53 protein-coding genes (2 of these 53 running past the window's edge) are annotated in these 55749 nt (G+C 67.8%); 27 read left to right on the top strand and 26 right to left on the bottom strand.

Annotated elements, in window-relative coordinates:
* On the bottom strand, window positions 1–71 hold the start of the coding sequence (locus ACWF4Z_RS25070) for an MFS transporter (RefSeq protein ID WP_452245572.1). The gene continues 1090 nt to the left of window position 1, outside the view; only the first 71 of its 1161 coding nucleotides appear in the window; the start codon lies at window positions 69–71; its stop codon lies off the left edge, out of view.
* A gap of 63 nt (window positions 72–134) precedes the next feature.
* On the opposite strand from ACWF4Z_RS25070, the gene ACWF4Z_RS25065 reads away from it, so the two are divergent.
* Window positions 135–707 (top strand): CGNR zinc finger domain-containing protein, encoded by a 573-nt coding sequence (locus ACWF4Z_RS25065; protein ID WP_452245571.1) that lies wholly within the window; start codon window positions 135–137, stop codon window positions 705–707.
* A 45-nt stretch (window positions 708–752) separates the two neighbouring features.
* Here ACWF4Z_RS25065 and ACWF4Z_RS25060 read toward each other — a convergent pair whose 3' ends face one another.
* Both ACWF4Z_RS25060 and ACWF4Z_RS25055 read right to left on the bottom strand, forming a co-directional pair.
* Window positions 753–2939, bottom strand: coding sequence for an MMPL family transporter (locus ACWF4Z_RS25060; protein WP_452245570.1), 2187 nt, complete (start codon window positions 2937–2939; stop codon window positions 753–755).
* Window positions 2940–3118: 179 nt separating this feature from the next.
* Window positions 3119–3667 (bottom strand): YgjP-like metallopeptidase domain-containing protein, encoded by a 549-nt coding sequence (locus ACWF4Z_RS25055; protein WP_452245569.1) that lies wholly within the window; start codon window positions 3665–3667, stop codon window positions 3119–3121.
* A gap of 525 nt (window positions 3668–4192) precedes the next feature.
* Here ACWF4Z_RS25055 and ACWF4Z_RS25050 point away from each other — a divergent pair.
* Together ACWF4Z_RS25050 and ACWF4Z_RS25045 are read left to right on the top strand one after the other, a co-directional pair.
* Window positions 4193–4351, top strand: a complete 159-nt coding sequence (locus ACWF4Z_RS25050; RefSeq protein ID WP_012922897.1) for a DUF5679 domain-containing protein — start codon at window positions 4193–4195, stop codon at window positions 4349–4351.
* Window positions 4352–4445: 94 nt separating this feature from the next.
* Window positions 4446–5768, top strand: coding sequence for an ABC1 kinase family protein (locus ACWF4Z_RS25045; RefSeq protein ID WP_452245568.1), 1323 nt, complete (start codon window positions 4446–4448; stop codon window positions 5766–5768).
* Here the strand turns inward: ACWF4Z_RS25045 and ACWF4Z_RS25040 are convergent.
* Window positions 5759–5926: a hypothetical protein gene (locus ACWF4Z_RS25040; RefSeq protein WP_452245567.1), complete on the bottom strand. Its 168-nt coding sequence runs from the start codon at window positions 5924–5926 to the stop codon at window positions 5759–5761. The genes ACWF4Z_RS25045 and ACWF4Z_RS25040 overlap by 10 nt on opposite strands.
* Window positions 5927–5944: 18 nt before the next feature.
* Between ACWF4Z_RS25040 and ACWF4Z_RS25035 the strand changes: the two genes are divergently transcribed.
* Complete coding sequence (locus tag ACWF4Z_RS25035) at window positions 5945–6466, top strand: NUDIX domain-containing protein (RefSeq protein ID WP_452245566.1); 522 nt, start codon at window positions 5945–5947, stop codon at window positions 6464–6466.
* A gap of 86 nt (window positions 6467–6552) precedes the next feature.
* Here ACWF4Z_RS25035 and ACWF4Z_RS25030 read toward each other — a convergent pair whose 3' ends face one another.
* From ACWF4Z_RS25030 to ACWF4Z_RS25015, 4 genes are all read right to left on the bottom strand, one after another.
* A complete protein-coding gene (locus tag ACWF4Z_RS25030) occupies window positions 6553–6738 on the bottom strand; it encodes a hypothetical protein (protein ID WP_452245565.1) in 186 nt (61 codons plus the stop codon).
* Between the two features lie 69 nt (window positions 6739–6807).
* The gene (locus ACWF4Z_RS25025; protein ID WP_131285495.1) at window positions 6808–7095 is read right to left on the bottom strand and encodes a WhiB family transcriptional regulator; all 288 of its coding nucleotides are present in this window, start codon (window positions 7093–7095) and stop codon (window positions 6808–6810) included.
* A gap of 149 nt (window positions 7096–7244) precedes the next feature.
* On the bottom strand, window positions 7245–7445 hold the full coding sequence (locus ACWF4Z_RS25020; protein ID WP_452245564.1) for a hypothetical protein: 201 nt from the start codon (window positions 7443–7445) through the stop codon (window positions 7245–7247).
* Window positions 7446–7845: 400 nt separating this feature from the next.
* Window positions 7846–9966 (bottom strand): UvrD-helicase domain-containing protein, encoded by a 2121-nt coding sequence (locus tag ACWF4Z_RS25015; RefSeq protein WP_452245563.1) that lies wholly within the window; start codon window positions 9964–9966, stop codon window positions 7846–7848.
* A 104-nt stretch (window positions 9967–10070) separates the two neighbouring features.
* Here ACWF4Z_RS25015 and ACWF4Z_RS25010 point away from each other — a divergent pair, with 104 nt between their 5' ends.
* Together ACWF4Z_RS25010 and ACWF4Z_RS25005 are read left to right on the top strand one after the other, a co-directional pair.
* Window positions 10071–10310 (top strand): mycoredoxin, encoded by a 240-nt coding sequence (locus ACWF4Z_RS25010; RefSeq protein WP_452245562.1) that lies wholly within the window; start codon window positions 10071–10073, stop codon window positions 10308–10310.
* 114 nt (window positions 10311–10424) lie between these two features.
* Window positions 10425–12782 (top strand): hypothetical protein, encoded by a 2358-nt coding sequence (locus tag ACWF4Z_RS25005; protein ID WP_452245561.1) that lies wholly within the window; start codon window positions 10425–10427, stop codon window positions 12780–12782.
* Here ACWF4Z_RS25005 and nudC read toward each other — a convergent pair whose 3' ends face one another.
* The gene (gene nudC, locus ACWF4Z_RS25000) at window positions 12783–13706 is read right to left on the bottom strand and encodes an NAD(+) diphosphatase (protein ID WP_452245560.1); all 924 of its coding nucleotides are present in this window, start codon (window positions 13704–13706) and stop codon (window positions 12783–12785) included.
* Between the two features lie 39 nt (window positions 13707–13745).
* Between nudC and deoD the strand changes: the two genes are divergently transcribed.
* Both deoD and ACWF4Z_RS24990 read left to right on the top strand, forming a co-directional pair.
* Window positions 13746–14459 carry a purine-nucleoside phosphorylase gene (deoD, locus tag ACWF4Z_RS24995; protein ID WP_452245559.1) on the top strand — a complete coding sequence of 238 codons (714 nt, stop codon included), beginning with the start codon at window positions 13746–13748 and terminating at the stop codon, window positions 14457–14459.
* A 23-nt stretch (window positions 14460–14482) separates the two neighbouring features.
* The gene (locus ACWF4Z_RS24990) at window positions 14483–15016 is read left to right on the top strand and encodes a hypothetical protein (protein WP_452245558.1); all 534 of its coding nucleotides are present in this window, start codon (window positions 14483–14485) and stop codon (window positions 15014–15016) included.
* A 51-nt stretch (window positions 15017–15067) separates the two neighbouring features.
* Here the strand turns inward: ACWF4Z_RS24990 and ACWF4Z_RS24985 are convergent, their stop codons facing one another.
* The gene (locus ACWF4Z_RS24985; RefSeq protein WP_452245557.1) at window positions 15068–16678 is read right to left on the bottom strand and encodes an FAD-dependent oxidoreductase; all 1611 of its coding nucleotides are present in this window, start codon (window positions 16676–16678) and stop codon (window positions 15068–15070) included.
* Window positions 16679–16760: 82 nt separating this feature from the next.
* Here ACWF4Z_RS24985 and ACWF4Z_RS24980 point away from each other — a divergent pair, with 82 nt between their 5' ends.
* Window positions 16761–17828: a LacI family DNA-binding transcriptional regulator gene (locus ACWF4Z_RS24980; protein ID WP_452245556.1), complete on the top strand. Its 1068-nt coding sequence runs from the start codon at window positions 16761–16763 to the stop codon at window positions 17826–17828.
* On the opposite strand, the gene ACWF4Z_RS24975 is transcribed toward ACWF4Z_RS24980, so the two are convergent.
* Entirely contained in the window at window positions 17825–18475 is a 651-nt protein-coding gene (locus tag ACWF4Z_RS24975) for a TetR/AcrR family transcriptional regulator (RefSeq protein ID WP_452245555.1), read from the bottom strand. The genes ACWF4Z_RS24980 and ACWF4Z_RS24975 overlap by 4 nt on opposite strands.
* 184 nt (window positions 18476–18659) lie before the next feature.
* Here ACWF4Z_RS24975 and ACWF4Z_RS24970 point away from each other — a divergent pair, with 184 nt between their 5' ends.
* The 3 genes from ACWF4Z_RS24970 to ACWF4Z_RS24960 are packed head-to-tail and all read left to right on the top strand — an operon-like array spanning window position 18660 to window position 22201.
* Window positions 18660–19466 carry an SDR family NAD(P)-dependent oxidoreductase gene (locus tag ACWF4Z_RS24970; protein WP_452245554.1) on the top strand — a complete coding sequence of 269 codons (807 nt, stop codon included), beginning with the start codon at window positions 18660–18662 and terminating at the stop codon, window positions 19464–19466.
* A gap of 7 nt (window positions 19467–19473) precedes the next feature.
* Window positions 19474–20598 carry a DUF5938 domain-containing protein gene (locus ACWF4Z_RS24965; protein ID WP_452245553.1) on the top strand — a complete coding sequence of 375 codons (1125 nt, stop codon included), beginning with the start codon at window positions 19474–19476 and terminating at the stop codon, window positions 20596–20598.
* A gap of 10 nt (window positions 20599–20608) precedes the next feature.
* On the top strand, window positions 20609–22201 hold the full coding sequence (locus ACWF4Z_RS24960; RefSeq protein WP_452245552.1) for an acyl-CoA synthetase: 1593 nt from the start codon (window positions 20609–20611) through the stop codon (window positions 22199–22201).
* On the opposite strand, the gene ACWF4Z_RS24955 is transcribed toward ACWF4Z_RS24960, so the two are convergent.
* A complete protein-coding gene (locus ACWF4Z_RS24955; RefSeq protein WP_452245551.1) occupies window positions 22187–22870 on the bottom strand; it encodes a GOLPH3/VPS74 family protein in 684 nt (227 codons plus the stop codon). The genes ACWF4Z_RS24960 and ACWF4Z_RS24955 overlap by 15 nt on opposite strands.
* A 106-nt stretch (window positions 22871–22976) precedes the next feature.
* On the opposite strand from ACWF4Z_RS24955, the gene ACWF4Z_RS24950 reads away from it, so the two are divergent.
* Both ACWF4Z_RS24950 and ACWF4Z_RS24945 read left to right on the top strand, forming a co-directional pair.
* A complete protein-coding gene (locus ACWF4Z_RS24950; RefSeq protein ID WP_452245550.1) occupies window positions 22977–23564 on the top strand; it encodes a GNAT family N-acetyltransferase in 588 nt (195 codons plus the stop codon).
* Window positions 23565–25295: an IucA/IucC family protein gene (locus tag ACWF4Z_RS24945; protein WP_452245549.1), complete on the top strand. Its 1731-nt coding sequence runs from the start codon at window positions 23565–23567 to the stop codon at window positions 25293–25295.
* Here ACWF4Z_RS24945 and ACWF4Z_RS24940 read toward each other — a convergent pair.
* Window positions 25276–25872 carry a TetR/AcrR family transcriptional regulator gene (locus ACWF4Z_RS24940; protein ID WP_452245548.1) on the bottom strand — a complete coding sequence of 199 codons (597 nt, stop codon included), beginning with the start codon at window positions 25870–25872 and terminating at the stop codon, window positions 25276–25278. The genes ACWF4Z_RS24945 and ACWF4Z_RS24940 overlap by 20 nt on opposite strands.
* Before the next feature lie 48 nt (window positions 25873–25920).
* Here ACWF4Z_RS24940 and ACWF4Z_RS24935 point away from each other — a divergent pair, with 48 nt between their 5' ends.
* Both ACWF4Z_RS24935 and ACWF4Z_RS24930 read left to right on the top strand, forming a co-directional pair.
* Entirely contained in the window at window positions 25921–26598 is a 678-nt protein-coding gene (locus ACWF4Z_RS24935) for a DsbA family protein (protein ID WP_452245547.1), read from the top strand.
* Window positions 26595–27107, top strand: coding sequence for a Uma2 family endonuclease (locus ACWF4Z_RS24930; RefSeq protein ID WP_452245546.1), 513 nt, complete (start codon window positions 26595–26597; stop codon window positions 27105–27107). The genes ACWF4Z_RS24935 and ACWF4Z_RS24930 overlap by 4 nt, the downstream gene beginning before the upstream one ends.
* A 39-nt stretch (window positions 27108–27146) precedes the next feature.
* On the opposite strand, the gene ACWF4Z_RS24925 is transcribed toward ACWF4Z_RS24930, so the two are convergent.
* On the bottom strand, window positions 27147–27791 hold the full coding sequence (locus ACWF4Z_RS24925; protein WP_452245545.1) for a response regulator transcription factor: 645 nt from the start codon (window positions 27789–27791) through the stop codon (window positions 27147–27149).
* Window positions 27782–29728 (bottom strand): histidine kinase, encoded by a 1947-nt coding sequence (locus ACWF4Z_RS24920; RefSeq protein WP_452245544.1) that lies wholly within the window; start codon window positions 29726–29728, stop codon window positions 27782–27784. The genes ACWF4Z_RS24925 and ACWF4Z_RS24920 overlap by 10 nt, the downstream gene beginning before the upstream one ends.
* A gap of 107 nt (window positions 29729–29835) precedes the next feature.
* Here ACWF4Z_RS24920 and ACWF4Z_RS24915 point away from each other — a divergent pair, with 107 nt between their 5' ends.
* Window positions 29836–30495, top strand: coding sequence for a hypothetical protein (locus ACWF4Z_RS24915; protein ID WP_452245543.1), 660 nt, complete (start codon window positions 29836–29838; stop codon window positions 30493–30495).
* Window positions 30496–30605: 110 nt separating this feature from the next.
* On the opposite strand, the gene ACWF4Z_RS24910 is transcribed toward ACWF4Z_RS24915, so the two are convergent.
* The 4 genes from ACWF4Z_RS24910 to ACWF4Z_RS24895 form a co-directional block, all read right to left on the bottom strand.
* Entirely contained in the window at window positions 30606–33836 is a 3231-nt protein-coding gene (locus ACWF4Z_RS24910; protein ID WP_452245542.1) for a UvrD-helicase domain-containing protein, read from the bottom strand.
* Window positions 33836–37051 (bottom strand): ATP-dependent helicase, encoded by a 3216-nt coding sequence (locus ACWF4Z_RS24905; RefSeq protein ID WP_452245541.1) that lies wholly within the window; start codon window positions 37049–37051, stop codon window positions 33836–33838. Before ACWF4Z_RS24905 ends, ACWF4Z_RS24910 begins: the two co-directional genes overlap by 1 nt.
* 78 nt (window positions 37052–37129) lie before the next feature.
* Entirely contained in the window at window positions 37130–37426 is a 297-nt protein-coding gene (locus ACWF4Z_RS24900) for an MGMT family protein (RefSeq protein WP_452245540.1), read from the bottom strand.
* A 9-nt stretch (window positions 37427–37435) separates the two neighbouring features.
* Window positions 37436–38275, bottom strand: a complete 840-nt coding sequence (locus tag ACWF4Z_RS24895) for a TIGR03560 family F420-dependent LLM class oxidoreductase (RefSeq protein WP_452245539.1) — start codon at window positions 38273–38275, stop codon at window positions 37436–37438.
* 166 nt (window positions 38276–38441) lie between these two features.
* On the opposite strand from ACWF4Z_RS24895, the gene ACWF4Z_RS24890 reads away from it, so the two are divergent.
* Complete coding sequence (locus ACWF4Z_RS24890) at window positions 38442–39461, top strand: hypothetical protein (RefSeq protein WP_452245538.1); 1020 nt, start codon at window positions 38442–38444, stop codon at window positions 39459–39461.
* Between the two features lie 33 nt (window positions 39462–39494).
* Here ACWF4Z_RS24890 and ACWF4Z_RS24885 read toward each other — a convergent pair whose 3' ends face one another.
* Window positions 39495–39761: a DUF2277 domain-containing protein gene (locus ACWF4Z_RS24885; protein ID WP_452245537.1), complete on the bottom strand. Its 267-nt coding sequence runs from the start codon at window positions 39759–39761 to the stop codon at window positions 39495–39497.
* A 91-nt stretch (window positions 39762–39852) separates the two neighbouring features.
* On the opposite strand from ACWF4Z_RS24885, the gene ACWF4Z_RS24880 reads away from it, so the two are divergent.
* Both ACWF4Z_RS24880 and ACWF4Z_RS24875 read left to right on the top strand, forming a co-directional pair.
* Window positions 39853–40488, top strand: a complete 636-nt coding sequence (locus tag ACWF4Z_RS24880) for a TetR/AcrR family transcriptional regulator (protein WP_452245536.1) — start codon at window positions 39853–39855, stop codon at window positions 40486–40488.
* Window positions 40485–41270: a maleylpyruvate isomerase family mycothiol-dependent enzyme gene (locus tag ACWF4Z_RS24875; protein WP_452245535.1), complete on the top strand. Its 786-nt coding sequence runs from the start codon at window positions 40485–40487 to the stop codon at window positions 41268–41270. The genes ACWF4Z_RS24880 and ACWF4Z_RS24875 overlap by 4 nt, the downstream gene beginning before the upstream one ends.
* A 744-nt stretch (window positions 41271–42014) precedes the next feature.
* Here ACWF4Z_RS24875 and moeZ read toward each other — a convergent pair.
* From moeZ to ACWF4Z_RS24860, 3 genes are all read right to left on the bottom strand, one after another.
* Window positions 42015–43205 (bottom strand): adenylyltransferase/sulfurtransferase MoeZ, encoded by a 1191-nt coding sequence (gene moeZ, locus ACWF4Z_RS24870; protein ID WP_452245534.1) that lies wholly within the window; start codon window positions 43203–43205, stop codon window positions 42015–42017.
* Between the two features lie 185 nt (window positions 43206–43390).
* The gene (locus ACWF4Z_RS24865; RefSeq protein WP_452245533.1) at window positions 43391–46228 is read right to left on the bottom strand and encodes a Calx-beta domain-containing protein; all 2838 of its coding nucleotides are present in this window, start codon (window positions 46226–46228) and stop codon (window positions 43391–43393) included.
* Between the two features lie 76 nt (window positions 46229–46304).
* Window positions 46305–47231 carry an alpha/beta fold hydrolase gene (locus tag ACWF4Z_RS24860; RefSeq protein WP_452245532.1) on the bottom strand — a complete coding sequence of 309 codons (927 nt, stop codon included), beginning with the start codon at window positions 47229–47231 and terminating at the stop codon, window positions 46305–46307.
* Window positions 47232–47272: 41 nt separating this feature from the next.
* Here ACWF4Z_RS24860 and ACWF4Z_RS24855 point away from each other — a divergent pair, with 41 nt between their 5' ends.
* The 5 genes from ACWF4Z_RS24855 to ACWF4Z_RS24835 all read left to right on the top strand — a co-directional run bounded on the left by ACWF4Z_RS24855 (window position 47273) and on the right by ACWF4Z_RS24835 (window position 50297).
* Window positions 47273–47731: an MmpS family transport accessory protein gene (locus tag ACWF4Z_RS24855; RefSeq protein ID WP_452245531.1), complete on the top strand. Its 459-nt coding sequence runs from the start codon at window positions 47273–47275 to the stop codon at window positions 47729–47731.
* Between the two features lie 89 nt (window positions 47732–47820).
* Window positions 47821–48699 (top strand): non-homologous end-joining DNA ligase, encoded by an 879-nt coding sequence (gene ligD, locus ACWF4Z_RS24850; RefSeq protein ID WP_452245530.1) that lies wholly within the window; start codon window positions 47821–47823, stop codon window positions 48697–48699.
* A 168-nt stretch (window positions 48700–48867) separates the two neighbouring features.
* Window positions 48868–49497, top strand: coding sequence for a TetR/AcrR family transcriptional regulator (locus tag ACWF4Z_RS24845; RefSeq protein ID WP_452245529.1), 630 nt, complete (start codon window positions 48868–48870; stop codon window positions 49495–49497).
* 155 nt (window positions 49498–49652) lie between these two features.
* Entirely contained in the window at window positions 49653–49880 is a 228-nt protein-coding gene (locus ACWF4Z_RS24840; RefSeq protein WP_452245528.1) for a DUF3107 domain-containing protein, read from the top strand.
* Between the two features lie 144 nt (window positions 49881–50024).
* Entirely contained in the window at window positions 50025–50297 is a 273-nt protein-coding gene (locus tag ACWF4Z_RS24835) for a GlsB/YeaQ/YmgE family stress response membrane protein (RefSeq protein WP_452245527.1), read from the top strand.
* Window positions 50298–50368: 71 nt separating this feature from the next.
* Here the strand turns inward: ACWF4Z_RS24835 and ACWF4Z_RS24830 are convergent, their stop codons facing one another.
* Complete coding sequence (locus ACWF4Z_RS24830; RefSeq protein ID WP_452245526.1) at window positions 50369–51541, bottom strand: glycosyltransferase; 1173 nt, start codon at window positions 51539–51541, stop codon at window positions 50369–50371.
* A gap of 3 nt (window positions 51542–51544) precedes the next feature.
* Window positions 51545–52225 carry a ferritin-like fold-containing protein gene (locus ACWF4Z_RS24825; RefSeq protein WP_452245525.1) on the bottom strand — a complete coding sequence of 227 codons (681 nt, stop codon included), beginning with the start codon at window positions 52223–52225 and terminating at the stop codon, window positions 51545–51547.
* A 438-nt stretch (window positions 52226–52663) separates the two neighbouring features.
* On the opposite strand from ACWF4Z_RS24825, the gene ACWF4Z_RS24820 reads away from it, so the two are divergent.
* Together ACWF4Z_RS24820 and ACWF4Z_RS24815 are read left to right on the top strand one after the other, a co-directional pair.
* The gene (locus ACWF4Z_RS24820) at window positions 52664–54319 is read left to right on the top strand and encodes a DEAD/DEAH box helicase (RefSeq protein WP_452245524.1); all 1656 of its coding nucleotides are present in this window, start codon (window positions 52664–52666) and stop codon (window positions 54317–54319) included.
* 86 nt (window positions 54320–54405) lie between these two features.
* On the top strand, window positions 54406–55326 hold the full coding sequence (locus ACWF4Z_RS24815; protein ID WP_452245523.1) for a DUF4349 domain-containing protein: 921 nt from the start codon (window positions 54406–54408) through the stop codon (window positions 55324–55326).
* Here the strand turns inward: ACWF4Z_RS24815 and ACWF4Z_RS24810 are convergent.
* On the bottom strand, window positions 55296–55749 hold the 3' portion of the coding sequence (locus ACWF4Z_RS24810) for a ParA family protein (RefSeq protein ID WP_452245522.1). 296 nt of this gene lie beyond the right edge of the window; only the last 454 of its 750 coding nucleotides appear in the window; its start codon lies beyond the right edge, outside the window; it ends in the stop codon at window positions 55296–55298. The two genes, ACWF4Z_RS24815 and ACWF4Z_RS24810, sit on opposite strands and share 31 nt — an antisense overlap.

Raw genomic sequence — 55749 nt, 5'->3', positions numbered from 1 at the left:
ACGGCGCGCGCGACCACCAGGATCCAAACCGTCCGGGACAGGCCGCGCCGCTGGGCGGTGACAGCGCTCATGATCGCCTCCATGACTGTCTAAGTCGCTATGATCGGTCACGCAGGAGCCTACGGAGAGGATCCATGACCGGTCAAGTGTCTTTTGATAGTCATACGCGGAGCGTGCTGGCGGCCTCCGTCGAGTACGTGAACCGGCTGACGCCCGGTTACTCCCTGGGCGTCGCCTTCGACGGGCCGGCCGATGCGACGCAGGCTGTCAGCGACGCTCTCGCCGCGATCGGCTACCCACGCCCGTTCGTCGAACCGTCCGATGCGCACCGGTTGACCGTGCTCGCCGGACGCATGCGGGTCGTGTTCGAGGCTGCCCACTCGGGCGAGCTCGATCGGGCCGCCGACGAGGTGAACGCACTCCTCGTCGACACCAACGCGCGCCCCCAACTCGACCGCCGCGACGACGGTTGGAGCCTGCACTTCCACGGACCCGACGACAGCCTCGTCAACGGCTGGGCGGCAGGCTGTGCCGCCGGCCTCGCCCTCGCCTTGGGCACCGGCCTGGCCGGTCGCCTAGGAGTCTGCGCCGCTCCGCACTGCGACCGCGTTTTCGTCGACGTCTCCCGCAACGGTCAACGCCGCTTCTGCTCCCCCCAATGCCAAAGCCGAGTCAAAGCCGCCGCGCACCGAGCTCGCCAGAACTAGCAGGACGCCCCACCCGGACTCTCCGGGTGGGGCGTCGTACAGACGTCAGCCGACCGGGGTCAGCTCGCGCTCCTCCTCAGGCGCCGGCGGCTGGGTGGCGTGCTTCGGGGGCGTACGGCGGAGCCACTTGGGAGCCCACCAGTTCGCGTCGCCCAGCAGCGTCATCACGCTGGGGAGGACGACCGCGCGGATGACCGTGGCGTCGATCAGGATCGCTACGGCCAGGCCGACCCCCAACTGCTTCATGTCCAGGGTGCTCAGCGTGGCGAAGACCGCGAAGACGCCGATCATGACGGCGGCCGCACTGGTGACGACGCCGGCCGACCCGGTGATGCCTTCGGCCACCGCCTGCTTGGTCGGTACGCCGCGCAGCACCGCCTCGCGGATCCGGCTGACGACGAACACGTGGTAGTCCATCGACAGCCCGAAGAGCACGACGAAGAGGAACAGTGGCAGCCAACTGACCACTGCGCCGTTCGAGCGGAAGTCGAGAAGCCCTTCGGCCCAGGTGTTCTGGAAGACCGCGGTGACGACGCCGTATGCCGCTCCCGCGCTCAGCAGGTTCAGTCCGATCGCAGTCACCGCGACCACCACGGACCGGAACGTCACCATCATCACGATCATCGTCAGCAGCAGCACGAACCCGATCACCAGTGGCAACTTGGCCCGTGTGTGGGCCGCATAGTCGACGTCCGCGGCCACGAACCCACCCACGGCGTACTCGACTCCGGGCACCTTGCCGACCGTCTCCGGCATCAGCTCCTTGCGCAGCTTGGTCAGTGAGTCACGCGCCTCCTGGCTTCCACCGGCGTACGGCGTGGCGACCTCGAGAGTCGTGACAGTGCCGTCTTTGGAGACCCGTGGCTCCTCGAGACCGTCCTGAGCGAAGAGCTTGTCGTTCTGCGTCCGCTGCACCAACTCGGCCAGAGCGGCCTTGACCGCCGGCGCCTGGTTGGCCGGGGCCCGTACGGCGACCTCGTGACTGGTGCCCGTGCTCGGGAACGCCGCGGTCAGCCGGTCGTACGCCTTCATCACCGCCGTATCGCGCGGCAGGTCCTCAGTGCCCGGGAACTTCAGCGTCATCCCGAGCGCCGGCGACGCGATCGCCAGCAGTGCCGTGACGGCGACCAGCAGCGTGGCGATCGGGTGCTTCAGCGCCGGCTTCAGCACGGTCGGCCAGAACCGCGGCTTGTCCCGGTTGGCGGTCAGCCGCCACACGAACGGGATCCGCGGCCGATCCACCCAGCGGCCGAGCTTCGCCAGTACGGCGGGAAGCACGGTCAGCGAACCGACGACAGCCACTGCGACCACGAGGATCGAGCCCACCGCGAACGACGAGAACACCGCATCCCGGGCGAGGAACAACCCGGCCATCGAGATGATCACCGCCGTACCGGAGACGACGACCGCGTGACCGGACGTGGCCGCGGCGATCTCGACCGCGTCGACATGCCCGCGGCCCTTGGCACGCTCCTCGCGTTCGCGGCGGAGGTAGAACAGCGAGTAGTCGACGCCGACCGCCATACCGATCAGCAGGATCACGCTGTTCACCGCATCGACCGCCGGGATGAGCTGGGACGCCGCTGCCGACAGGCCGATCGCGGCCGCCACAGCGGACAACGCCAGTACCAACGGCACGGACGCGGCGATCAGCGCACCGAACGCGATCAGGAGGATCGCGAGCGTCACCGGCAGGCTGAACATCTCCGCACGCTTGAAGTCCTTGCCGAGGGTCTCGTTGAGGGCCTTGTCGATCGACAGTCCGCCGACCTCCTCGATCCGGAGATTCGGGTACTGCTGCTGGAGCTGAGCCGTGGTGTCGAGCAGCGGCTGGACACGATTGTCGTCACCGTCCTTCAGGGTGACCCTGACGATCACCGCGTCCTTGTTCGCCGACGAGATCGGCTGGGCGACGTCCGCGACCCCACCGAGGGCGCGCATCTTCTGGATCGCCACGCCGGCCGCCTGGCCGGCCGCCTTCTGGTCGAGCGCCCCGGACGGAGCCGTGATCAGCACGCTCTCCACGTCCGGATCGGCGAAGTTGCCGGACTTGACGATGGTGTCGGCCCGGGTCACCTCACCGATGTCGCCCTCGTTGTCGGACTGCTTGGTCCCGGTCATCGAGCCGATGGCGAAACAGGCGATCACGACGACCACCCACATCGCGATCGCCCGCCACGGATGGGTCGCGCTCCAGCGCGCCGCACGCACCGTGATCTGTCCCCTGGCCATACGTTCCCTGCCCCTCTGCACCCCTACCGGCGGCGCCCCACCCAGCGCACCTGGCGTGGCACTGGCTACGGGCAAAAGCCTGGCTGGCGGGGGTGGGGCGCGACCATGCAGGAAGCCACCCAGTCCACCCTGGGGCTAGCCCCACCCCTCCCTTTGTCGTACGCCGTACGACGTGAGGGTCAGAAGTCCTCGAGGTCCAGCGACGAGGCGGCGGAGATGCCCTCCAGGTACCCCTCGGCGCGCTCGGCCTTGGGGTAGCGGTGGACCAGCTCCCAGAAGGCCGCGTTGTGGGCCGGCTCGACCAGGTGAGCCAGCTCGTGGATGAGCACATAATCGACGACCCAGGCGGGCATCGACTGCAATCTGGTGCTCAAACGGATGGATCTGTCCGCCGGAGTGCAGGATCCCCACCGTCTGTTTTGGTTCGAAACCCACCTCACAGACGCAGGTTCGGGCACTTCGGCGAGGTGACGACACGCGAGTTCGTGTGCTCTGGCCAACAATTTTTCGTCCGACACGCGAGACCGGCTGCGCTGCTTGTCCAGCCGCGCCAGCATGGTCTCGACCCACCGCGCCTCCTCCGCGGCGGACAGCCGGTCGGGCATCAGCACGACCACCCGCTCGCCGTCGCGGTAGGCGCTGACGGTCCGCTTGCGCCGCTTGCTGCGGCGGATGTCGACGTACGGCGGGATCGGGCCTGGAGTCGAGCGCGGGACAGAGTCGGCCATAGGTCAAAACGTAGCCCAAGAATCTGACAACTTTCTTCCGTCCACATCCTGTGCATGGACGTTTTCGCAGGTCAGACCCCAGATCGCGGACCCGCCGCTTCCGGTTGTTCACATCGTGTTCCCCCATCCGTCCACAGCACCCGGCGGCGCGTCCCACAGGTTGCCCACAGAGTTATCCACAGGGGTGGACAACGGGGTCTTGCCAGCGCCGCGACCGGCTTCTAGGTTCGAGGACAACAGGCTCCCGGACCGCTTCCGGGGCCGCTCGGAGGGGAAGCCGAGCGGGTTCCGGAGGCGGATCACCGGGAGCCTGGTTTGTCTGGCCGAAAGTTTCGGTAAGGGCTTTCCCAGGCGGGGTTGAGCGGCGCGCGGGCCGGGAGGTGCGCTTGAGCCTGCGCCAGGCTGCCGTAGGGTGAATTCCGAACTGGGCCGATCGGCCTACGGCAGGACGGTCTGTCGTTAGCATCCACAACGGCCACGGGGTGGGAACCCCGGGCTGGTATTCAGAGCAAGGAGAGGGCCCTCATGGCAGAGACCTGGAGCGGCGAGTTCTACTGCGTCAAGTGCAAGGCCAAGCGCACCGCCGACGGCGAGGTCAAGGTCAACGACAAGGGCACGCGCATGGCCAAGGCCAAGTGCCCCGAGTGCGGTACGAACCTGAACCGGATCCTCGGCAAGGCCTGACGCACCAAGTCGTAGGGGCGGTGTCCGGTACTCAGAGTGAGTCGGACACCGCCCCTCCGTCAGAGGCACTTGGGTGACCGGACAGAATGGGAACGTGTCGGACCTCCCTCGTAAGGCGTTGAGCCGGACCGCGAAACTCGCCAGCCTCCCGCTGGGCGCCGCCGGGCGCGCCACGGTCGGCCTGGGCAAGCGGATCGGTGGCCAGCCGGCCGAGACCGTGATCGCGGAATTCCAGCGCCGGACCGCCGACCAACTGTTCGCCGTTCTCGGTGAGCTCAAGGGCGGCGCGATGAAATTCGGGCAGATGCTGAGCCTGATGGAGTCGGCGATGCCCGAGGAGCTCGCGGCGCCGTATCGGGCCGCGCTGACCAAACTGCAGGACTCCGCCCCGCCGATGCCGGCCTCGACCGTGCACACGATCCTGTCGCGGGAGCTGGGCAAGCGCTGGCGGGACCGGTTCGAGGAGTTCGACGATCTGCCCGCTGCGGCCGCGTCGATCGGGCAGGTGCACCGCGGGATCCTCAAGGACGGCCGCGAGGTCGCGGTGAAGCTGCAATACCCGGGCGCCGCCGACGCCCTCCGCGCGGACCTGCGCCAGCTCGGCCGGTTCGCCCGGACCTTCGGGACGTTCGTCCCCGGCCTGGACATGAAGCCGCTGGTCGCCGAGCTGCAGGAGCGGATCGAGGAAGAGCTCGACTACGACCGCGAGGCCCAGGCGCAGCAGCAGTACGCCGACGCGTTCAAGGATCACGACGAGTTCGTCGTACCGCGCGTCATCAAGCACTCCCCCGCCGTCATCGTGTCCGAGTGGATCGAGGGCCGGCCGCTGTCGTCGTTCATCACCGACGGCACGAAGGCCGAGCGCGACGAGATCGGGCTGAAGTACGTCCGGTTCATGTTCAGCGGACCCAAGTACGCCGGTCTGCTGCATTCGGACCCTCATCCGGGGAACTTCCGGGTCATGCCGGACGGCCGGCTCGGCGTGGTCGACTTCGGCCTGTGCGCGCGGCTGCCGGACGGTCTGCCGCCCGCCATCGGGCGATTGCTGCGGATCTCGCTGCAGGGTGACGGTGCGGCCGTACTCGCCGGGTTGCGCGCGGAGGGCTTCATCAAGCCGCGGATGAACATCGATCCGGAGCAGTTGATGGACTACCTGGCGCCCTTCGCGGAGCCGGCTCGGGCGGAGACGTTCCAGTTCAGCCGGGCGTGGATGCGGGCTCAGGCGAACCGTACGGGCGACTTCCGCTCACCCAGCGCGTCGATGGCGCTCAAGCTCAACCTGCCCCCGTCGTACCTGCTCATCCATCGGGTCTGGATCGGTGGGATCGCGGTGCTGTCGCAGCTCGAGGCCGAGGCGCCGTTCAGCTCCGTGCTGGACGAGTTCCTCCCCGGCTTCACCGAGGACGTTCACCAGTAGACGGAGTCGAGCTTCCCCTCGATACCGCGGACGTTCTCGCGGGCACACCGGTCGCAGTACACCAACTTCCGCCCGTCCTCGATCGAGGTCATCCAGGTCAACGGCGCATCCTCGGACTCAGCCTGCTGACCACACAACGCACAGGTCGCTCTCACCATGGCACTAGTCTGCACCGAATGCGATGGATCATTCACAGCGAGGCCGAAGTCTGGTCCAACCGCTGGCTGAGCGTACGCCGCCTCGACGTCGAGCAACCCGATGGCGAGCGCGTGGACTACCACGCCGTACGGCTCGCGAACATCGCCGCGACGGTCGTCATGCGGGACGCGAAGGTTCTGCTGATGTGGCGACACCGCTTCCTCACCGATACCTGGGCGTGGGAGTTGCCGATGGGGATCATCGAGGCCGGTGAGACGCCCGCGGCAGCCGCGGCCCGGGAGCTCGAGGAGGAGACCGGGTGGCGTGCCAATGGCTTGACCGAACTGATCCAGTCGGAGCCGGCCGCCGGCATCATGGACTCCCGGCACTACGTGTTCCGGGCGACCAGCGCGTCGTACGTCGGAGAACCGGTAGAGCAGAACGAGTCCGACCGGATCGAATGGATCCCGCTGGGTGACGTGCCCGCGATGATCGGGCGGCAGGAGATCGTCAGCGGGATCACCCTGGTCGGGCTCCAGCAGGTACTGCTCCGTGGATGAGGGGCGGCATCCTCGGTGGATGCCGCCCCTCGGTGCTTCAGGGTGTCCGGTGCCTGGTCAGGGGTGCCGGACGGTGTTCTGGTGGATCAGACCAGCCGGGCGAGGGTGAGGCGTGCCTTTGCACTGGCCCTCTCCGCGCGACGGGTGGCCCGCTCGGCCTGCTTCTGCGCCTTCTCGATCTGGTGAGCGAGGCGGAAGCGCCGGTTCTGCTCTGCGTCGTGCAGCGTCGTTCGATGATGAGCACGCGCGAGGTCTTCGTGAAGTAAATGCATCTCAGTTCTCCTGTGTGAAGTCTGGTTCGTCATGGTCTTGGAGTCTCGATTCGGTTTTCGGCTGGCTCGTCAGGCTGCGGTCACGGTGTCGCTCTTGCGGGGACGCCCACGGGGCCGCTTGCGCGGAACCACCACACCTTGGACGAACAGCTCGCCACCCCACACACCCCACGGCTCGGAACGCTCGAGCGCTCCGGCCAGGCACTCGGCCTTCAACGGGCAGGTTGTGCAGAGAGACTTCGCGTACTCGACGTCCGCCGGCGATTCGGCGAAGAAGAGTTCTGGCGCGTAGGACCGACAGGGCAGGTCCTGCGACGTTGCCACCTCGGTGAAGACATCGAGGAAGCTCACGCTCATTCCGGTCACCTCCCAGTGACTGTTGATCTGATCTCTTGTCGTCGGTGACGGTCAGCGGTTGCTGACCGCCAAATCTCAGGGACAAACAAAAGGGCCGCGGGACCCTTGGTTGGGTTCCGCGGCCTGGAGGTGCCGGCTCTGACTTCGTGTCAGACCGGTGGACTCCATGCTCGAGAACCCGAACCGCCGTACTTCGCGTCGCCTACAGCTCCGCCCTTGAACTGGGCCTTGCTGGAAGCCAGGAGCACAACGGTCGCGACGTGCAGGCGCGGCGAGGCACCCGGGATAAGGGCGCACGGCAGCGCGGCAACGTCGCTGAACGGCATCTTGACCGTGTTGTTGGTAATCATTTCCAGGGCACCTCCTCTCGTTGTGGCGAAGCGGGCGGTTAGCTCGATCGCTATGGTTGTTTGAAGTTTTCGGCCAGGCTTCGGCCGCAGAAAGAACAGTACGCCGACCTTGGCGAAGCCCGCAAACTATTTAACGGCAGTTTCTCAGGTTGGCCGGAAGTTGCCGCCGTTGCGGCCGGATCCGGCTGCGAAAACAGCCGGCCGGCACGCTCCGGGGCGCCGTCCGCACGCTCCGAGATCGTTGCCTGTGTCACCTAAATGCCACGTCTGCCAGGGGCAGAGCTCGGCACGTCCTCCAGGATGCGCCGACCCCGCGACGCCTGGCAACAGATTTGTGCCCGGCCGGTGCGGACCGCTGGAAACGTTGCCCAGAAGGGCAGCCGACCGAACTTGCCGGTAACTAGCGGGTGCAGAGGACGAGCAGCTGCGACCCGTACTTGGTGAGCTTCGTGTGGCCGATGCCAGGAATCCGGCGCAGCGATTGTTCGTCGGTCGGCCGGGTCTCCGCGATCGCCGTCAGCGTCGCGTCGGTCAGGATGACGAACGCCGGCATCCGCTCGGACTCCGCCTGCTCGGTGCGCCACGCGAGCAGAGCGTCGTACAGGCCCTGGTCGATGTTCGACGGGCAGTCCTCGCAGCGGCCGAGCTTGCGGGCGCCGGGATCCAGCAGCCCCCGCCCGCAGACGCGGCACTTGGGGATCGGCCGCCCGCCGCGGGTAGCGCGCTCGGCCCGGTCCGGCGACGGCTCCCAGGCCGTCGGCTGCCGGGACGTCCGGACGCCGATCGGATCGAGGAACCGGGTCGGACCACGCGTGCCACGGCCGCCCGGCGACCGCGACGTCGACCAACTGACGAACAGCTGGTCCTTTGCCCGCGTGACGCCGACATAGAAGAGCCGCCGCTCCTCCTCCAGCTGCGCCGGCGTCTGGGCGTAGCTGATCGGCAACGTCCCCTCGTGCGCGCCGACGATGAACACGCAGTTCCACTCCAGCCCCTTGGCCGCGTGCAGCGTCGCCAGCGTCACGCCCTCGGCCAGCGGCGCGTGCTGAATCGACGCCCGCCGGTCGAGCTCGGCCATCAGCTCGGGCAACCGCGCCTCGGGATTGGCGGCGGCGAAGTCGGACGTCATCGTCACGAGAGCACTGAGCGACTCCCACCGGTCCCGCACCGCACCCGTCCCGGTCGGCGGTTCGAGCGTCCAGCCCGCACCACCCAGTACGCCGGTGACGACGTCGACCAGGCTGTCCGACCCGTCTCCGGCCTTCGCCTGACCCCGCAGCAGCACGGCGGCCTGCCGGATCTCGGCCCGCTCGAAGAACCGCTCGGCGCCCTTGAGCACGGTGGGGATCTTCCGCTCGGCCAGCGCCTGCTCGAAGTTCTCCGATTGCGCGTTGGTCCGGAACAGTACGGCGATGTCCCGCAACGCCACACCCTCGTCCTTGAGCCGGGCGACCGCCCGACCGACCGCGTCCGCCTCCGCGACCTCATCGGAGTACTCGCGGTACACCGGCGCCGGACCGGTTTCACGCTGAGACCGCAAGGTCACTCGCCCAGGCAGACCCGACGGCCCGGCCGCGTCCAGGATCTTGTTCGCCACGTCGACGATCTGCGGCGTGGATCGGTAGTCCCGGACCAGCTTGACCACGGTCGCCGACGGATGCCGGGACGCGAAGCGCACCAGGTTCTCCGGCTCGGCACCGGCCCAGGAGTAGATCGTCTGCGCCGGATCCCCGACCACACACACGTCCTCGCGACCACCGAGCCAGAGGTCCAGCAGGCTCTGCTGCAGCGGCGAGACGTCCTGATACTCGTCCACGACGAACGTCCGGTACTGCCGCCGGATCTCGGCCGCCACCCGCTCGTCCTCCGCGAGCAGTGCGACCGCGCAGAGCAGCACGTCCTCCAGATCGATCCGCCCGCGCTCGAGCTTCACGTCTTCGTACGCGGCGAAGATCCGGCCGATCGTGGCCGGGTCGAAGGCGGCCAGCGCCCGGCCCGACCGCGGAGCGAGCCGCGCGTAGTCGTCCGGCCGGACATTGCTCACCTTGGACCACTCGACCTCGCCCGCCAGGTCGCGCAGCGCGGGTGTGTCAACGCGGACCCGGCACCGCGACGCGGCCTCGGTCAGCAGCGGGAACTTGCGATCCACGATCGGCGGCAGCTCCCCGCCGTACACCTTGGGCCAGAAGAACCTCGCCTGCCGGAGGGCGGCGGAGTGGAACGTGCGCGCCTGCACACCCTCGACGCCGAGCTGCGCGAGCCGTCCACGCATCTCGCCGGCCGCTCGCTGGGTGAACGTCACCGCGAGCACGCGGAGCGGATCGAAGGTCCCGGTGCGCACGCCGTACGCGATCCGGTGGGTGATCGCGCGCGTCTTCCCGGTGCCTGCTCCGGCCATCACCACGACCGGCCCGTGCAGGGTCGTCGCGACCGCGCGCTGCTCCGGATCGAGCGCCCCTAACAGGGCGTCCGCCGATTGCGCGGGAGCAGAATGTGTGAGGTCGCTCACGGGTTGAGACATGCGGGAACAAGCACCACCTACGGCGTGGTTCGGATACGTCGAGGGCAACCCTAGACGGGTCGCCCGACAGAACGTTTCGCCCTCTGCAAAAAGGAGTCGGCCCGATGGCTGCTTTCACCATGTACTCGACCCCGTGGTGCGGCTACTGCCACCGCCTGAAGGGCCAGCTGAAGCGGGCCGGGATCGAGTTCACCGAGGTGGACATCGAGCAGGTCCCGGGCGCGGCCGAGCTGGTCGAGAAGATCAACCACGGCAACCAGACCGTGCCGACCGTCGTCTTCCCCGACGGCACCGCGATGACCAACCCGTCGCTGGCCCAGGTCGCGGAGAAGCTCGCCGCCTGAACCGCTGAACGCCGACCCGTTCCGGAACCGGAGCGGGTCATATCAGCTGAGTTATGGACATTACGGTCATGACCGTTATACCTTGCGATGAACTACGCCGCAGGGGGTCCGCCCATGTTCTCGCGCCGTCCTATCCGCCATGCCCTGATCGCTCTCGCCGCAACGCTCGGCCTGCTCGCCACGGGTGCGCTGCACGCCACCGCGGGACCGGCGCCACGGCCTGATCCGTTCCCGAACGAGAACGGGCCGCTCCAGCCACCGAGCAGTTCGCGCGCTCCGGCCGCCGACGAGGTCATCCACGACCTCGGTTCGCCGCTCAGTTCGCTCACCATCATGGAGGGCGCGTTCGGCCGCACGCCGGACGGCCGCGACGTCGTGTACGGCGTACCTGCGGGCGAAAACGCCCGTTTGAACGTCGTCGACGTGCACACACGCCAGCTGATCCGGACCGTGCCTCTGCCCGGCGCTGCAGGCGCCTGGGCGATCGTGGTCACGCCGAACCAGGACGTCTACCTGGGCACGTACATCAACGCGCACCTCTACCGCTACAGCCCGGTCACCGGTGAAGTGACCGACCTGGGCCAGCCGATCCCGGGCGAGACCTACATCTGGGGTCTGACCGCCGACCCGGACGGCAACGTGTACGCCGGGACGTATCCGAACGCGCACGCCTTCAAGTACGACGCGTCGACCGGACAGGTGACCGACTACGGCTCACTCGACCCGGTCCGGCAGTACGCGCGGTCGACGGTCTACGACCCGGATCACCGCAAATTGTTCGTCGGGGTCTCCTCGCCGAAAGCGCGACTGCTGCGCATCGACGTGGACACCAAGGCGGTCGAGGACATCACCCCGGCGGGTTCGACGGCCGTTGACTTCATCGACCTGGACTACGCGAACGGGAAGGTCTTCGCCAACGCGAGTGCGCACCTGGAGGTGTTCGACGCGGTCTCAGGTCAGCAGATCAAGATGACCGACAGCGCTACCGGTGCGCAGGTGATGGACTGGCCGATTGCCGCGAAGGGTGTGTCCGCGGCCGGCCCTGGTGGCATCTACTTCACCAGCAACACCCTCGCACTCATTCACTACGACCCGGCGACCAACATCATCGGGCCGGTCTCGCCACCGCGCACCGTGACCCGCGGCGGCGCGCAGGGGTACGGCTGGATCACGGAGAACGGCCAACAGATCCTGTACGGGCTGGCCGGCAACTACTCGGGTGGAACGTTCCGGTTCGACCCGCAGACCGGTGCGTTCTCGCAGTGGAGTTCACCGTTCCAGTACGTGCCGTCCCCACTCATGAACCTGCTAGCGGACCCGAGTACGGGCAAGGTCTTCGTCAACGTCTACTTGAACGGGACGACCGGCAACTACGACCCGGTGACCGGTAAGACGGCGACCGTCACTCGACTGGGCCAGGTCGAAGGCTGGGGCTGGGACGGCACCGGCAAGATGTACGTCGGTATCTACCCGTACGGGCGCCTGTCCCTGTGGGACCCGACCAAACCGGACAGTACGACCAATCCGAAGGAACTGTTCAGCCTGGTCGACAGCGACAAGCAGAACCGTCCCGTCTCGGTCGTACCGGCCGGTGACAAGGTCTACGTCGGCACTACACCTGGGTACGGCGAGTACGGCGGTGCCGTGACCGTGTACGACGTACCGACCGGCGGCCACACCGTCTACCGCAACCTGGTCGCCGATCAGACCATCGCGTCCGTTCTACCGATCGGGACGAGCGTCTGGGCCGGTTCCAGTATCGAAGGCGGCCAGGGCACCGTCCCGAAGGCCACCGAGGCCCATCTGATCAAGGTCGACCCGACGAACGGGACCGTCCTCTCCGACATCGTCTCGGTACCGGGTGCGGCCAGCGTCAACGAGCTGATCCTCGGACCGGACGGCAACATCTGGGGTCTGGCCGACGGCACGGTGTTCGTCGTCAAACCGTCCACCGGCAAGGTGATCCGCCAGTTCCCCCTGTTCAGCAAGGTCACCGGCGCGAACGACGGTGCCCTGTCCTGGCGGGACGGCTATCTGTACGGCGTCACCGGCGACAAACTGTTCGTCCTGGACACCCTCAGCGGCCAATCAACAATCCTGCGCGATCGTGGGCTCCTTCGGCTGACGCAGACCCCGGACGGCACGTACTACACGCTGCTGCGGCCGGACGGCTTCATCAGCCCGACCGACTTGGCCACCTACACCCCACCGGCCGACGCCTGTCCGCAGTCGGACCTCAGGCCGGCGGTCTGGGCCGGGAACATCAACAGCTACGTGACGAACCGCTTCCTGACCTACGGCTGCACTCTGACCGACACACTGCCCAGCGCGAAGGCGGACTGGCCTAGTCACCTCGCCTATGTCCGTGCGGTCGACCAGAAGCTCAGAGAGCTCGAGACGGCCGGCACAGTCCAGCGCTGGGAGGGCGCGCTGATCCGGCTGGCGGCGCTGGCCTCCAACGTGGGCCGGTGATCACCAGCTGCCGCTGAGCTCCTCGCCGTACCAGCCTTCGATCAGGCGGCGGGAGATGGAGATGTTGCCAGGGAGGGCCATCGTGCCGGCTTCGACCAGCGCACGAAGGTCCTCCCGGGTGAACCACTTCGCCTCGGCGATCTCGTCGGCGTCCACGACGATGTCGAAGCTCGATGCCTTCGCGTAGAACCCCAGCATCAGGCTGGACGGCAGGGGCCACGGCTGGCTCCCGGCGTACTCGATCTCCGGTCCGACGACCACTCCGGTCTCCTCGAGGACCTCACGCCGGACGGCGGCCTCCAGGGACTCCCCCGGCTCGACGAACCCGGCCAGCGTCGAGTAGCGACCCTCCGGCCACGCCTCGTTCCGTCCGAGCAGCGCACGGTCCTCGTCGTCGGTGACAAGGACGATGATCGCCGGATCACTCCGCGGGAAGTGGTGCAGGCCGCAGACCGGGCAGTCACGCACGTGCCCTGCCTCGACCACGACAGTGTGCGCACCACAGTTCGCGCAGTGGGTGTGTACGCCGTGCCAGTTGGACAGTCCGATCACGTTGACCGCGATGCCGGCCTCACGGTCGTCCAGCACAGCGCCCATCTCGCGGAGCCCGGCGAACGACTCGTCCGCATCGGTGCCGATGAGTACGGCGAACACCGCCCGGCCGTCCGCGGTCTGACCGGCACCCAGCTCCCGGTCGATGCCCAGAAAGACTCTGATGCCGTCCGGCGCTTCGGATGGTTGCACGAACCGCAATGCGGTCCGCTCAGCGTTCACCTGCACCTGGTCCTTGGCCACCAGCAGCACCTGGGTGTCAGGGGCAGCCCAGGCCTTGGCCAGCCACTCGTCGTCCCGCCTGCGATCGGCCGCGCGATCGAGAACGGACCGGGACAGTGCTAGCGAACCTGATGCGATGGAGTAGGCCACATGCCTCAACATATCCCGGCCGCGTGAGAGCATCCCCGCATGAGTATTCACATCGCCGCCGAGAAGGGCCAAATCGCACCGCGAGTGCTGTTCCCCGGGGACCCGCTGCGGGCCAAGTGGATCGCGGAGACCTATCTGGACGACGTGATCTGCTACACCGAGGTCCGGAACATGTTCGGCTTCACCGGCACCTACAAGGGTGAGCGGATCTCCGTGCAGGGCTCCGGCATGGGCCAGCCCTCCGCCTCGATCTATGCGAACGAGTTGTTCGCGGAGTACGACGTACAGACCCTGATCCGGGTGGGTACGTGTGGCGCGCTGGTCGAGCGGGTCCGGGTGCGCGACGTGATCGTGGCGATGTCCGCGAGTACGGATTCGCAGATGAACCGGTTGCGTTTCCACGGCATCGACTACGCGCCCACCGCGGACTACCAACTGCTGCGCGCAGCGGTGGATGCGGCCGAGGCGGCCGGGCTGAACGTGCACGTCGGCCAGGTGTTCTCCGGCGACCTGTTCTACAACGACCGGGCGGACCTGGTCTCCCGGACGGCGGAGTACGGCGTGCTCGGCATCGAGATGGAGGCGTCCGCGCTCTACACGCTCGCCGCGAAGTTCGGACGCCGCGCGCTCGGCATCATGACGGTCTCCGACCACCTGATCACCAAGGAGGAGACGTCCGCCGAGGAGCGCCAGACGACGTTCTCGGAGATGATCACGATCGCCCTCGACGCGGCGATCGAGGTACCGGTCTGAACCCCCGGCACGGCGCCGCCCTGGTGGCCTGCGCCGTCCTGTTGATCGGTACGGCGGCCTGCTCCGGCAAGTCGTCCGACGCCAAGAACTCGCCTGGAGCGAGCACGTCGACATCGGGCGGCACCACCAGCACGTCGTCAGGCCCAGAAGAGAAGCTGCCGGACCTGACCACCGCACAGGTCGTCTCGGCCTTGGCCGGCAAGGGCTACCAGTGCAGCACCGACGAGGCGTACCAAACGTGTAGCCAGGGCACTACGTCGGTCCAGGCGCTCATCGGGACGCAGCCACGCCCGGCCGTGCTGTCACTGCAGGCGACCGGTCCGGCCGCCGAGGCGACCACGAAGCTGACCGAGTTCGCCCCGCAGGCGCTGGAGCTGGCGCACGTGAACCCGCGCGGCCAGATCACCGACTGGCTGAAGCAGCAACAGGGCAAGGCCGGCACGATGAAGGCAGGGATCTGGACCGTCGAGTTCTCCACCGAGGTGGACTCCGACCAGCCCGGCGCGATCCTCACTCTGACCGACACAACCTGCAAGGCAGACTGCGGCGCCGAGTAACCACAACCGCCTCCTGGGCGTGCGGGCAGCTGCACGCCCAGGAGGCGGTGGTCAGTTGCGGACCGTCCGCGCGTAGTCGCGCCAGCTCAAGTGGAAGCCGAGCCGTTCGGTCAGCAGACGCTGGAAGTCGGTCAGCCGGCGCTCGTCCGCGCGGATCGCGCGCGGCACGACACCGGTGTCGAGTGCGTACGCCGCGGCCGCGCCGGCCGCCTCGCCGATGTTCCACTCCACCGGGTGCAGCCGGTAGCAGCCGTTGGTGATGTGAGTGGTGCCGATGTTCTTGGCACCGGCCAGCAGGTTGTCGACCCGCTGCGGCAGCAGCGCGCCCAGCGGGATCTGGAACGGGTAGCTGGAGATGTCGACGTACGTGCGCGGTTTGCCGTCCGCACCGGTCGACGGGTGCAGGTCGATCCGGTAGGAGCCGACACCGACCGAGTCGGCGAACGGCTCTGCGCCTGTGGGCAGTCCGGCATGCTCTCGGGCTTCGACACCGACGTGCTGCTCGACCACTCGGGTCTCGGCCAGGATCCGCCGGCTCTCCCGGATGTATGGACGCATGGCCAGGCCGTCCGGCGTTCCAGCGACGTCCGGTCGGAGGCGCAGCCCCGGATAGCCGGTGCCGCCGTCGTACCGCGGGGCCTCGGTCTGCATCCAATACAGGAACGACAGCGACTGCTCCTTCGCCGCGCGCTCGTGGCGGGCGCGCTCGTCGGCGTCGACGCCGAGCAGTGGGCCGAGGAAGTAGTCGGCCTGCGGCCAGTTCACCACGGTGATGTCCGAGGCGTACCGGCCCCCGGTGTGATGGGCGACGGTCATGATCCGGCGGAAGTTCCAGCGGTCCGCGGCGATTCCACCCCGGGGTGACTCCGGACCGGCGAAGAGACCTTGGGTCCGCGGCTCAAGTGTGATCGGACTGACGTCGGTCCAGCCCAGTAGCGGACCAGGCCAGAAGTCCGGCGTGTACGACCGCCAGAACTCGTAGTCCGACGGCCGGTCGATGGTGTGGTCCTCGTCCGGACGGTAGTCGAGTGCGAAGCACCAGGTGATCGCCTGCTGGTCCAGCGGCGCCGCCGGCCCCGCCACCGCGTGCGGCTCACCGGTGTCGTCGACCGACTCGGCGCCGATGACGTGCTCGACGCCGGCCAGCTCGAGCAGGTCGCCGAGCTCGGTGGCATCGATGAAGTACGGCGCGATCACGGTGTCCTGGTTCGACAGCGTGACCGCGGTGATCCGGTCACCCTCGGTCTCGGCCGCGATCGGCGCCCGATCCCGCAGTACGACGAGCTGCCGGTCGACCTCGTACGGATGCAGCATCTCCTCGATCGCGGCCAGGGAGACCCGCGGCTCATGCGTGATCGGGCTGACCCCACCCTGGCCGGGATTGAGCCGGCCGTTCTCCCGCGCCTCGGGCCGCAGCGGGTAGTTGCGCCGGTAGTAATCCCGGATCCGGTCCCGGAAGGCGCCGTACGACCGGGTCCGGCCGACGGACTCGATCCACGGGTGCTCGTCGGGTGGGACGAGCTGGCTGGTCGATTGCCCGCCCAGCCATGGCGACTCCTCGGTCAGCACCACCCGTCGCCCAGCCGCCAGCACGGCGAGTGCCGCCGCGACTCCGCCCAAACCGCCGCCGATGACTGCCACATCCGCCTGGTACTCGGTCACGTGTGCGCTCCTCACGTCCTCGGGTCGGCGTTGATAGTAGCGCATTACGTATTGCGTGAATATCCCCTGATAAGCTCGCGCGGTGAAGACTCCCGGGCGGGCCACGCAGGCCGACGTGGCGCGGCATGCGGGGGTCTCGCCGGCGATCGTCTCGGCCGTCGTCAACGACCGGCAGTACGGGAACATCCGGATCAGCGAGCGCACCCGGCTGCGGGTGCTGGAGTCGGTCCGGACCCTCGGGTACTCGCCGAACATCGCGGCCCGCAACCTGGCCGGCGGCACCAACCGGCTGGTCGGCGTCTTCTCCTGGCAACGACTCTTCCCGCTGCTCAAGGAGGACTTCTTCTACGAGTTCCTTGTCGGCATCGAGGAGGCCGCCGAGGACAGCGGCAACAACCTGCTGATGCTGTGCGCGGCCAAGGACGAGACCGGGGCGCGATCGCTGTACCCGACCGGCGCCAACGGGCTGCAGCTCGCGGACGGCGGTCTGCTGCTGGGCTGGGACGAGAAGCAGGACCAGATCCGCCGGCTGCAGGCCGAGGGCTATCCGTTCGTGTTCGTCGGGGAGCGGCACATCGAGGGCGTGCAGGCGTCCTGGGTCGGCGCCGACTACTTCACCACCACGGCAGCGATCGTCGACCAGCTCGCCGAGCTCGGGCACCGGCGAATCGGCCTGCTGGTCGAGCCCGGGAGCCCGAACGACGCCGTCGCCGCCCGGCGAGCCGGATTCCAGGCCGGAGCCGCTCGCCACCCGGGCCTGGAGCCCCACACCGCAACCTTCCACCCGGGATCCGACCCAGAGGCCGCGTCGGCGGGAGTGCTGCCTGACCTCACCTCCGTCGTGGGGTGGGTTCGAGGTCAGGGGTTGACGGCTGTCGTGGTTGAGACTTCGCAGGTCGCCGTCGAGCTGCGTACGGCGGCGGCCCAGGCGGGTCTGTCCGTCCCGGCGGACCTGTCGCTGGTCGGTCTGAGCGGCAGGCCGGAGCTCCCGGGCGTCGAGAGCCTGACCGAACTCTCGATCCCCCGGCGCGAGATGGGCCGGGAATCGGTGCGGCTGCTGCTCGAGCTCCTGGCCGGCACACCGGGTCCGATCACCAAGACGTTGCCCTGCGCGATCCGGGACGCGGGCACCATCGCCCCAGCCCGTTAGGCGACGAGCTTCGGCAGCACCTGCTGGACCCGGTCGACGAGTAGGCCCGGCACCTGCTCCGGATCGGCCGCATAGCCAACTACCGCCTGCTCGAAGAGCCCGTCCACCAACGCGTACGCCGTGGGCGCGTCAACCGACGGCGTCGTCCCGGTGAGATCCGCATACCGGCTCAGAATGCGCCAGATCATCTGCTCCAGCAGCAGGTCGATCGCGGCGACGTCCGGCCGCAACTGCTCCTCGAACATGCTCTGGGCCCGCAGGTCGTACCAGAGCTTGTGCATCGGGGTCTCTTCGACCAGCGTCTGGGTCATCTTCTCCAGGAAGCCGACGGCCAGCTCCTCGGGGGAGGTGGCCGTCTCGACGACTTCGTCGTACCGCTGGGCGCACTTGGTCTTGTAGTACCGCACGCAGTAGCTGATCAGGTCGATCTTGTCTTTGAAGTAGTAGTGCACGACGCCGTGGGTGAACTCGGAGTTGTTCGCGATCTCCCGCAGGCTGGTCCGCGCGTACCCGAGCTCGCCGAGCGTCTTGAGCGCCGATTCGGCCAGGGCGACCCGGCGGCGCTCGATCTTGTCGATGCCGGAGACGCGGCCCGACCCCGGGCTCCGGGCGGGCGGATCCGGCTCAGCGGCGTTGGCCGAAGTCATCGGAATCACCCACTTTCCACAGCCCGTGCGGGGTCGTTCGCGTCAGCGTACCCCGCCACGGGCCAGGCGCGTCCCGCGGCGGGGAGATTTTCTTGACAAGTGTCAAACAAAGTCTTGACGACTGTCAAAACTCTGGCCAGAGTGTGAGCCAATCCCGGGTTTCCCGCAGGCAAAGGAGCGCACCATGGGCGGACTCGATCTCAGCGGCCGCAAGGCCCTCGTTACCGGCGGAGCCCAGGGGCTCGGCGAAGGCATGGCGAAGGCGCTCGCGGCGGCCGGCGCCAAGGTCGTCATCAGCGATCTGCAGAAGGACGCCGGCGAGAAGGTCGCCGACGCGCTCGACAGCGAGTACGGCGCCGGCAACGGCTTCGTGGTCCACGACATCACCGACGACGGCCAGTGGGAGAACGCGGTCGTCGCGACCAACGACATCCTGGGCGGCCTGGACATCCTGGTGAACAACGCGGGCGTGGAGATCACCAGCCTGCTCACCGAGGTCGAGGCCGACGACATCCGCAAGATGCTCGAGGTGAACGTGCTCGGCACCACGCTCGGGATCAAGTGGGGCCTGCGGACGATGCGGCCGGACGGCCTCGCCGGCCAGGGCGGTGCGATCATCAACGTCGCTTCCGTGGCCGCGACCATCGCGTTCCCGGGGATCGCGGTCTACTCCGCGACCAAGTCCGCTGTCGACCGGCTGACGCGGGTCGCCGCGATGGAGTCCGGCAAGCTCGGGTACGGCGTACGCGTCAACTGCCTGTATCCCGGTCTGGTCGCGACACCGATGGGCTTGGGGCTGGCCAACGACTGCGCGCAGCTCGGACTGTTCGAGTCCCCCGAAGCCGCCGTGGGCGCGGTGGTCGAACTGACGCCGTCCGGTCGACTCGGTGAGGTCAGCGACATGGCCGATGCGGTCGTCTTCCTCGCGTCGGACGAGTCGAGGTTCATCAACGGGGCCGGTCTGCCCGTCGACGGCGGCATGGGGATGTGAGCGGCCGATGACCACCAAGCCTGTCGTCGTGTACGGCGCCTCCGGCTACACCGGCCGGTTGGTGTGTGAGTACCTCCGCCAGTACCACGTCCCGTTCGTGGCCGCCGGCCGCAGCGAGGACAAGCTGAAGACGTCCATGGACTCGCACGTGGCCGGAATCGAGACTGCCGACTACGAGGTCGCGACCGTCGACCACGACGTGGCAGCACTGACCGATCTGTTCAAAGGCTCGTCCGTTGTGCTCAACACGGTCGGGCCGTTCAGTGAGCTCGGCCCTGCAGCGGTTGAGGCAGCGCTCGCGGCAGGTGCGCACTACACCGACACCACCGGCGAGCAGGACTGGCTGATCACCTGCGAGGAGAAGTACGGCCGGCAGTTCGCAGACGCTGGTGTCTTGCTGGCCCCCGGCGTCGCACAGATGTACACGACCGGCGAGATCGCTGCCCAGCTGTGTCTGGAGGAGCCGGGCCTGGACACTCTGGACATCGCGGTGTTCTGGGGTGGCAGTCCGACGATTGCCTCGACTCGCACGATTCTGGTGAACGCTGCGACCTCGAAGGCCCACTTCCTCGAGCACAACGAGTACGTCGAGTTTCCCGAGCAGGGCCTCGTGCCGCTGGTGGTGCCCGGGCAACACGAGCTGGCGTTGTCGCTGCCCTGGGGTGGAACCTCACACCCGGTCTGGTTCAAGCGCGACCCGCGGGTGGCCAACTGCAAGGCCCAGGGTGGTGTCTTCAATGCCGCGCTGATGAACGGCGTACCCCAGATCGTCGCGGCCGCACTGGAAGCCACGAAGGACATGGAGGCGGCAGAGCGGAACGAGGCGCTCACCGCGACCGCACGTCAGGTGATGGACAGCATGCCGCCGCGCGAGAACCCACGCGTCAACAAGTCGCTGGACTCCGTGCACGCATCCGGCCCACTCGGCCGGGCGCACTGTGTGATCCACGGCAACAGCAACTACCAGCAAACCGGGCTCCTGCAGGCGTATGCGGCGTACTCGCTGCTGCAGACACCGCCGAAGCGCGTCGGGTTCGCCAGTGGTTGCCAGGCGTTCGGTCACCGCGAGTTGCTCGGCGTACTGCGCAGCTTCGGGCTGGTGTCCGAGCCACAGCTGACCGTGATGCGCTAGGGAGTTCGCAGTGCGACTGGTCGACTATCTCGACAAGGGCGCCTCGCTCGGTCCGGATGCACCCTGCCTGACCACGGACGGCGAGACGCTCTCGTACGCCGAGGTCCAGCAACTGTCCTACGAGATCGCGGGTGGCCTGGCGGCTTCCGGCGTACGTCCGGGTGGGAAGGTCGCGATCCTGTCCGCGAACGACCCGATCGCGTTCAGTTGCGTCTTCGGGATCAGCCGGGCCGGTGCGGTCTGGTGCCCGATCAACCCGCGCAACGAGGCGGCGGAGAACCGTGAGCTGCTCGACCAGTTCGACTGCGAAGTACTGATCTACCAGTCGGCGTTCGCGCCACTGGTGAACCGGATCCGGGATGCGCTGCCGAAGGTCCACACCTTCGTCTGCCTGGATCCGGTGTCCGACTCCGGCCCAGACCCCCACCCCAAGGGCCGGAGCGTCGGCTGGGACGCGTTCCGCGGGGGCGCGTCCCAGCCGATCCATACCTCCGCGGCCGGACCCGAGCCGCCCCTTGACCTGACTGATCCCGACGACCTCGCCATGATCGTTGGCACCGGCGGGACCACCGGGCGGCCGAAGGGGGTGATGCTGGGCAACAGCAACCTGGAGACGATGACGGCGCTGACTCTGATGGGTTACCCGTTCGGAGACCGACCTGTCTATCTCGCGCTCGCGCCACTCACCCATGCAGCGGGCGTCCTGTGTTTCCCGATCCTCGCCTCGGGCGGCGAGATCGTGATCATGCGGACTCCCGACGTGCACGCGTTCCTGGAGCTCATCCCGCGGCACGGCGTGACGCATACGTTCCTGCCGCCGACCCTGATCTACATGGTGCTCGCCGCCCCGGAGCTCGACGCGACGGACCTCTCGTCACTGCGCTGCTTCTGGTACGGCGCCGCACCCATGTCGGTGTCGCGACTCGAGGAGGCACTGCGGCGGATCGGTCCGGTGATGGCGCAACTGTTCGGGCAGACCGAGGCGCCGATGATGATTTCGATCCTGCCGCCGGCCGAGCATTTCGATGCCTCCGGCACCATTGCGCGGGATCGGCTGGCGTCGGCCGGTCGGCCGTCGCCCCTGGTCGTCACGGCCATCATGGCCGCGGACGGCACCCTGCTCCCACGGGGGGAGCGGGGTGAGATCGTGGTCCGCGGCTCATTGGTGATGCGGGGCTACTACCGCAATCCCGAAGCCACTGCGGCGGCATCGGCGTTCGGCTGGCACCACACCGGCGACATCGGCTACCTGGACGACGAGAACTACCTGTATATCGTCGACCGGGCCAAGGACATGATCATCACCGGTGGATTCAACGTGTATTCGACCGAAGTCGAGCAGGCGCTGATGACCCACCCGGCCGTCCAGGACTGCGCGGTGATCGGCCGTCCGGACGACAAATGGGGTGAGCGCGTCGTAGCGGTCGTTCAGCTCCAGCCAGGCAGCGCGGTCGAGGCTGGTGAGCTGATCGCCTTCGCCAAATCGCAGATCGGGAGTGTGAAGGCACCCAAGGAGGTCCTCTTGTGGGAGGACCTGCCCCGGTCCAAGGTCGGCAAGGTACTCAAGCCGGAGATCAAGTCCCGACTGTCAGCTGCTCCCTGAGGCCGCCGCGCTCGTCGACGCCACCACGATCGCCGCGGTCACAGCGGCCTGTACCTCTGCCACCGCCTTCCGCACCGCGTCCGCGGCCCACTCCGACTCGGAGATCTCCTTCGCCCGCTGCTTGAGCGCGCGTTTGTCCACCGCGTCGGTGACGACCTTCGGTACGACGTTCAGAGCGCTGATCAAGGCGATCAGTGCAGCGGTGCGCTGGTCCGGCGTCGTACCGACCTTCAGCGCACTCTCGAGCTGGGAGCGCACCTCAGCCTCGTGCCGGGCGTCCTTGGCCGGCCACCGTGTCACCGGGAACAGACCGAGCACCTTGTCGTGATCCGCCTCCAACACACCGCGTTCGGCCAGTCTCGCGAGCAGCTGGCCACGCAGCTTCTTGGACAGGCCACCGATCTGATCCTTGGGGCGCTTGCCCGGCTTCTCGACCACGTAGGTGAGTCGCTGGTCCAGGATGGCGTCACCGGTCGGTGTGGCGTCCAGTACCTTCAGCCGGCCGGTCTTCACCTCGTCGGCCGGACCGGCGATGTCCACTTTCCCGAGCAGGGTCAGCTCGATCAGCACCGCGCCCGCGAGCGAGTAGTCCAGCCCGGGGTTGCCGGTGATCGGCTTCCCGCTCTCGTCGTCGTACATGAGCAACAAGAGGTCCTCGGCGATCAACATGGTCCAACAGTAGGTGGGGCCCGGTTCCCCGCAGGGTCGATCATCAAGTAAGGTAAGCCTTAGCTAAGCAGGAACGCCCGCCTCGAAGCCCAGGAGCCGACCCGCCATGTCGAGAGCATTACCCGAGCCGTCGTTCCGGCGTTTCTTCGCCGGGGTCGGCACCCTCACCCTCCGGCCGTTCGAGCTGACCGAGGACGTGAGCACACTGCACGGCTGGGTCACCCAGCCCTACGCCCGGTATTGGGGCCTGCTGACCGCGTCCCTCCAGGACGTGCACGCGGAGTACCTCAAGATCGAGCAGTCCGGCCACCACCGAGCGTTCCTCGGCCGGCACGACGGCCGGCCGGCGTTCCTGATGGAGCGCTACGAACCGTCGTACGACGAGGTCGGCAAGACGTACGACGTGGCGCCGGGCGACATCGGGATGCACGTGCTGGTCGCACCGCCGGTCGCTCCGATCACCGGGTTCACCGGCGCCGTCTTCGAGACCATCATGGAGAGCCTGTTCAGCGACCCGCTGGTGGATCGGATCGTGGTCGAACCGGATGTCGGCAACACCAAGATCCACGCCTTGAACGAGCGGATGGGATTCCGCAAGCACAGCATCGTGGACCTGCCCGGCAAGCAGGCCTGGCTGAGTTTCTGCACCCGCGACCAGTACGCCGACGCGACCCGGATGAATGAGGCAGGCTGAATGATCGACCATCTGAATCCGACCGTCTGGACCGTGGTCAACCAGGCGCTGGTACGCAAGGCGCTGTCCGAGTTCACCCATGAGCGCATTCTCGAACCGGTTGCCCATGACAACGGTTATGCGGTCGGCCGCTATCACTTCACCGCTCGTCTGTATCCCTTGAATCATTGGGATATCGGGGAGGTCTGGATGGAGGATGGTGGGACAGTTGACGCGCTGGACTTCATCACCTCGTTTCATGACGAGCTCGGGATCGGCGCGGAGATGCTGCCGGTGTACCTCGAGGAGATCGCCAGCACGCTGGCGAGTGCGGCGTACAAGCTGTCCAAGCCGGATCTGACCGCGGCGGACCTGGTCACCGCGGATTTCCAGACGATCGAGGCCGCGATGACCGAGGGTCATCCGTGTTTCGTCGCGAACAACGGGCGGCTCGGGTTCGGGGGGTCGGACTACCGCGCGTTCGCACCGGAGACGGGCGCGGCGGTGCGGCTGGTGTGGATCGCCGTACGCCGGGATCAGGCCACGGTCGCCGCCAGTACGACGCTCTCGTACGACGAACTGCTGGATCGGGAGCTGGGATCCGCAGTACTGCAAGGGTTTGCGGACCGGATCGTTGCCGTGGGCGCTGATCCTTCCGAGTACGTCTACCTGCCGGTGCATCCGTGGCAGTGGGAGAACAAGACGTCGATCACGTTCGCGGCCGATATTGCTCGGCGCAGCATCATCCTGGTGGGATCGACCGAGGACGACTACCAGCCGCAGCAGTCGATCCGGACGTTCTTCAACCGGTCGCATCCGGAGCGGGCGTACGTGAAGACGGCGTTGTCGGTGCTGAACATGGGGTTCATGCGGGGGCTGTCGCCGACCTATATGGCCGCGACGCCGGCGATCAACGACTGGGTCCACGATCTGGTCGAAAATGACCTTGTTCTGAAGCGTTACGGGTTCTCCGTACTGCGCGAAATCGCGGCTGCGGGGTATCACAGCCGGTATTACGAGAATGCCACCGACCAGACCTCGCCGTACCGGAAGATGTTGTCGGCGTTGTGGCGCGAGAGCCCGGTGCCGATGCTCGCACCCGGCGAGCGCCTGGCCACGATGGCGAGTCTGTTGCACGTCGATCGCCACGGCGCGTCACTGGCGGCCGCGCTGGTGCGTGCCTCGGGGCTGTCGGCCGAGGAGTGGCTGCGGGCTTACCTGGATGCGTACCTGATTCCGTTGCTGCACAGCTTCTACGCGTACGAGCTGGTCTTCATGCCCCACGGCGAGAACCTGATCCTCGTCCTGCGGGACGCGGTGCCGACCCGGGTCATCATGAAGGACATCGCCGAGGAGATCGCTGTCCTGAGTCCGGCGACGCCTGTCCCGGCCGAGGCCGAGCGGATCCGCGCCGAGGTCGCCGACGACGAGAAGTTGCTGTCGATCTTCACCGACGTCTTCGACTGCATCTTCCGCTTCCTCTCCCCCCTCCTCGACCGCGAGGATCTGTTGACGCCGGACGCATTCTGGTCGGTGGTGGCCGAGGCGGTCCGCGACTACCAGGCCGCAACCCCCGAACTCGCCGAGTCCTTCGCCAAGTACGACATCTTCGCCCCGTCGTTCGCCCTCTCCTGCCTCAATCGCCTCCAACTCCGCAACAACCAGCAAATGGTCGACCTGACCGATGTAGCCGGCTCCCTCCAGTTCGTCGGCACGTTGGCGAATCCGCTGGTCACGCAAGCAACTGACTGACCAACGTGTCACCCAGCCAACTCTCGTACGCCTCGATCGACCAGTGCCGCTCGAGGACGAGTAGGCGGTAGATCTCGGTGGCCGTACAGGCCAGGAAGAGATCCAGCGCGCGTTCGGCCGGTACGGCGAGGGCACCGTCGAGCGACGCGAGGAACTTGCTCGTCTCGTGCTCACGAGCGGCCCACATCCGCTGCATCTCTTCGGCCATCCGGGCGTCGGCGCGTGCCGCCTCCTGGTAGATCTGGATCACGTCGTTACCGGTCTCGAACTGCCGGGTCTGCCAGTGGGCGGCAGCCCGCACGCGATCGGCCGGGTCGGCGATGTCGAGTGCCTCCCGGGCGAGCCGCTGCGTGTCCGCTTCGGCGATCCAGCTGCGCGCGATCTCCCGGAGGATCTGCGGCTTGTTGCCGAACGCCGAGTAGATCGTCTGCGCCGGGATCTCGGCCGCCGCGGAGATCGCGGCGATCGTGGTGGCGACGTACCCCTGCTCGGCGAACAGCGCCCGCGCGGCGCGCGCGACCTGTTCCTTGGTCGCCTGCGCCTGTCGCGCCCGGTGCGAATCGTCCTTGACAGCCACGGGTGGAATCTAGCACTCTGTTCATCATAGTCTTACTCTGATGAACAGATGGGGGATCTGATGAACGAGCTCGCGTTGTACACCGACCCGGCGTGCCCGTGGTGCTGGCTGGCGGTTCGATGGATCGCGGCAGTCGCACCTGCACGCCACCTCCGCATCCAGCTCCGGCCGTACAGCCTCTGGTTGCGGGACGGTGGGACCCAGGCGCCACCGCCACTGCGGGACATAGCCGTTGCCACGAGCAAGCAATCGCTCCGGTTGATGCGGATCTTCGTGGCTCTGCACATCGACGACCGGGACTCGGCGATCGAGCCGCTCTACCTGGCCTGGGGTAAGCGCGTGTTCGTGCCGGGGCCGCCGCAGGCACCGGCTCCCGCCGTACTGGCGGAATCGGTGGCGGCCGCCGGGCTGGAGGGGTCCTGGCTTGCCGCCGCCGACGATCCGCAATGGGACCGCGGGATCACCTGCAGCATGGCGGAACTCGATGCTCTGGTCGACGGCACGGCAGTCCTGCCGACGATGGCCGACGGACAACGGATCCTGTTCCGCGGCGCCGTACTCGCGGCGCCGGTGACCCACGACCACGGGCTCGAGCTGTGGGACGCCCTCGAGCTCCTCACCAGCGATCCGTCGTTCGTCGCGCTCTCCCCCGCCCTGCCCTTCCCGATCTTCGCTGTGGATAACTCCGACGGCGGTACGGCGAAATCGGTCAAGCTGATGGGGTGATCAGCTCGCAGAAAGACCAGGTCCTGTCTCGGGACGGCCGGCGCTACGAGGTAGTGGAGGGGCGCCTTCTAGTCACCGGCGCCCAACCACCCGCACACCATGCCGCCGTTGTTGCGCTGATGGTCCAGCTGAAGCACGCCTGCCCACCCGACCTGCTCGTCTCGGTCGGCTCACTCGACTTCCGTCCCACGCTCGGCGCATCCCTGCGCCCGGATCTCCTGGTATGCCGCCGATCCGACGCCGGCCCACACCTCCTGACCGCCCCGCCCTTGCTGACCGTCGAGGTCCTGTCCCCGTCCACCAGGACCACGGACGTGGTCCTCAAACGCACCCTCTACGAGACGTACGGCGTCCCGTCGTACTGGCTCCTGGACCCCACCCACCACGAGCTCACCGTCCTCGAACTCACCCCCACCGGCTACACCTGCCAGGCCGTCATCCAAGCCGAAGAATCCTTCGACACCACCACACCGTTCCCGCTCACCCTCACCCCGTCCCTCACTCTTTGATGTAGACCTCCGGCGGACCAGGTTGGGTGCGGGGTGGGGTTAGCTGCGTAGGTGGGTCAGGACGGCGAGCACTCGGCGGTTGTCGTCGGTGCCGAGGACGATGTCGAGTTTGGTGAAGATGTTGCTGACGTGGGTCTCGACGGTTCTCGGGCTGAGGAAAAGCTGCCGGGAGATGGCGGTGTTGGAGCGTCCTTCAGCCATCAGTGTGAGCACGTCGCGTTCGCGGGTGGTGAGGCGTTGCAGGAGGCCGGCACGGTGTTTGTGGGTGATGAGAACGGTGACGACCTCGGGGTCGATGACGGTGCCGCCCGCGGCGATTCTGGTGAGGGCGTCGGTGAGCTCGGCGACTTCCCCGACACGGTCCTTGAGGAGGTAGCCGACGCCGCTGCTGCTGGCGGTGACGAGTTTCATCGCGTGCGTGGTCTCGACGTACTGGGACAGGACGAGAACACCGACCTGGGGTTGGCGTTCACGGATCTGGATCGCGGCGAGCAGCCCTTCGGTGGTTCCGGTGGGAGGCATGCGGATGTCGACGATCGCGAGGTCCGGGTCGAGGGCCGCGACGGAGTCCAGGAGGGATTCGGCGTCGCCGTGCTGGGCGATGATGTCGTGTCCGGCCTCGTGGAGCAGGGCTGCCAGGCCACGCCGGAAGAGCGTGGAGTCGTCGGCGAGGATCAGTCGCATGGCAGCTCGGCGATGATCTCGGTCCCGTCGCCGGTGCGCACGGTGAGAGTTCCGCGGACCGAGGCGACCCGGTCGCCCAGCCCGCGTAGTCCCGTGCCGGACCGTTGGTCGGCACCGCCGGGTCCGTTGTCGGCGATCCGGACGACGACGTGGCCGTCACGGTCGATGATCTCGACCTGCGCGGTGGCGGCGGGGGCGTGCTTGGCCACGTTGGTGAGTGCTTCGGACACCACGTAGTACGCCGTGGTCTCGATCGGCTGCGGGTAGCGGCGACTGGGCACACCGAGGAGCACGGTGGCCACCGCAGATCGTTCGACCAGGGCGGTGACAGCGTCGGCCAGGCCCGCTTCGACCAGGAGCGCCGGATGGATGCCCCTGGCCAGCTCGCGTAGTTCACTCAGAGCCTGCCGCAGATCGGTTGACGCGTTGTCCAGCTGAGCGAGCAGACGCGGATCGTCGGACATTTTGGTCCTCAGCCGTTGCAGGGAGATTCCGAGGGTGACGAGTCGCTGCTGGGCACCGTCGTGGAGATCGCGCTCGATGCGCTGCCGGGCCGTGTCCTCGGCGGTCAGGATTCGCCTGCGGGACAGGCGGAGCTCTTCGGCCTGCACCGAGAGTTCCACCAGCCGCCGGTGCAGATCGGCGTTGAGCGCGACATTGCGGAACAGCATCGCCGCCTGCGCGGCGAGGTCACGCAGCAACGCCTTCTCGCCCGGGGACAGGTCGCCGTCCTTGACGACCGAGATCGCACCGAGGACGGCACCGTCATGCTCGACCACGGCGCTCGCCTGGTCGGCCCGGCCGGGGAACGCGGTGTCGGGCTCGTCCTTCGGCCAGCCGGCGATGTGCTGCCAGGCGCCGCCGAGCAGAATCCAGGTGTGGGCGCCCGAGGCGAAGGTGGCCGCGGCTGCCGCGTGCGCGCAGGACAGCATCGCCTCCGAGCCGAGGCGCGTCGCGGCGACCTGACGGGAGAAGTCGGTGAGGATCTCGTACGGGTCGATGCGCCGTCCGTAGACCAGCCGGTGGGAGGAGGCCTCGACCAGGCGCCGGAGCGGTTGGAGGGTCAGCGCCACAACGACCGTGGCCAGGACCAGAAGCCAGATATTGCCCCGGCTGCCGATGGCGGACCCGACCCCCACCACGACCGCGACGTAGATCGCCGACGTGAATCCGCCGACGCCGAGGATGACCAGGGTGCGGTCGGCGATCGCGTCGATCGCCCACAGCCGGTATTTCAGCACCGCGATCCCGATCGCGACCGGGACTGCAGCGATCAGCAGGTTCCCGGCATCAACCGTGACCCGGAACCACATCGGTGTCGGACGGGGCAGGAAGCGGCCGACGACCGCGATGGCGATCAATGAGCCGAGCGCGTAGAGGCTCGACACTCCGAGCCACCGCAGCTGCAACCGCTCCACTTCGCCGCCCCGCCGATATCGCACGGCGAGGGAGATCAGCGCACCGACACCGGCCGGCGCGATCAGCCGACCGGCCGGCGGATAGACCAGCGCGACCAGCGTGAGGAGCGCGCAAGCCCAGCCGAAACGCCGCCAGGGCCGCGACAGCGGCCGACCGGTGGGGAAGATCAACGGGATCGCGACCAGGAGCAGAGCGGCGAACCCCACGGCCGCCCGGTCGGACACACCAGCAGCTCCGGCACCGTCGGCAGCCCCGAAAACCTGCACGCACACCCCGGCGGCCAGCAGCATCCATCCGACCCGGTTCCCGGGATTCCACCGGACGACGAAGAAGCCCATCAGTGCAAAACTCAGCGCGGCCACCGACAGCACGATGTCGCCGTAGGGCGTACCGAAGTCCTCCGCCTGGGCGGGAGGCATGGTGGCCAGGACAGAGGTGGCGCCCACCGCCCAGGCGATCACCGCGGCCAGCAGCGCGGCCGAGCTGATGATCGCGGCTGTCCGGTTCGTGAACACCATGGGGGCAGCGTGACAGGTGTGGAGAGGATTCGTCTCCGTGCCAGCCCGGATCTGATCCTGCGGCCAACCCTGATCCCGCCGGAAGCCGAGGTGCGGAAGCTGGGGCCATGACAGAATCGATCCGTACTCATCCGGCCCTCGCATTCCCCTGGCGAGCGCTCGCCGGGGCGATGGCAATCGCCCCCATCCTGCTGCTCGCTGGTACCGCGCTCCTGCCGTCCGCACTCGGAGAACGTCGCGGCACCGACCGGGTCAAGTCACTGCAGATCCTCGAGGACGTCGCTCCTGAAAGGGGCAATATCCCCCTGGCCGTCGTCCTGATCGGGCTCGGTCTGGGTCTGCTCGTACCCGCCGCGATCGGTCTGACCCGTCTCGCCGGCGGGAGAACACTCGCCGTGATCGGCACCATCCTGGTGACGATCGGAGCGCCGATGGGAGTGGCCGCCAATGCGTTCGCCGCGATGGTTCTCTACCGCCTCACCGATCCGGCGCTTCCCCAGGCCACCGCCGTCGACGTCCTGGCCTACGACAGCGGCAGCGCTGGCGCGATCCTGTTCCTGCTGTATCTGCTCGTGCCTCTCGGCCTGATCCTGCTCGGCGTCACGCTGTGGCGATCACGCGCCGTCACCTGGTGGCAGGCAGCGCTGGTGGGTCTGGGCCCCGTTCTGGCGTTCGCCGCACCCGAGGGCCCGACAGGCGCGTTGTTCACGATTCCGTTCGCCGTCGCGATGGTCCTCGCCGCATCAAAAGTCAGCCGCCTGAACTGACACAGCCCCATTGGCCCCCGTCCGCTTCGCCCGACGCGTGCCGGTTCCTAACGGGCTCGCGCGAGGGACATACCTAACGGACAAGGGGTCGGCCCGGCCGGTGGAGCGGGTCAGCCGTTGAGGAGGTGGGTTAGTTCTTGTTTTTCGGGGAGGGTGGGTGGGCGGACTATGTCGCCGGTGCGGACGTAGTAGAAGGCGGCGGTGACGCGGTCCAGGGGGATGGAGAGGAGTTCGGACCAGGCGAGTCGGTAGATCGCCAGCTGGAGGGGATCCGCGGATTCGCTGCGGCTGGTCTTCCAGTCGATGACTTCGTAGCCACGGGAGCCGTCTTCGCGGGCGACCTGGTAGACCGCGTCGATACGGCCCCGGATCACCCGGCCGCCGAGGGCGAGGGCGAAGGGTGCTTCGATCTCGTACGGCGTGGTCTCGCCGAACGGGCCGATGCGGAAGGCGTCCATCAGTTCGGTGAGATCGGTGTCGTCGACGATGTCCTCGTCCGCGGCGCCGGGGAGGTCGTCGGGATCGATCAGGAGCTGCTGACCGAAGTAGCTCTCGACCCACGCGTGGAAGCGGGTGCCGAATCGCGCTGCCCGGTTGGGTTTGCGCGGCATCGGGCGGGCCAGCTCGGACGCGAGACCATCAGGATCCTTGGCCAGTCGCATCACCTGCGTCGCGGACAGGGCGGCCGGCAGTGCGACGTCGTACGCCTTGCGGCTCCGGCTTTCCCTTGCCTCTGACAACAAACGCTCCAGCTCGGAGTCCCAGCGTGCGACCGTCGCCTGCTCGTCCAGGAGCAGCGACTCCTCCGCCTCGGCAGACGGTCCCTCCACCCGGGCCTGCCCCACGAGCGCCGCCGCGTCCAGGCGGAGCTGGTACGCGGCTGCGTCGTACGGCGCCGGCCACGGGGCCTGCGTCTGTTCGGCGAGCTCGGGATTCTCGGCGGTCAGCTCCGGTTGGTCGGCCCACGCGACCACGCGCTCGCCGGCGTGCTTCTTCAGCATCGTCAGGTACGACGAGGGCCCGCGCGGCCGCTTCTGGGTCGGACCCCACCAGTGCCCGGTGGCGACCAGGATCTCCTTCGCCCGCGTGAACGCGACGTACCCGAGCCGTCGCTCCTCCAAGGAGTTGACGTCCTTGCACTCGTCCGCGAACGCCTTCAGCCCTGCGTTCGAGAGGTCGTGGAAATCGGGCAGCGTGTCCGCGTCACCGCGCAGCGGCCAGGGCAGCACCTTCGCGTTCGTCGTCCATTTGTCCCGGCCACGATCGGACGGGAAGACCTTCGACACCAGCGTCGGCACGAACACGATCGGCCACTCCAGCCCCTTCGACCGGTGCGTGGTGAGAAGCTTCACCGAGTCCGCCTCGCTCGGTACGGCGAGATCGAGGCCGGCCGCGTACTCCTCCTCGGCCGCCAGATACGCCAGCAATCCGTCGAGCGATCCGTCCGACTCGGTCGAGACAAAGTTGCCGACGGCATCCAAAAACGCGGCGAGGTGATCGCGACGGCCGGAGTCGACGTGATCGGGCGTCGCGGTGAGCTCCACGTCCAGACCGATCGTGCTGATCACCCGCCGAACGAGGTCGAGCAACGGCTCCCCCGCGTGCATCCGCAGCTCGCGCATCTCACCGGAGAGCTCCTTGAAGCGAACGAGTGCCTCGGGCGAGTAACCCCAGGCATCCGAGCCCGGATCGTCCACAGCCTCGGCCAGCGAAATGACCTCGGTCGAGTCCATCCCCGCGACCGCGGCGTCGAGCGCGGCGACCAGATCGTCGGCGGCCGGCCGATCACCGGAGTCGGCAAGCACCCGGGACCGGTTGGCGAGCAACGCGAGGTCGCGGTGACCGATCCGGTACCGCGGACCGGTCAGGATCCGCAGCATCGCGGCGTTCGCGGTGAGATCGTTGACCGCTTGCAGGGTCGCGACCACGTCGACGACCTCCGGCAGTGCGAGCAGCCCACCGAGGCCGACGACCTCGACCGGGACCTTGCGCGAGATCAGGGCTTCGTGCACGGCGCTGAGGTCGACGTTCGTCCGCATCAGGATGCCGATGTCCTTCCACCGGCGGTTCGGGGTGCGGTGCGCGGCGACGATCGCGTCGGCGACCCATTCGATCTCCTGCGACCGCGTCTCGAAGAGGCCGACCGTGATCGCACCCTCGGCCGCGTCGGCGGGCGCCTCGAGCGGGATGACACCAGGATGTTGCTCGTAGAGCTCGGCCGCGTGCTGGTTGGCCGCGGCAAGGATCCGGCTCCCGGAACGGCGATTGACGCTCAACACATACCGCTGCGCCGGCGTGCCATCGGCCTGTGGAAAGTGCACCGGGAACTCATCGAGGTTCGCGACCGAAGCACCACGCCACCCATAGATCGCCTGGCAAGGATCCCCGACCGCGGTCACTGGATGCCCCCGGCCGTCTCCCGCGGCGAAGAGTGCGGTCAGCATCCGGCGTTGCGAAACCGACGTGTCCTGATACTCGTCGAGCAGCACGACCTTGTACCGCGCGCGCTCGACAACCGCGACCTCTGGGCACTCCTCCGCCAGCCGCGCGCCCAGCGCCATTTGGTCCGCGAAGTCGACGACCCCGCGCTCGCCCTTGTAGGCCTGGTACTCCTCGACCAACTGCAGGATCTCGCCACGCTTCAAGGCAGTCTCGGCCAGCTTGCGCACCTCGACCGTCTGCTTCCGGGCCGCCGCGACTTCCTGCCGCACGGCGTCGTCATGCTCGCGTACGTCGTCCGCCCGCAACAGGTGGTCCGCCAGCTCACCGTCCAACGCGAGCAAGCTGTTCACCAGCGTCGGCACATGATGTGACGCGAACCGGATCGGCCCAGCAGACCGTCGTACGACGCGACCCGCGAGCTGAAACCTGGTCGCGTCGGCAAGGACTCGCACGTCCGGCTCGAGACCGAGGCGGAGACCGTGTTCGGCGATCAGCGTGCCCGCGAACGCGTGGTACGTCGAGACAACCGGCTCGCCCGGCTCCTCCGGCTCCCAGTTCGGAATGTTGCTGCGCAGGTGCGCGGCGAGAATCGGATGCTGATCCTTCGGCAGCGTCGAACCCAGCACGCCGGCCTTCGTCAGGTCGTCGCGGATCCGCACATCCAGCTCGTTCGCCGCCTTCTTCGTGAAGGTCAGGCCCAGCACTTCCTCGGGCTTCACCTGGCCGGTACAGATCAGCCAGACCACCCGGGCCGCCATCGCGGTCGTCTTGCCCGACCCGGCGCCGGCCACGATCACACCCGGAGCCAGCGGCGCGGTGATCGCCGCCAACTGCTGATCGCTGAACGGGATCCCGAGCAGCTCACACAGGTCGGCGGTGGTTCTGAGCTCAGCGGCCATCAGACGATCTCCCGCCCTTCGGGTTGGATCGGGCAGAGCGCACGCGCCTCGCAGCGCGCGCAGCCGTCGTTGCGCTGGGCGGTGAACTCCTCGGAGCGAACCATCGACTCGGCCTGCTCGACGGCGTCGTCCAACCAGGTCTTGCCGTCGTCGCCAGCCTCCAACGGACCCTGGTGCTGGACCTTGGGGAAGCCGCTGTCGTCATGGCGCAACTGCACGAGCTCGGCGCCGCCCGCCACCGGATCGTCGCCGAGGTCCGTCACCTGACGGGAAGCGATCGCGCGCTGGTAGATCGCGAGCTGCACGTGCCGTGACACCGCCGGCTTGGTCGGCAGCGATCGGCCCGTCTTCAGGTCGATCACCCGGATCGTCCCCTCGGAATCCTCCTCGACGCGGTCCATCCGCCCCTTGACCCGGACCGCGGGCTTGTCGGCGTCGGGAAGCAGTACGTCGAACTCGACCTCGCTCCCCAGCAGCTTGCGATCCGGCCGGCCCTGATGCCACGCGACGAACCGCCGCAACGCCTCCTCCGCCTCGACCCGCTCCCGGTCCGAGATCCACGCCGACTCGAAGTCCAACTGCGTCCACACCTTGTCGAGCCAGCCGTTCAGCTCGTCGACCGACGGCGGCAGCGCGCCGGTCGCGACCGCGTCCGCCAACGCGTGCAGCACCGAACCGAACCCGATCGCCGACGTACCCGGCGTCTCTCCACCGGCCCGACGGGTCAGGAACCAGCGCAGCGGGCAATCCACGATCGTCGTCAGCGCGCTCCCCGACAACGGCACCGGCAGCTCGGGATCCGCGATCGGCCGCTCCGACCGCGTCCGCTCCCGGACGCCCCACCACCGAGCGGGATCGGCCGTCGGCACCAAGGACAGGTCCCGATCGTCGACCGCATCGGCCAGCAACGCCAGCCGATCAGCCGCAACCCGCTTCAACGCGGGCGACGATGCGGGATCCGAGAGTACGCAGCGGAGATCGGCGACCAGACCGGGCAACGACAACGGCCGTCGCGGCCGTCCCGCGACCAGCTTCACCGGAATGTCGAGCTCGGCAAGGAATCTGGAGGGTTGGTCGCCATCGGCCTCGGGCGCCTGAACCGCCGTCACGATCAACCGCTCGCGGGCCCGGGTGATCGCGACGTAGAACAACCGTCTCTCCTCAGCCAGCAACGCACCGGCCGACAGCGGATCGATCAGCCCATCGGGCCCCAACCGGTCCGGCTCCAGCAGCGATCCACGCCGCCGCAGATCCGGCCACTGACCCTCCTGGACCGACGCCACCACAACGAGCCGCCACTGCAGTCCCTTGGAGCGGTGCGCCGTCATCAACTGCACACCCGCCTCGCGATACGTCCCGTCGAACCGGTTGTCGGCCGCGATGTCCAGCGACTCCAGCTCGGAGAGAAACGCCGACACTCCCTTGAAGCCGACCTGCTCCTCGGCCCGGCTCGCCGCGTCGAACAGTGCACACAAGGAATCCAGATCCCGGTTCGCCGCGCGCGCCGGCTCTCCACCCGAATGCGCCTGCCCACGCAACCGCCGCAACCACGGCGAATCCGACCACAGCGACCACATCACCTCATCGGGCGCGGCACCGGCGTTCACGATGTTCCTTGCCTTGAGCAACCTCTCGCCCAGGGCCGCGAACCGGGCCTCTGCCGGCGACGCCTCCGCGTCCAGCAGCAACGGATTCAGCAGGGCCTCACGCAACAGCTCGTCCGACGAGCGCGGCAACCGCTGCCCACCCGCGGCCTCGCGATCCCGGCGCCGCAACACCCGTGCCAACCGCCGCAGCTGGCCGGCATCCATCGCGCCCAACGGCGACAACGCCAACGCCCGGACGACGTCAACCGTCACCGTCGACGGGTCCGCCACGGCCCGCAACGCCAGCAACATCGGGCGCACGGCGGGCTCCCGCGACAACGGAAGCTCGTCCCCGGCGACATCGACCGGGATCCCAGCAGCGGCAAGTGCACGCCGCAACGGCGGAATCGACCGGCTGCCGGACCGGACCAGCACGGCCATCTCGTGCCAGCCGACACCGTCCTGCACATGCGCACGCCGGAGCAGGTCGGCCATGTGCTCGAGCTCAGCACCAGTCGTCGAGTACAGATTCGCTTCGACCTTGCCGTGGCCGTAGACGCATCCACTCGCGTCCGGGTTGCGGAAGCGCTCGAACGTGTCCCGGTCGAGCGTCCCCGGCACGCCGAGCCGGTTGACGACATTGCGAGACACCCGCTGCAGCGTCGTACCGAATCGTCGGGTTGTACCCAGCGCGACCTGGGCCGCCTCGGTGCCGTCCGTCGTCCGGAACTCGTCGGTGAAACGCAACAGGCCGCGGACGTCGGCGCCACGGAAGGTGTAGATCGACTGGTCCGGATCACCCACGACGACCAGGTCGCGGCCGTCGCCGGCGATCGCCTGGAGCAGCTTGATCTGGCCGGGATCGGTGTCCTGGTACTCGTCGACGAAGACGGCCTTGAACTCGGACCGCAGCTTGGCCTGGACCTGTGGCTGCTGGGCCAGGATCACCGCGCGGTGGATCAGCTCGGAGTAGTCCAGCACCTGCTCGGCGTCGAGCACCTGCAGGTACTCCTCGAAGAAGTCTCCGACCGCGACCCACTCGGCGCGCTCCGCCGATCGTCCGATCGCGGACAGGTCCTCCGGATCGAGCCCGAGCTGCCGCGCCTTGCCGATCACCGCCTGCACTTCGTCGGTGAACCCGCGCGTCTTGAGTGCCGGATGCAGACTGCTCGGCCAATGCACCGCACCGACCTCCCGACTACCTGACAACGCCTCACTCAACCGCAGTGACTGCTCAGGACCGGACGGCAATCGCAGGGGTACGTCGAACGCGTCAGCCGGCGTGAATCGTCGCAACAACGCATAACAGAAGGAGTGGAAGGTCATCGACGGCATCACGCGAGTAGTACGCCCGAGTCGGCCGGTGATGCGGTCACGCAGCTCGGTCGCGGCCTTGCGCCCGAACGTCAGCACAAGCACCTCGTCGGGGTCCAGGCCGCGGTTGCGCACCCGGTCAACGACTGCCTCGACCAACGTGGTCGTCTTACCCGTTCCAGGCCCGGCCAGCACCAGCAGCGGTCCGCCGGGATGGTCGGCGACCGCTTGCTGATCGGCATCCAGGACAGGCGTTTCCGCCGCTTTCCTGTCCGCCCGGACCAACCTGTAGCGGGACCCCTGTCTGCCGACCATTCGCCTATCTCAACAGACCCCTCCGACAATCCTCGGCGCGCACCCCGAGTACCTGACCATTAGCCGGAAACCGGACGGTCAATCGTTGGGATGCCAACGGACTTCGCGCAGATTGACGCGACCGTTGGTGACCCGGACGCCGTCCGAGCGCAGGTTGTGCAACTGCTCGTCGCCGACCTCGTCCGCGGGCACGCCGGAGGCGCGGATCACCCGCCACCACGGCACGCCACCGCCGTACTCGCGCATGATCGCGCCGACCTGCCGCGGGCCGCCCTGACCGACGTACTCCGCGATGTCGCCGTACGTCGCGACGCTGCCGGGTGGGATCGACTCGACCGCACGCAGCACCGCCTCGACGTACTCCTCCCTGTCCACGGACCAAATCTAGGCGAGAGGTGTGACAGCTTTCGCGAGCGGTTCGAGAACCGATGGCGACGCGTCCAGCGGGAGGTTGAGCACGACCAGGTCGACGCCTGCCTCGCCGTACGCCGCGGCCTGCGCGACCGCCGTGTCGAGGGACGCGTCCGGGTCGATCCGCACGTTCACCGAGCAGATGATCTCGTTGACGTCGCGGCCGACCTCCTCGCACCGCTGGACCAGGACGTCCTTGAGCTCCTTCCACTCTTGCGGAGTCTGGACGATCACGTTCCACTGCTGGGCCCACTTCGCGACTGCGCCCAGCGTGCGCTTGGGGCCCTTGCCGCCGATGGTGATCGGCGGGTGTGGCGTCTGCACGGACTTCGGCTCGCAGGACGCGTCGGTGAGCTTGATGTACTTGCCGTCGAAGTTCGCGACCTTCTCGGTCAGCAGGGCGATCATCGCCTGGGTGCCCTCGTCGAACCGGTCGAAACGCTCCTTCAGCGGCGGCAGTGGGATGCCGTAGGCCGCCGTCTCCATCTCGTTCCAGCCCGCGCCGATGCCGAGCTCGAGCCGCCCGTTCGAGATGATGTCGGTGGTCGCCGCCATGTTCGCCAGTACGGCGGGGTGCCGGTAGATCATCCCGGTCACCTGGCAGCCGACCCGGATCCGCTCGGTCGCCTCGGCCAGTGCGGCCAGTGTGGTCCACGCTTCGAGGTTGGGGCCGGCCATGTCGCCGGTGAGCGGGTAGAAGTGGTCCCAGTGCCACGCTGACTCGAAGATCTCGAACTGATCCGCCGCCACCCACACGTCCCGCATCTGCTGCCACGTCGTGTGTTCGGGCCTGGTCTTGATCGCAAACCGCATTACGGCCTCCTAAGTCACCGATACCGCCGCAATGGACAGTACCTCTCCCGCAGTGCGCGCCGGCCGCCGGCAACGGCCTGCCCGTTCGGGCACGGCACGCCGTCGCGGCCAACGGATCGAGCCGCGCCTCGACAGACTTGGGGAAAGCGTCAGGTGAGGGGATTCGATGCTGGGGGAACTACCACCGGAGATTGCCGAGGACACCTTCTGGACGAAGATCCCGCCGCCGGTACTGAGCATGATCGTCCTCGGCCTCGCGTTCGTCTTCGCGGCGGGGCTCGGGATGTGGGCGGACGACGGGTCGCCGGCCAGCGACGTGTTCGTCGGCAGCGTGCCCTGGACCGTCTGGCGGGCCGTCGCGGGTTCGGCCCTGGTGGTGTTCGCGCTGCTCTTCGTGCAGGCGATCAGGATCCTGCAGCACCCCAGCCGGTGGGGAATCTATCCGCCGCCCGGCCGCGGGTCGCGGTACCTGTACTGTGCGATCGCCGGAGTCGTCGTGGCTGCGACGATCGCGCTGGCCGATCCGGTCTCCGGCCCGGACCTCCCGGTGGTGAACCTGGGCGCCCGGACGAACGCCGTCCTGCTGGCCGCGCTCGTCGCCGCGATTCCGTGGCTCACGATCGTCTGGCTCGCGCATGCCGAATGCCGCGACCTCAAGAACGACGTCAACAAGCGCCCGACGGGACGGCCCGGTCAGGAGTACGCCGACGCGATGCGCGAGGAGACCGTGGACCCGGAGAGCTTCAAGAAGGCCGTCGAGCAACTCGAGGACCTGTGGAAGCTGGTGCTCACCAGCTCAGGAGCCTTCGCCATGGGTGTCGTCGCGGCGGTCGCTTCGGCCGGTGCGCTGCGGGCCGCGTTCGTCGCCGCGTATCCAGCCCGGCATGACGAGTTCCCACCGGCGAACGTGTTGCTGTTCGGCGGACTGTTCACGCTCGGCCTGTCGGTGATCGCCGTACCGATGGCCGTGGCGTGGCGGAATCGGGCTCAGCGACTCGTGGATCACGCCTGTCCACTACCCGCGGACGGGCGGCCGACCGTCGCGTGGTCGGAGGAACGGCATCGGGTCGAGCACATGCTGCATCTCGACATCCCGTTCGTACGCAACCCGCTGACCCTGATCAGCGTGACCGCGCCACTGCTGGTGAGTGCGTTGGCGGCGTTCCTCCCCATCGTCGCGAACTAGCGCAGCGTTGCGAGCCAGTCCCCGCCGGGAGAGTTAGTCGAGACCCAGGCGGGCGCGGACTTCCGGGCGGCGCAGGGGTGGGACGGTCTGGGGTGGGACACGGCGTTCGGGCATCTCGGCGAGCAGCGTCTCGGTGATCCGCGCGACCTCGGTGGCGGCGCGCTCGATCGGGCCGCGGGTGGTCGCGCTCAGTGAGCCGACGCCGGTCACCTTGCGCACGTACTGCAGTGCGGCCGCGTAGATCTCCTCAGAGGTCGCGGCCGGCTCGAGTCCCCGCAGGGTCGTGATGTTTCTGCACATGCCAAAACAGTAGACGGCCTGAGGGACAACTGGCGGGCAGTCTTCCTACAGGGTATTGACTTCCCTAATGGTCGTAGGTTTTCCTCATCCTATGAGCACCGCTGGACTGGATCGTCGGACGCGGCGTCGTCAGGAGACCATCGAGGAGATCCTGACGGTCGCCATCGAGCTGATGGAGACCGAGGGCGTCGCCGCGCTCAGCCTCTCCGCGGTGGCTCGGCGGCTCGGCATGCAACCACCGTCGCTGTACCAGTACTTCCCGTCCAAGATGGCCATCTACGACGCGCTCTTCCAGCGCGGCAACGAGTTGCTACGGGATGCGTATCGAACGGCGACCCCGGACAGCGACGACCAGCTCGAGGTCGGGCTGATGGCGGCGACCGCGTTCTGCCGGTGGTCCCTGGAGCACCAGGTGTACGCGCAACTGCTGTTCTGGCGGACGATTCCGGGCTTCGAGCCGAGTCCGGCGGCGTTCGCGCCGGCGCAGGACTCGATCCAGGACGTGCGGGATCACCTGCAGGCGACGATCGACGCCGGGCTCTTGCACCCGGACGCGGCAAGTGACGACGGCATTGCGCTGTACACCTCGATGCTGGCCGGACTGCTCTCGCAGCAGATGGCCAACGAGCCGAACGCATCCTTCGAGGACGGGCGTTTCATCAGGCTGCTGCCCGTCGTACTCGAAATGTTCTACCAACGCTATGCACCAACCAGGGGGAAACAATGAACGCAGTACTCGCGGAACAGATCGGACGAGCCGACCGAGCCACGTGCCGGGTCCACCGGGATGCGGAGCTCCAGGCCTGGCACGACCTACTGGCGTCGGTCGAGGGCGACGAGTGGCATCGCCGTACCGTTTGCGACGCCTGGGACGTCGCGGACATCGCCGGGCACCTGATCGGGCAGGCGGAGGACGTGATCACCCCGTGGTCGTTCCCGCGGCGCTTCCGGAAGAGCAAGCGGGTCTATCCCGACGCACCCCGGTTCGACGCTCACATGATGATCCAGGCCGACGAACACCGCGGTACGCCGCCGGCCGAGCTGCGGACGTCCTTCGATACCCGGTGGGCGAAAGCGACCCGCAAGATCTCGAGCGAACCGCAACTGATCCGGCGGTTCAGCATGCAGGTGGAGGACAACCCGCGGATGTCCCTCGGCTACATCCGCGACATCCTGCTGGCGCGCGATCTGTGGATGCATCGCGACGATGTCTGCCAGGCGCTCGGCCGGTCGTTCGACGCGGGGCCGTACGCGGCGGAGTTGATCGCGCAGGTGATCTACGATCTGGAGGCTTCCGGACCGTTCTGGGGAGAGCGGCCGGCCGTTGAGCTCGAGTTGACCGGCCAAGGCGGTGGGACCTATCGGCTCGGGAGGGGTGAGCCGGTCGGACGCGCGTCCGTCGACGCGGTCAGCTACATGCGGACGCTGTCCGGCCGCGACAACTCCCCAGTGATCACCGGCGATGCCGCCGCGGTCGAGCCCGTCAGCAACTGCCGGATGGACTTCTAGCACCGACGCCAGAACCCCCACAGAACAAGAGCAAGGAAAGAGAAGAGGATTATTCAGAACCCTCAAAGAAGAGGGTTATCAGAAGTTCTGAAGACCCAGAGCAAGAACGTTAAAAAGGCAGGAAAGAGAAAATAGAGAGGGCGCTGGGTGCCTGGCTGGGCAGGGCGCGCCGGTGGTGCTCGGCGGGTCAGAGTATGTGCAGGCATCGAGTCGTGGATCGTGGTCGGCCAGACACACCCCACCACGCCACAATCCACGACTCGAACCACCCAGCGGGCACGCAAGGCATCCGCACCCGGGGCTGCAGGCCATCACAATCGCCGTCCAACGGCAGAGTCACGCCTGAGCCGCACCGGAACCCTCGATTGTGATGGCCCGGAGGGCCCTGTGCGTAGGTGCGGCCAGTCGGTGGTCTGCGGGTGAGGGGCGCAGCGGCTCACCGCATGCGAGGGATCGGGGCGGCCGAGGACCAGTCACCGAGTGAGCGGGCTCCAGGCCATCACAATCCGCGGTTCCGGTGGGGGTCAGGCGTGAGTCGCCTGCTGGACGACGATTGTGATGGCCTGGAGGTCGGGTGCCGCTGCTTTGAATGCTCCCGTGACGAGCCGAGGGCGTCGATCAGTCAGCTGAACAGAGTCTGGTGCACGCCCTAGGCACGTCGTCGGTTCATCCACCACTGGCCGCGACCATGACGCCGACCCCAGCCAGGCACTCAACCACTCTTCCCTTTAGTGCTGGCGGCTTTTAGTAGGAGGGCTGGCTTGGGTCGATCTGGTCGACCCAGGCGACCACGCCGCCGCCGACGTGGACGGCGTCGGAGAAGCCGGCGCCCTTCGCGATCGCCAGCACCTCGGCCGAACGCACGCCGGACTTGCAGTGGAAGACCAGCTGCTTGTCCTGCGGCAGCTTCTCCAGCGCGACGCCGGTCTGGAAATCGGCCTTGGGGATCAGCACCGAGCCCGGGATCCGGTTGATCTCGTACTCGTTCGGCTCGCGGACGTCGATGAGCAGGAAGTCCTTCTCACCGTTGTCCTTGAGCTTGATCCACTCGCTCAGCTGCTTCACCGAGATCGTCGAACCGACGGCCGCGTCGGCCGCCTCCTCGGTGATCGCGCCGCAGAAGTCCTCGTAGTCGATCAGCTCGGTGACCGTCGGGTTCTCGCCGCAGATGGCGCAGTTCGGGTCCTTGCGGACCTTCAGGGCGCGCCAGTTCAGGTCGAGGGCCTCGTAGATGTTCAGCCGGCCGAGCGACGGGTCGCCGATGCCGGTGAGCAGCTTGATCGCCTCGGTCACCTGGGCCGCGCCGACGGACGCGCAGAGCACGCCCAGCACGCCGCCCTCGGCGCAGGACGGAACCATGCCGGGTGGCGGCGGCTCCGGGTACAGGCAGCGGTAGCACGGGCCGTGCTCGGCCCAGAACACGCTGACCTGGCCGTCGAAGCGGAAGATCGAGCCCCAGACGTACGGCTTGCCGAGCAGGACGGCGGCGTCGTTCACCAGGTAGCGGGTGGCGAAGTTGTCGGTGCCGTCGACGATCAGGTCGTACTGCTCGAAGATCTCGAAGACGTTGTCGTTGTCCAGCCGGGTCTCGTGCAGGACGACGTTCGTGTTCGGGTTGGTCTCGAGGATCGACTCACGGGCCGACTGGGCCTTGGACTTACCGATGTCGGACTGACCGTGGATGATCTGGCGCTGCAGGTTCGACTCGTCGACGGTGTCGAACTCGACGATGCCGAGCGTGCCGACACCGGCCGCGGCCAGGTAGAGCAGCGCCGGGCTGCCCAGACCGCCGGCCCCGATCACCAGGACCTTGGAGTTCTTCAGCCGCTTCTGCCCGGCCATCCCCACCTCGGGAATGATCAGGTGCCGCGAGTAGCGTCGCACCTCGTCGATGGTCAGCTCGTCGGCTGGTTCGACCAGCGGTGGCAGTGACACGTGTCGGCTCCTCAGGAAGACGTCGGACGGGATCTCCGGTTTTCAACCATCTGTCCCACCCCCATGTTCCCGCACAATCCAAACCCTCCCACCCCAGGTCCACATCCCGGTCCCCCCGTCTCACCCCCAGGCCTCCGGATATCGAGCGGGCCGGGCGCCCCCAGGGCGCCCGGCACGCTGTTCTTTTAGTCGTTGGCGCTGATGGTGACTACTGCTGTCAGCGGGGTTTTGATGATGACGTCCTGGGCGGTGGTGATGACCGCGGCGAAGGTCTCGGCCTTCTCCTTCAGTTTGTCGTCGAGGATCTTGACACCCAGCTCGCCGACGGTCTTGCCGGGCTCGACGAACCCGTCGATGGCCCGATCGGCCGGACCGGTCCCGTCGTCGTTCGGGGTGGTGTAGTCCTTCCGGAGCACCGCCGTCCCGTCCTTCACCTCACCGCTGAACGCGACGAACTTGTCGCTCGGCGCCGACAGCTTGACCGGCAGATTGACCACCCCGGCCTTCTCCGGCGTGGTCAGGTTCCCGATCGTCAGCGTCGGCGTCGGATCGTCGTCGAGCACGAGCCCGTGGCCGAACGACTTGTCCAGCAGACCCTCCGTCGGCGCCGACAGGACCAGGCTGAACGGCGTGTCATAGCTGTCCCGGGTGTTCCCGGTCACCGGCACGCTCACCTTCTGCCGCACCTGCCCCGGCTTGAAGACCAGCTTCGTCGCCACCGTCCCCACAGACTCACCGAGGTTGTCGCCGCTGGTCTCGGCGTACACACTGACCGGCCGGATGCTCGGCCGCGACATGGTGACGTAGAAGTCCATCGACTTGGTCCCGGAGTTGCCTTCCTTGACCGTCACGTCCGACGCGGACAGCTTCGGCAGCAACGCCGCCGGCGCCGAGAACCCCAGGCTGGGTGAGGAGAAGGACAGATCGCTGACGTAGGCCGAACCACTCGCGACCTTGTCGGTCCGTAGCTCGACCGCGCGCACATCCCGCAGATTCACCCCCTTGAGCGAGGTCAGTGGGATCCGGACCGTCCGCAGCAGGTTCTTCGGCAGTCCGTTCTCGTTGTTCCCCGGCATCCGCACCAGTGCGTCGCTGACCGCGGACACCGGTACGACGGCCGCCCCGCCATGCCCGTCGACCACTCTGACGCTGAGGTCGGTCTTGGGCGCCCCAACCGGGTCAGGCGCAGCCCGGAAGGTCAGTGCGGCAAAACGCCGTACGTCGCGCTGCGCAGCCGGCACGTTGAGCCGCACTACCCCATTGGTGCCGGTCCAGTTCAGCTTGGTGACCGCAGTGGTCGGCGTGTTGGCGGCGTACCAGGCCGCGGTCCAGTGCGGAGCGTTAGCCCAGTCATCCGAGATCATGCACGCCGCAGCCTTGGCCGCGGCGGCCCGCGCGTTGGCCGACGGCTGCACACCCGCACAGACGGTGGCCTTCACCTTGCCAGTGACGGCCCCAGCCGGCAGCGGCTGATCCAGGTGGTTGACGTCCCGCCGCGACTGCAGCGGTGCCTGCGACACCACTCGTACGACGGCCTTGCCGGCAGACGCTGCCCGTGAGTCAGACCCGTCCAGCAGCGGCAGGAACTGCTTCTCGTGTCCCAGCTGCAGCCGGAAGAACCCAGCAACGTACGCCGTACCGACGGCCTGCTGCTGCTTGGCGTTCAACCGGCCTGCGTACTTCGGTCCGCACGGGGACTCATTACCCTCCTCGAACCAGTCGTCATTGGACGGCGCCTCGGACTGGCCCGGCGTCCACTCGGTGTTGAAGAAGTTGTGGTTGGCGCCCATCACGGTGACGGTCGACCGCGGCGCGTCGTCGCCGGTGACGGAGTACCGACTGTCGTCGTAGAACTTCTGGCCTTCCAGGTCCGAGACGTCACCGTCGCAGTACGGCAGCACGACGCTCATCGCGACCCCCGGAACGGTGGCCCGGGCGAAGTCGGTCGGCGCGAGCGGCAGAACGGCGCGGATGCCGAACTGGCCGCCGCGGTCCGCGTTCAGCACCGCGGCGCGGGCGACACCCTCGCCACCTCGCGAGTGACCCATCAGTCCGATGTTCTGGAAGTCGATCTTGCCGACGTACTGCCGGCCGAACGGTCCACCGCCGACCGTGGCCCACTTCTTCCACAGTGCGAGGTGGTCGAGGATCAGCTCGCCTCGCGCCTGCGCACCGGAGTCGTAGACACCGCCGTCCCAGGCGTTGATGGCGTTGGCGCTGATGGACACGACCTGGTAGCCGTTGCTGGCCAGGGCGGTCGCGGGACCGTCGTACCCACGGAAGCTCGGGATCGGCTTCTGGTCCTTGGCGCACGGCCACGGCTTGTCACTCGGATCCTGGCCGTTCCCGCCGTAGCAGACCTCGTGCCGGCCGTGCAGGAAGATCACCAGCGGCCGCGGGCCGACCGCGCCCTTGGGTGTGTAGACCTTGCCGCGGATCTCGGACTTCTGACCGAGGCCCGGAAGGTAGACGGCCTCGTCGCCGAGGTTGTACTCCGACGTCTCGACTTTGTACTTGCCGAGCGCGCCGGGATCGTCCGTCAGCAACGGTCCGCGCGCTGCCTTCAGCCAGTCCGCGTCGGTCGGTCCGGTCGCCTGGGCGCGGCTCTTACCGCTCTTGCCGTTCTGCTTGCCAAGGTCACCGGACCAGATCAGGCTGACGTCGTGGGCCTTCAGAACGGCCGGGTCGGCGCTGGTCAGGGTGAGGGTCCGACGATCCGGCGACTGCTTGCCGATACCCAGCGGGACGCCGTCGACCGCGAGCAGCGGTAGCGACGCGCGCATCGGCGCCGGCGCGTCGAGGTGCAGGGTCAGTCGGTAGCCGCCGGCTACCGGTTCCACCCGCCAGTCGTTGCCTTTAGCAACCGATGGCGGAGTGGGCGTTGGCGCAGACGGCGGGGCTGCGTTGGCATTCAAGGTCCCCACAGCCAGCAGTGCGACCATCCCCAGCGACAGACTGCGTAATGCTCTGCCGATCACTCGCACAGTGGTCCTCTCGTTGTAGACGAACAGGTCGTTCGTCATGACTACTCGGGCGAGAGGAAAGTTGACCGGATCGGGTACTCAGCCGTGTCTCAGTCCTGCTTCAGCTGTGACTCGATCAGGAGATCAGTTGCCGGAACGCGCGTTCCACCTGTTCGGGGTGTTCCATCTGGGCGACGTGACCGGATCGGGGCAGGTAGAGCGAGCGCGCGTTCGGAAAAGTGCGCTGCGCCTTCATCCGGATCCTGGGGTCGACCAGCCGATCCCGGCCGCCGTAAATGAGCAGCACCGGGCACTGCACCTTTGCGGCGTCCGTCCACAGCGACCGGCGCGGCGGTGTCAGTGACGACCGCAGGAGACTCTTCGCGCCTTCCACCATCACCTGTCCGACCCAGGGATCGGTGTCGCGCCGTCGCAGCTCCGCCTCGTACGCCGCACGCACCTCAGGCGGCAGCGACCGTGGGTCACCGAACACCATCGACAGCGAGGCCTGGAACCGTCGGTCGAACGAAACCCGCCGACTCCGCTCCAGTACAGCGGGACCTATCCGCGGTGTGGCCAGAGCGGCGAACCACAGGGCGCTCGGAGACAGCCGCGGATGCGGCAGCGCAGGCGAGATCAGAGTCAGTGATGCGACCAGATCCGGACGCTGAGCGGCCAGTGTGACCGCTGCGGCCCCACCCATCGAGTTGCCGAAGACGTGGGCCGGCTGCCGCACCTCATGCTCCAGCAGCTCGATCAGTACGGCGGCCTGCTCGTGAATACCTGCAGTGCCGGCGATCGGCGTACGCCCGAATCCGGGCAGGTCTGGAGCCAGACCGCGGACGGTGTCGTTGAGCAGGAGACCGAGGGCCGTCCAGTTCAGCGAGGAGCCACCCAGTCCGTGCACGAACAGTGCGGGCGGCAGGTCCTCCGCCGCGCCCGGCACCTCGCGGACCAGCAGATCCACCCCATTGACCGGCACTCGCCGCGCAGGCCATTCCTGTGCCCCCAACGGCACCACATCCCCGGTTTCAGTCCCGGTTACTCGCCCGTAACTGTCCACATCCCCATGGTAGGACCCCCCAACCCGGAAAACTGCTCCTTGTGACCCAGTACCAACCTCCCCCCTTCGGAGCCGGCCCGCCGGCACAGCCACCGAAGCGCAAGCACCCCGTCCGCAACGCGGTCGTGATCGTCGTCGGGGCCATCGTCCTCGGCTTCCTCGGCATCCAGGGCGTGATCTGGGCCTACACCGGCGTGCGGTTGGCGGTGGCGTCGCAGGAGAAGCACGAGATCGTCTACAAGGTCTCCGGTTCGGGCACGTCGGCGGACATCCAGTACAAGAACCCGGACGAGTCCGACACCACCAGGTCGATCCAGCAACTGCCCTGGGAGAGTGAGACCAAGCATTTCAAGGGGCGGACGCAGATCTACTCGATCACGGCGGACCTGCCATCGGACTCGAAAGACACACTCCGCTGCGAGATCTGGGTGGACGGCGAACTGCTCGACAGCTCCGAGACCGTCGCGGGGACCGGCGTGTACTGTCTGCAAACCAACTGACCTGAGCCCCCGAGACGTCGGACTGGTGGAGACTGGGTGGCATGGCTGGTACGCCGTCGCAGGTGACTACTGAGGTTGATGGGCAGACTATGAAGCTCACCAACCTTGGCAAGGTGTTGTATCCGCGGACTGGGTTCACCAAGGCAGAGGTGATCGACTACTACCACCAGGTGGCGGAGCTGCTGCTTCCACACCTGTCGGACCGGCCCTTGACGCGCAAGAGGTGGCCGGACGGGACGGACGCCGCGTACTTCTTCGAAAAGAACGCACCGCGCGGTACGCCGGACTGGGTGCGGACCGTCACCCTGCCGACCCCAGGTAGCTCCACCGGGCGGGACGAGGCCGACTTCGTGGTCGCTGACGACGTACAGACCGTGGTTTGGCTGGCCAACCTCGCCGCACTCGAGTTACACGTGCCGCAGTGGCGGATCGGTCTGTCTGACCACGGCAAGGACCCAAAGGCCGATCTGATCGTGTTCGACCTTGATCCGGGTCCGGGTGCCTCCATCGTCGAGTGCTGCGACGTCGCGCTCGCGTTGCGCGAGCTGCTGAGCCACTACGGACTGGAGGGGTGGCCCAAGACGTCCGGAAACAAGGGCATGCACCTGTATGTCCCGATCGTGCCCGAGTCGTCCAGGAAGACCAGTGCGTTCGCCAAACAGCTCGCGGAGCAGCTGGCCGAGGCGCTGCCGGAGAGCGTGACCGCGAACATGACCAAGGCGCTCCGGCCCGGCAAGGTCTTCATCGACTGGAGCCAGAACGCCAGCGCAAAGACCACGCTGGCGCCGTACTCGCTCCGAGGCGCGGACGAGCCCCGCGTGTCCACCCCGATCGACTGGGACGAGGTGGCGTCGGCTACGAGCCCTGAGGAACTCAGGTTCCTCCCGCACGAGGTCCTGGCCCGGATCGAGGAGTACGGCGACGTCCTCGAGGGCCTGTACGACGATCCGCAGCCGCTACCCTCATAGCCGTCTGTCCAGGTGAGCGCTCCCACGGCGAATTCCGGTACCGCACGGTCGCTGAATCCTGGTTCGGCGGGGAAGCTACTGGCCGGGAGGACTGCTGGGTAGGATTCGGGGAACGACCCGGTGGCGGTAAGCCCGAGCCGCCGGGGCCGCACCATCGAAGGAGCCCACGTGTCGACGACACCCGAGACCGCGCCCAAGCGCGGCAGTCGCCTGCCCAGGCTGGCCCGTCGCGCTCAACTGCTCGAGGCGGCCCAGGAGGTCTTCGTCGCGAACGGGTACCACGCCGCCGCGATGGACGACATCGCCGACCGCGCCGGCGTCTCCAAGCCGGTCCTGTACCAGCACTTTCCCGGCAAGCTCGAGCTGTACCTGGCGCTGCTGGACACCTCGTGCGAGGCGATCATCGCCTCCGTCCGGGAGGCGCTGAAGTCGACCGAGGACAACAAGCTCCGGGTCGCGGCGACCATGCACGCGTTCTTCGAATACGTGGCGAACGCGCAGGGCGCCTTCCGGCTGGTGTTCGAGTCGGATCTGACCAACGAGCCCGCCGTTCGCGAGCGGGTCGACAAGGTGACGCAGGCCTGCGCCGAGGCGGTCTCCGAGGTGATCAGCGCCGACGCCGGCCTGAACCACGAGCAGTCGATGGTGCTGGCCGTCAGCCTGGTCGGTATGGCGCAGGTCAGCGCCCGCTACTGGCTCGCCTCCGGCAACCCGTCCCTCCCCCAGGAGCAGGCCGCCGACCTGGTCGCCTCCCTTGCCTGGCGAGGCATCCGAGGCTTCCCCCGCACCGACGCCTAACCCCACCCCCGCCACCTCACTGTCGTTGTCCGGCGCACCCTTCGACTCCTGAGTGTTCTGCTGTGGGCGGACGGGTGAGAGCTGGGGAGCGGTACCGGATAGGCTCGAAGTGTTGCCGGCGAGAGCCGCCGGTCGGAGCGTGCCCGGAGGGTTTCGTGGAGGTCAAGATCGGCGTACAACACGCCAATCGCGAGTTGGTGCTGGAGAGCGAGCAGAGCCCGGACGAGGTCCAGGAGCTGGTTGCGGAGGCCCTCGCCGGCAAGACCGGTCTGCTGCAGCTGACCGACGACAAGGGCCGCCGGGTGCTGATCCCGGCCGACCGGCTCGCGTACGTCGAGATCGGCGAGGTTTCGATCCGCAAGGTGGGATTCGGCGCGATCTGATCGCGGTCCGGACACAGTCGCGCGTGTCCGGGTTCCTGAGCCGGATCCAGGGGCACCATGGCGGTGAGACCTGCGTTGCCAGTGGTCTGGTAGCTACGGGGCGCCGGCCGAGGCGCAGGTCAGTCACCCCCTCAAGGAGGAACCGTGGGTTACTGGATCTGGATGATCATCGTCAGTCTGATCGCAGGCGTCATCTTCGGGCCGCTGGCCCGGTTGGTGCTCCCCGGCAAACAGAACATCAGCCTCGGCTGGACCATCCTGGGCGGCGGCATCGGCGCCTTCATCGGTGGTCTGATCGCGTACTTACTCGGTGTCAAGGACACCTCCGGCCCGGACTGGATCCAGTACCTGATCCAGATCGTCTGTGCCGCGATCGTCATCGCCGTCATCGCGGCCCGGAAGCCGAGAACAGCCTGACCCGTCTCACCCCAACGGCCGCCTCCCCTCTCGGGGGAGGGCGGCCGTTGTGATTTCAGGCTGTTGTGATTTCAGGCTGTTGTGACGACCTGCTTGTACAGCGACACCAGCTCGGTCGCGTGCGCCCGCGGGTCGAACCGGTACCGCACCGGCGGCCGCGGACTGTCGGTGTCGCGGAAGCTCCGCCCGATCACCGCGGCGAGGTCGGCCGGTTCGGCCTCGGCCAGGATCCGGGTCTCCTCGTGACCGCGCGCCAGCCAGGGGTCGACGACGATCAACGGGCAGCCGGCCGCTTCGGCCTCGTTGGCGACGAGCGACTGGGTCTCCGTCACTGACGCGATCACCACTGCGCTCGCGGCCGCGTAGTACCCGGCGAGCTCCGCGCGTGGCAGCACGCCCGGCAGACGGACGTTGGCGCCGATGCCGAGTCCGTCGATCAGCCCGGTCAGCCGACGTCGATCCCGGCACTGTCCGACCAGGACCAGGCAGGCGGTCGGGTGCGTGGTCAACAGGTGTGCGAACGCCCGCAGCAGCAGCTCGTCGTTCTTCTCGGCGCTGAGCCTGCCGACCGACAGCACGATCGGATCGCGGGGTCCGAGCCGCAAGGTACGGCGTACCTCGGCCACGCTGATCGACGCCGCAGGCAACGGAAGTGTGGGGCTCGGCAGCACCACAGTCCGGGCTTTGCAGCCCAGCTCGGTCAGGTGGTTCTGCACCTTGGCAGTGGGCGCGATGACCAGGTCGGCTCCACCGAGCAACCGCTGTACCGAGCTGGATCCGTCACCCGCGCGATAGCCGGGAGGTGCGCCGAGACCGAGCCGCCAGGTCTGGGCGGACAACCACATGCCGAACCGGATCTCGGCGTAGTGGCTCTGGTACGCGACCACATCGGTGTGCCAGGTCATGACGACGGGGATGCGTCGGCGCCAGGCGGCGTACAGTCCGGCGATTCCGACCGTACCGAGCGTGTGAACGTGGACCACGTCGTAGTCCGGTGCGGCGGTGGCTCGGGAGCCGGCCGGCGGCCAGACCGCGCCCAGCCGGTAGTCCCGGAACCACACGTTCGTCCCGGGCACCGAGCGGATCGGGAGTGCGGTGGTGCTGGTCTTCGTGTTGTACGGCGCTACTACGTCCAGCTGCACGCCTAGCTCGCGTAATGCGGTGCCGGCGGCCTCGATCGAGACGGCGACGCCATCGGCTCTTGGCAGCAGGGTGTCAGAGTAGATTCCGAGTCTGAGCGGCATTGCTCAAGCTTGGAGGCCCAATGCGGTCATCCGTGCCGTGTGCGCTTCGGTCAAGCGGGTGAACATTCGGCCAATGGCAGCCAGATCCAAGCCGGGGCGATCAACGCTGCCGGCCAGCAGCGCGGCCAACGAGTCGCGGTCCGCGGCGATCCGCTGCGCCTGGCTGAGCGCCTCGCCCACCAGGCGACGTCCCCACAGGGCCAGCCGGCCGCCGAGCTTCGGGTCCTCGTCGATCGCGGCGCGGACCCGGTCGACGACGAACTCGGCCTGACCGGAGTCGGCGAACACCTCGAGCACCAGGGCCCGGGTCTCCGCATCCACGAACGACGCGATCTCGCGGTAGAAGTCGTTCGCCAGGCCGTCCCCGACGTACGCCTTGACCAGGCCCTCGAGCCAGTCCGACGGCGCGGTGTGATCGTGGAAGGCGTCCAGCGGGGTGACGAACGGTCCCATCGCCTCCATCGGGTCCACGCCGAGCGCGACCAGGCGGTCCCGCAGTTGCGCGAAGTGCCCGAACTCGGTGGTCGCCAGCGCGGCGAGCTCCGCCTTGTCGTTCAGCGTCGGCGCCAGTTTGGCGTCCTCCGCCATCCGCTCGAACGCCGTGAGTTCGCCGTACGCGAGCACTCCCAGCAGATCCACCGCCGCGGCCCGGTAGGCGGGATCATCAAAGGCCGTCTGCTCCATGCCCGGCACCCTATCGGCCCACCCCCTCCCCCAGACCACCCCACACACAACAAACTCCGGCCCAGACCACTGCCGATTCAGTGGCGCAAACCACATTTCTCTCTTCTCTCTTTATTCTTTCCTTCCCTTGACTCCCGGCCGGAACGAGTGGCGCAAACCACATCAATCAGCGTTGACAGGCTGAGCGGTTACACTGGTGAGCGATTCGCCGGTGACGCGCCCACATGGGCAAGCTGGTGCGAGGTGCTTGCACAGTGTCCCCGCGCCTCACGATCGGGGCTGAGAAGCCCCAGGCGCCCGGCCACTTGAGCACACCTGTCCGTACCAAGCATGTGAGAGGCGATCAGCCTGACCACCTTCAGAGAACTCGGCGTGCTGCCCGAGATCTGCGACGCACTAGACCGCGTCAACATCAAAGAGCCATTCCCGATCCAGGAGATGACGCTCCCTGTCGCGTTGATGGGCACCGACCTGATCGGTCAGGCCCGCACCGGCACCGGCAAGACGCTCGGCTTCGGGATCCCGTTGCTGCAGCGCACCATCTCTCCCGGCGAGCCCGACTACGAGGAGCTCGCCGCCCCCGGCAAGCCGCAGGCCCTGGTCGTCACCCCGACCCGTGAGCTGACCATCCAGGTCGCCAAGGACCTCGAGACCGCGTCCACCGTGCGTTCGGTCCGGATCCTGACGATCTACGGCGGCGTCGCGTACGACCCGCAGCTGGACGCACTCAAGAGCGGCGTCGACGTCGTCGTCGGTACGCCGGGACGCCTGCTGGACCTCGCGAACCGCGGCGTCCTCGACCTCGGCCACATCAAGGTCCTGGTCCTGGACGAGGCCGACGAGATGCTCGACCTCGGGTTCCTGCCCGACGTGGAACGCATCCTGCGCAAGACCCCCGAGCTCCGGCAGACAATGTTGTTCTCGGCAACGATGCCGTCGGCCGTGATCGGGCTGGCTCGCACCCACATGCGGCACCCGCTGAACATCCGGGCCGAGTCGCACGAAGACACCGAGATGGTGCCGACGACCGCGCAGTTCGTCTACCGGGCGCACGACCTGGACAAGCCCGAGGTGGTGGCCCGGATCCTGCAGGCCGAGGACCGCGGCCGGGTGATGATCTTCTGCCGGACCAAGCGCGAGGCTTCCCGCCTCACCGACGACCTGATGGACCGCGGGTTCAAGGCGGCCGCGATCCACGGCGACCTGAACCAGCAGGCCCGGGAGCGGGCGCTGACCAGGTTCCGCGGCGACAAGATCGACGTACTGATCTGTACCGACGTCGCGGCCCGCGGAATCGACGTCGAGGGCGTCACGCACGTCATCAACAACACCTGCCCCGAGGACGAGAAGGCCTACATCCACCGGATCGGCCGGACCGGTCGGGCCGGGGCGAGCGGGATCGCGGTCACGTTCGTCGACTGGCCGGATCTGACTCGCTGGAAGACCATCAACAAGGCGCTCGACCTGCCGTACGACGAGCCGCAGGAGATCTACTCCACGTCACCCGAGCTGTACCACGACCTCGGCATCCCGACCGAGGCGAAGGGCCGGATCAAGCCGGCCCGCGAGCCCGGCGCGGCCGCCGCCGACGAGCGGCCGGCGCGTAAGCGGACCGAGGGACGGGGTGAACGGCGTACCGAGCGGGGCGAACGGCGTACCGAGCAGGGCGACGGGGACGGCGACCGCGCAACCGCGCGGAAGCGGAGCCGGACGCGCAAGCGGACCCGGTCCGGTGAGACGGTCGAGGCGAAGTCCGAGTCCGACGTCACCACCAAGACCCAGGTGCCGCCGACCGCGGAGTCGTCCACCGAGGCAGCCGAGGCACCGGCGGTCGAGACCGCAACCGCTGAGCGCAAGCCGCGCAAGCGGACGCGGACCCGCAAGACGGCGGAGGCGCCGGCGGTCCAGCAGGCAGCGGCCGAGCGGGCAGTTGGCGAGCAGGCGGTAGGCGAGCAGGCCGTAGACGAGCGGGCGGCGGCCGAGCAGCCTGCTGCCGAGAAGAAGCCGGCGGTTCGGAAGCGGGCAGCTGCGAAGAAGGCGGCACCGGCGCCGGAGACGGCCCGGACGATGCCGCTGTTCAGCGCGCCGGAGTGACCGTTTCCGAACGGTGATCTGAAGTCCGCAACACCCAGCCCCTCGTGGCGCGTTCTAGGACGAATCCACGAGAGAGGGGCTGGGTGATGAGGCGAACCGCAGGGGTGGCGCTGGCAGGGGTAGGGCTGGCGGCGCTGGGTCTGGCGCTGCTGGTCGGGTGCGGAGCCAGTGGCAACGACAGCGCGACCACGAGTGAGGGCGCGGCGGCGCCCGTTCTGCCAGGAGACGCGGGCGGCAAGGTCGCGCCGCAGAAACCCGACGCGGCCAGTCAGGGTCAGGCCCAAGGTCAGGGCCAAAGTCAGGCTCAGCCGACCATCACGCGGGCGATCATCAAGACCGGCTCGCTCACGATCAAGGTCGACGACGTCGCCGCCACCCGGCAGAAGGCGATCACCGCGATCGCCGGCCTCGACGGACAGGTCGCGTCAGAGGACACCGGCGGCGACACCGACGGCAAGATCACGCAGGTCAACCTCGTACTCAAAGTCCCGACCAAGTCGTACGACGCCGCAATCGACCGGCTCTCCGCACTCGGCGACCGCCTCGAGATCCACCAGGAATCCACCGACGTCACCGAGCAGGTGGTCGACGTGGCGAGCCGGATCGAGTCCCAGCGCGCGAGCCTGGACCGGATGCGCGCGCTGATGGCGAAGGCCAATACGGTCGGCGAGGTCGTCTCGGTCGAGAGCGAGCTCACCCGCCGCGAAGCGGACCTCGAATCCCTGCTCGCCAAGCAGAAGAACCTCGCCCTGCAGACCGACCTCGCCACGCTCACCCTGACCGTGACCGGCAAGGGCGAGCCCGTCGCCGCACCGGATCCGGATCGCGGTTTCCTGGCTGGGCTCAAGAGCGGTTGGCACGCGTTCACCGCCACGTTCGTCGCGCTGGGGACGGCGCTCGGCGCGGTCCTGCCGTTCCTGATCGTGCTCGCGATCATCGGCGTACCGCTGTGGCGTTTCCGGCATCGCCTGCGTCGTCAGAGGAGCGACGCGGCCAAGGTCCTGTAAGCCTTCGCACCGGCCGAGGTCGGTGCGGTGGTGAGGATGGTCTCGCCGATCGCGGGCGCCTCCGCGAACCGGATCGACTTCGGAATGGCCGGCTGCAGGACGTCGAGCGAGTACGTGTCCGCGATCGCCGCCAGCACAGCGCGGGCATGTGTCGTGCGCCCGTCGTACAGGGTCGGCAGTACGCCGAGCGTCCGCAGGCTCGGGTTGGTCAGCACCTGGACGTCGTGGATCGTGTCAAGTAGTTGCCCCACGCCCCGATGTGCCAATGTCTCGCACTGCAAGGGAATCAGCACTTCGGATGCCGCGGAGAGCCCGTTCACCGTGAGCAGTCCGAGCGTCGGCGGGCAGTCCACGATGATCCAGTCGTACGACGCACTCAGCGGCCGGAGTGCGGTCCGGAGGAACTGCTCCGGACTGTTCTCC

It is taken from the genome of Kribbella sp. NPDC055071 (assembly GCF_053608045.1).
The sequence above is the reverse complement of the archived record's forward strand: the minus strand, read 5'-3'. Positions and strand labels throughout refer to the sequence as shown.

Excerpts from the sequence above, each read along its gene's own strand:
- ACWF4Z_RS25065 (WP_452245571.1), top strand. The coding sequence starts at position 135 with ATGACCGGTCAAGTGTCTTTTGATAGTCATACGCGGAGCGTGCTGGCG.
- ACWF4Z_RS25060 (WP_452245570.1), bottom strand. The coding sequence starts at position 2,939 with ATGGCCAGGGGACAGATCACGGTGCGTGCGGCGCGCTGGAGCGCGACC.
- ACWF4Z_RS25055 (WP_452245569.1), bottom strand. The coding sequence starts at position 3,667 with ATGGCCGACTCTGTCCCGCGCTCGACTCCAGGCCCGATCCCGCCGTAC.
- ACWF4Z_RS25050 (WP_012922897.1), top strand. The coding sequence starts at position 4,193 with ATGGCAGAGACCTGGAGCGGCGAGTTCTACTGCGTCAAGTGCAAGGCC.
- ACWF4Z_RS25040 (WP_452245567.1), bottom strand. The coding sequence starts at position 5,926 with ATGGTGAGAGCGACCTGTGCGTTGTGTGGTCAGCAGGCTGAGTCCGAG.
- ACWF4Z_RS25035 (WP_452245566.1), top strand. The coding sequence starts at position 5,945 with ATGCGATGGATCATTCACAGCGAGGCCGAAGTCTGGTCCAACCGCTGG.
- ACWF4Z_RS25030 (WP_452245565.1), bottom strand. The coding sequence starts at position 6,738 with ATGCATTTACTTCACGAAGACCTCGCGCGTGCTCATCATCGAACGACG.
- ACWF4Z_RS25025 (WP_131285495.1), bottom strand. The coding sequence starts at position 7,095 with ATGAGCGTGAGCTTCCTCGATGTCTTCACCGAGGTGGCAACGTCGCAG.
- ACWF4Z_RS25020 (WP_452245564.1), bottom strand. The coding sequence starts at position 7,445 with ATGATTACCAACAACACGGTCAAGATGCCGTTCAGCGACGTTGCCGCG.
- ACWF4Z_RS25015 (WP_452245563.1), bottom strand. The coding sequence starts at position 9,966 with ATGTCTCAACCCGTGAGCGACCTCACACATTCTGCTCCCGCGCAATCG.
- ACWF4Z_RS25010 (WP_452245562.1), top strand. The coding sequence starts at position 10,071 with ATGGCTGCTTTCACCATGTACTCGACCCCGTGGTGCGGCTACTGCCAC.
- ACWF4Z_RS25005 (WP_452245561.1), top strand. The coding sequence starts at position 10,425 with ATGTTCTCGCGCCGTCCTATCCGCCATGCCCTGATCGCTCTCGCCGCA.
- deoD (WP_452245559.1), top strand. The coding sequence starts at position 13,746 with ATGAGTATTCACATCGCCGCCGAGAAGGGCCAAATCGCACCGCGAGTG.
- ACWF4Z_RS24975 (WP_452245555.1), bottom strand. The coding sequence starts at position 18,475 with ATGACTTCGGCCAACGCCGCTGAGCCGGATCCGCCCGCCCGGAGCCCG.
- ACWF4Z_RS24970 (WP_452245554.1), top strand. The coding sequence starts at position 18,660 with ATGGGCGGACTCGATCTCAGCGGCCGCAAGGCCCTCGTTACCGGCGGA.
- ACWF4Z_RS24965 (WP_452245553.1), top strand. The coding sequence starts at position 19,474 with ATGACCACCAAGCCTGTCGTCGTGTACGGCGCCTCCGGCTACACCGGC.
- ACWF4Z_RS24955 (WP_452245551.1), bottom strand. The coding sequence starts at position 22,870 with ATGTTGATCGCCGAGGACCTCTTGTTGCTCATGTACGACGACGAGAGC.
- ACWF4Z_RS24950 (WP_452245550.1), top strand. The coding sequence starts at position 22,977 with ATGTCGAGAGCATTACCCGAGCCGTCGTTCCGGCGTTTCTTCGCCGGG.
- ACWF4Z_RS24945 (WP_452245549.1), top strand. The coding sequence starts at position 23,565 with ATGATCGACCATCTGAATCCGACCGTCTGGACCGTGGTCAACCAGGCG.
- ACWF4Z_RS24935 (WP_452245547.1), top strand. The coding sequence starts at position 25,921 with ATGGGGGATCTGATGAACGAGCTCGCGTTGTACACCGACCCGGCGTGC.
- ACWF4Z_RS24925 (WP_452245545.1), bottom strand. The coding sequence starts at position 27,791 with ATGCGACTGATCCTCGCCGACGACTCCACGCTCTTCCGGCGTGGCCTG.
- ACWF4Z_RS24920 (WP_452245544.1), bottom strand. The coding sequence starts at position 29,728 with ATGGTGTTCACGAACCGGACAGCCGCGATCATCAGCTCGGCCGCGCTG.
- ACWF4Z_RS24915 (WP_452245543.1), top strand. The coding sequence starts at position 29,836 with ATGACAGAATCGATCCGTACTCATCCGGCCCTCGCATTCCCCTGGCGA.
- ACWF4Z_RS24910 (WP_452245542.1), bottom strand. The coding sequence starts at position 33,836 with ATGGCCGCTGAGCTCAGAACCACCGCCGACCTGTGTGAGCTGCTCGGG.
- ACWF4Z_RS24905 (WP_452245541.1), bottom strand. The coding sequence starts at position 37,051 with ATGGTCGGCAGACAGGGGTCCCGCTACAGGTTGGTCCGGGCGGACAGG.
- ACWF4Z_RS24895 (WP_452245539.1), bottom strand. The coding sequence starts at position 38,275 with ATGCGGTTTGCGATCAAGACCAGGCCCGAACACACGACGTGGCAGCAG.
- ACWF4Z_RS24890 (WP_452245538.1), top strand. The coding sequence starts at position 38,442 with ATGCTGGGGGAACTACCACCGGAGATTGCCGAGGACACCTTCTGGACG.
- ACWF4Z_RS24885 (WP_452245537.1), bottom strand. The coding sequence starts at position 39,761 with ATGTGCAGAAACATCACGACCCTGCGGGGACTCGAGCCGGCCGCGACC.
- ACWF4Z_RS24880 (WP_452245536.1), top strand. The coding sequence starts at position 39,853 with ATGAGCACCGCTGGACTGGATCGTCGGACGCGGCGTCGTCAGGAGACC.
- ACWF4Z_RS24875 (WP_452245535.1), top strand. The coding sequence starts at position 40,485 with ATGAACGCAGTACTCGCGGAACAGATCGGACGAGCCGACCGAGCCACG.
- ACWF4Z_RS24865 (WP_452245533.1), bottom strand. The coding sequence starts at position 46,228 with ATGACGAACGACCTGTTCGTCTACAACGAGAGGACCACTGTGCGAGTG.
- ligD (WP_452245530.1), top strand. The coding sequence starts at position 47,821 with ATGAAGCTCACCAACCTTGGCAAGGTGTTGTATCCGCGGACTGGGTTC.
- ACWF4Z_RS24830 (WP_452245526.1), bottom strand. The coding sequence starts at position 51,541 with ATGCCGCTCAGACTCGGAATCTACTCTGACACCCTGCTGCCAAGAGCC.
- ACWF4Z_RS24825 (WP_452245525.1), bottom strand. The coding sequence starts at position 52,225 with ATGGAGCAGACGGCCTTTGATGATCCCGCCTACCGGGCCGCGGCGGTG.
- ACWF4Z_RS24820 (WP_452245524.1), top strand. The coding sequence starts at position 52,664 with ATGACGCTCCCTGTCGCGTTGATGGGCACCGACCTGATCGGTCAGGCC.
- ACWF4Z_RS24815 (WP_452245523.1), top strand. The coding sequence starts at position 54,406 with ATGAGGCGAACCGCAGGGGTGGCGCTGGCAGGGGTAGGGCTGGCGGCG.